This is a genomic window from Paenibacillus sp. FSL H8-0283 (assembly GCF_045040675.1).
Classification (GTDB): domain Bacteria; phylum Bacillota; class Bacilli; order Paenibacillales; family Paenibacillaceae; genus Paenibacillus; species Paenibacillus amylolyticus.
This window is the reverse complement of record NZ_CP150295.1, coordinates 3456898-3514568: the sequence shown is the minus strand read 5'-3', so window position 1 is coordinate 3514568 and position 57671 is coordinate 3456898. Positions and strand designations below refer to the sequence as shown.

Below are 57671 nucleotides of genomic sequence, written 5' to 3'. Positions count from 1 at the left end.
TCATATCTTGATGAGTCACTTCCCCGTCCAAAGCAGATGCAAGAAATCTAATGGGTACATAAAGGTGACTAATATACGACACAGGTTCTGTGCCCATATCTACTTTTTGACCATCTACCTCGGCAATGCTGCTTCCCAAGTGCACAACAATATGCTTCTGACTGCTCTTCAGTACGGCCGTATTATCATCTTCCATCCCCCACACTAGGCCTGCCTTAATACCGAGTGAGAAAAAACTTCCGTAAGTGACTCCATCCTTGATTAACGTCTGAACATGGTTAATACGACCGTCTGCCCACTGAATTTCCAAATCAACATATTTGGATGCTGCTTCAGATTTTTGCGCCCCCAATGGTAATAACACCGACATCACTAATGCAACGACAACTACTTTTTTCAAATGCTTCATTCTCACAGCGATTCACCCACTTCATGTAATTTTTAATCTTACAATAGTAACGTTATGTTCCAATAAAAGTTTGATCAGCTTTAGACAGGAATTCGGTCCCTGATAAACAAAAAAAGCCGCTAAAATAGCGACTTTTAATGGTACTATGTTTTTGTCCTTGGCTTCATTACAACTCGAGATCATCAGCGAGTCCTTCAACACCTGTGAAGATGGAATCCCCGTAACCCCAGAAGTTGTTGAAATCGATAATGTAGATTTTTTTGTTTTTAACTGCGTTAATGTTTTGCACCTGCTTGTTGGCAAGCAGCTTTTTAATCGTTTCTTCTGGATCAATACCACCTGCATACCTCGAAATAATCATTGCATCTGGATTAATCTCGATTAACTTCTCCAGACTGAGTGTGCCAGTTTCATTAATCAGCATATTATGCATATTGATTAATGACATTGCACTTTCAATAAACGTATCACCATTTCCGTTGTAAATTCCAATGGTTCCATCACCATTATCCGAAAATGATGCATAGTTGATCGTTTCAGAGCTAGCTCGGGCCGACAAGGCATTCTCGCGTGCTTTAAGCGTCTCAATATATGCCGCTGCATTGGCTTGTACGTTGAATATCTCACCTAATTCAGTAATATCCTGATACAGACTATCTAACGATGCATCAGGAACACTGGTGCTTTGTACGTACGTTTTAATCCCCATATCATTCAAGCTGCTTACTGTACCAACACCCCAGTCCGCATCCTCAAACAATCCACCACGCCCTACAACCAGGTCAGGCGTAGCCCCTATCGTCACTTCCTTACCTACATAGCCTTCAGCAAGCACAGGAATTTGTTTAAACTCGTCAGCAATATCTTCAGGTACACTACCAAACAACGCAGCTACACCTACAAGTTTGTCTGTCAAACCAAGGCGAATCATCAGCTCGGCTGCACCTTGGGTATTGGCAACTACTCGTTCAGGTGCCTTGTCAAACGTTTGATCCTTCTTCACCCATGTGCCGTTCTCTGTTGTATAATTTGAAACGGTTACCGGGTAAGTTGTTTCAGCAGGTGCTGAAGTCTCTGCATCCGATGTCTTCTCATCTGTTGCAACATTTTTCGCTGCTTGTTGCGAGTTATTGTTTGCCTGATCGCTACCATCACTATTATTGGAGCAGGCTGCAAGTACAACAACAAGTGCAGCAATAAAACAAAATAACATTCCTTTTTTAAAGTGTGTAGACATTTAATTCTCTCCCTTTTGAATCCTTAATTTTCTATTTATGCATTATGTAAAATAGTTATTGTCAGTATACAGCAAATGTCGAATCTCGTAAATGATAATTATAATCATTCTCAATTGATGAAAATAGGACATTCTCCTCTCCGTTTTTTTCTATTGCTTTCGTCAACAATAACAAAAAAGCCGATCCAATTTATGATCGGCTTTGCTTGACACTATTCATACTCCAGTTGCTCTATCTGCTCTTACCAACCGCGGTTGGACATGCGATCTTCTGGAGCCAATTTAGAAATTTCGATCCCTTTCATCGGGGCGCCCAAGTTTTTGGATACTTCAGCAATCAGTTTGTAATCGGTGTAATGTGTTGTAGCTTCAACGATTGCACGAGCGAATTTCTCAGGGCTATCAGATTTGAAAATACCTGATCCTACAAACACACCGTCTGCTCCCAGGTGCATCATTAATGCTGCGTCCGCCGGAGTAGCTACACCGCCTGCTGCAAAGTTAACGACAGGAAGTTTTCCATTTTCATGAACTTCGCGCAGCAACTCATAAGCTACACCCAGATTTTTGGCTTCAGCGTACAGCTCGTCTTTGGACATATTTTGCACTTTGCGGAGCTGGCTGTTAATTAGACGCATATGACGAACTGCCTCAACAATGTTGCCCGTTCCAGGCTCACCTTTTGTACGAATCATCGATGCACCCTCACCAATACGGCGAAGAGCTTCTCCCAAATCTTTGGCTCCACATACAAATGGTACAGTAAACTCATGTTTATCGATATGGAACACTTCGTCTGCAGGCGTAAGAACTTCACTTTCATCGAGATAGTCCACACCTAGGGATTCAAGCACTTTGGCTTCTATGTAATGACCGATACGTGCTTTGGCCATAACTGGGATAGATACAACCTTCATAACCTCTTCAACGATGGTTGGATCTGCCATACGAGCTACACCGCCAGCAGCGCGAATATCGGAAGGTACCCGTTCAAGAGCCATAACAGCTGTTGCCCCTGCCGCCTCAGCAATTTTAGCTTGCTCTGCATTCATAACGTCCATGATGACGCCACCTTTTTGCATCTCAGCCATTCCTCTTTTTACACGATCTGTACCTGTTTGCATGATTGTAATCCTCCTAAGTAACTTTTGGGTGGTTTTCAATAAAGGCATCGCTCTAATCTATGATTTAGTATAGAATGAGAATGGTCATATAAAAAGATCCAATATTTTTGGTTTTTATTGTACCACTTCAATGATAACTCTGGAGGTCCTATGCAATTTCATGTAGCTTACAGTTCATATTTGAACCGAAAATATACCAAGATGAAGGCCCTCTATCATGCCATTCGTGATGCAATTCATGAAGGTAATCTTATACATGGCGAGAAGTTACCCTCTACTCGAGAGTTAGCCGCGACGTATCACATTTCCAGAGGAACCGTGAATCAGGTCTATGATACGTTGACTGCTCAAGGTTACATTCATTCAGAGCATGGAAGAGGAACCTTTGTTGCTTATCAGTTGGACTTAAGCAATGATGCATCCACCGAGAAAGCTTGTACGCATCACTTATCCGCCTGGGGAAATCGTATTCAGCAGTTTGAACAGCAGTCGATTCAAACAAATACACCGTCCAATGCTCATACACTTGATTCCAGAATGAATAGCGACGAAGTGATCGACTTTAGCAAATATCAACCTGATTTCTCCAAGTTTCCTTACGATGAATGGAATAATCGATTGTATGCAGAGATAAGGCAGCGTGAGCATCACCTGAAAACAACCTCTGCCATGGTTAGTTCAACCGGGGATCCGAAATTGAGAGAAGCCATTGCTGCCTATCTTCGGAGGATGCGGGGCATTCAAGTTGATCCGGATCATATTGCAGTAACTGCAGGCTCCATGCAAGCTATAGCTCTACTCACTCAATTACTTGCAGATCCTGGGGATTATGTAGTGACAGAGAGTCCTTGTTATGTCGGGATTTCTAAAGCCATATTGGCTGCGGGTGCAAAGTTGATTGAAGCTAATCTCGATGGTCAGGGCGTTGTGCCCCAGGACTGGGAAGCACGTATGATGTTTGTCACGCCGTCACGACAATTTCCTACTGGTGAAATGCTCAGTCTGGAACGCAGACAAACCTTGCTGGACTGGGCACAGCGAAATGATGCCATGATTGTTGAGGATGATTATGATAGTGAATTCCGATATCGCGGAATGCATGTTGAACCACTGAAAACACTCGATAAAGCAGGACGTGTAATCTACCTGGGTAGCTTTACCAAAACCTTGCCTTTAGAAGTACGACTTGGTTATGTGGTTCTTCCCCCTACCTTAGCAGATACCTTTAGAAAGGCACAGGCATTATACGAGCCAAGACCCGTCAACCTGATCGAACAACGGGCATTAGCTGCATTCATGACAAGTGGTCAATATGAACGTCATCTGCGCAGAATGAATCGATTATACAGTCGGAAATTCCATCTGTTACTCAAACTTTTGAACAAGCAGCTCTCTACATGGTTTGATTGGGTGGAGAATGAAGCGGGTCTCCACGTGTTTGGCTGGTGGCGAGGTAATGTGACCACTTATGAGGCCTTTCGGGAATCAGCTCGGTCACAAGGTGTGGTATACTCAGAAGTCAGCAGTTCAACGTCTGTTGGTACGAAGTATGGTATCTATTTGTCTTTTGCACATTTGTCAGATGAACAATTACAGGAAGGCGTATCCAGATTAAAAAATGCCGTTACAACTGCATTGTGAGGTAAATCGTCTCCAAAATGTAGTACAAGAAGATCATCATTCGGAAGAGGGGCGATCGTTATGAATTGGTTAAATGAACTTTATAAAATAAATAAGCAGGAACCGGACAAGGAAATCGAACGTTCTTTGGTTAACGCCATCTTCCGAATATATGACCGGTTCCCCCGAATTGGCCTTAGAGAGCGGATCGGACAGCAAGAAATGTCTCTCGATATCGCCGATGCTTATATCCATGGGCATAATGCCATGATTGAAGCTGGTGTCGGAATCGGTAAGTCTTTTGCGTACCTGATCCCAAGTCTGCTCACGAATCAAATGTCTCAGAAACCAGTCATTATAGCGACATCCTCCATTCAGCTCTCGGAACAGATACATAAAGATTTAAGGATTATTGGTAGTCGATTGGGATTCTCAACGGTTCGCTCCGTCGTGGGAAAAGGCATGGGTCAGTATGCCTGCCGAAGTAGAGCAGCGGAATGGATCAATCTTGATGATGCAAACTCCTCCGTGTCTACCCTTGCGCAGCGCATATTAGATTATGAAATTGATGAAAGAGCCGATATTAAAGCTGGGGTTAGTGATGCCGAATGGTCCCACGTTTCCGTGAATGATTGCAAATTTGAACGTTGTCATCATAAAACTGCATGTTTGTTTTACGATATGAGAGCGAAATTAAATGCAAAAGCTCACGAGATTGATTTTATTATCGTGAACCAGGACTTGCTCATACGAGATTTGATGAAGAAAAAAGAAGGAACCAAGAGCATCATCTCAGAACAGCCTGCTCTGATCGTCATTGATGAAGCGCATAATCTGGAAGCAAAAGTTCGGGATGCCAGAACACTCGAGTTCACTTATCGGGGAATCTGCCGCATTCTGGATAACACGGTGCAGCTTCTAACGAAGCAGTCCGGGGATAAAAGTCTCTTCTCACAATCCAAGTTCATCAAAAACTGCGCTGAGCGCATCTTCAAACAGGTAAACGCGGATCTGCTCCACCATGCCAAGCAGGATAACGACCGAATCAAAGTGTCGGAAATCAAAGGAATACCGTTAAACCAAGTCTTAAACGATTTAAAAGATCTCAGTCTGCGACTTTCCATTTTGACCTCACGCCACGAGCGGGAGATCGATGACGCTTTTGAAGCCATCAACGGGCTTATTACCCTCATTCGTGTCTTATCTGAAATTGAGGACAACTATCTTTTATGGGCAAGCAGCCCCCTTAGAGTAACCACAATCAGCATCTGTCCCAAAGATATAAGCCAATTTCTGAAATACGCTTTATTTAATGGTAAGGTACCTGTAATCCTAACATCAGCAACGCTGTGCCAAGGCGGGGATACGCTGGAGGAACAATATTCTTATATGACGCACTCCCTTGGTTATAAGGGAGATTTCTTAGAGCGCCAACCCTCCCCTTTTGACTACACCAACCATGCCACGATGTACATTTCGAACAAAATTCCATATTACCAACATGACCAGCGCGAAATCTATCTTGAAGCAGCTTATAAGGAATTGGTTCAACTCTGTAATCTAACTCAAGGAAGAACAATCGTCCTTTTTTCAGCAAAAGAGGACATGAAATACATTCACAAAAAGTTGATCTCAAGGGCTAATGAATATACGTGGGCACTCCATGTTCAAAAAGAGGGATCATCACAGGACAGTGTCATCGCCGATTTCAGGAAAAGCAAAGGTGTCCTCCTGGGTACTGGTGTATTCTGGGAAGGCGTGAATATCGAGGGGTCTGACCTGTCGCAGGTCATTATTTTCCGTCTGCCCTTCCCTGTTCCATCGGATCCTGTATATGAATATAAGGCATCTGTAACGGAGAATTCGTTCATGGAGGTATTTGTACCGGACATGCTTCTTCGGTTACGGCAAGGAACGGGTCGTTTGATTCGAAGTGAAACGGACCTCGGCATACTCAGCATACTTGACTCTCGTCTCAGCGCAGCGGCCAAAAAGAGTTATCGGGAACAGGTGCTGGACACGTTACCGTTCAAAAAACTGACAGAGGATTTTGCGGTTTTGGAGAAGTTTGTCCAAAATAAAGGAATACGACGTACGGATTAGAAGTGGAATAACACGTAACCTTGAAAAACTGCCTAAATTACATGAAGCAGCCCTTCCACCTATCAAGCGGAAGGGCCAATTTAAATGCTGGAAGTAAGATTTATGCTACAATATATTCCAGATCTACGAATCCCAAAGGAGGCATTACTATGGTTGAAAGACCAACTACAGAGGAATATGCAGCTTATTATAAAGGGTACATCCAGCTTGTTCCTGAAGGGAACATCATCGAACGCTTAGAGCTGCAAGCCAATATCATACCAACTTTGCTCTCTTCATTGACAGAGGAGCAAGCAAATTATCGGTACGCCGAAGGCAAATGGAGCGTGAAAGAGGTCATCGGTCACCTTTTGGATAACGAACGCATCATGAGCAGCCGATTGCTTCGCATCGCCAGAGGTGAGCAAGCGAATCATCCCGGCTACGACCAGGACGTGCTTATGCAGACCCACCCTTTCAATGCGTATACCCTGGCCGATTTGAGCGAAGAATATGCCGTCACACGCCGCTCAACCATTCTTATGCTTCGTCGCCTCACCCCGGAAGCATGGCTCTGTAGAGGGATCGTCAGTGATAACACTGCTTCAGCTCGATCGATTGCATTTGTTATGGCTGGACATGAGCTCCACCATTGTTCAGTACTTCGCGATCGCTATTCGTTGGATTTGAAATTATAAAATTCATCCAAAAAGACTTTGAACCTGCATTCGCTGTAGGATCAAAGTCTTTTCTCATCAGTCGTTTTATCGTTCAAATTATCGTTCAAAATGAATCCGATGTGCGTCCTCTCGCAAAGATAATGTGGAATAATCATTTAGAATCGGAATGTCCCCATTGAATTCAATGGGCAGTACCACATAGCTGGACTGAAAATAATCCGATCCGTTCCAGCGATCTGCAAAATACAGATACTCCTCCGCTGATCGTTTCAGCACAAACGCTGGTTGCGTTTGGTACGTCGTTTCATCGCCAAAATCGCTGAGCATCCCCCATGGACCATCCATCGTATTAGCCATCGCGTATTTCCCTTGATTGGGAGCCCAACCCGTGCAAAATGAGGTCACCATATAATACTTCCCTTTCCGTTTGAAGACGGCTGGCGCCTCCCGATACTCCCCCTGCCACACCTTTCCGATAAGACTTTCGACATTAAGGTAATCTTCCTGCAGACGATAGATGTGCAGGTCTGCATTGTCTCTGGCAGCTGAAATAAAATACGTTGCCCCGTCTTCGTCCTGAAAGAGCGTGCAGTCACGCGACATATACCCGTACGGATTAAAGCTGCCATGATACACGAAATGACTATCCGGAGAATCCGATGTGGCAATGGCGCATGCGGCATCGTTGTAATTGTTACCATTCTCATAGTGAGCCCAGAGTACAAACTTTTTGGTCACCGCGTTGAAAAGCACTTTAGGCCGTTCGAGATTTACTTTTCCACCTTTATCGTTCACTAATGCCAGATTCGTCCGAACTCGAATGGGTGCAGCTGGTGTAGAGGTGGTCAAGATATGGTTTCGAAACTCCCAGTTGAATAGATCTTTGGAACGGTAACAACTCACATATATATCGTCTCTCCGATCTTCGCCATACCAGTAATAATAGTCATCATGGAATAACATATGTCCACCATGAGCATGGATTGGATTACCGCTTGAATCATTCCAGATGCCACCATTGGTTAATTGATTATTCACACCGTTACCTCTCTTCTTTTAAGAACATCGTTAATTGGTGTCCGATCCAAATACCTTCACTTCCCATAGTCTTGGCGTGTACCAATTGTTGGGGTTGTTATGAAGTGCCGCATTTTGCATATTAATTCGTACATACCTGGCAGCAGTGCTCGATAGCGTATCTGATGTGAAACCGTAAGATGTATTATTAGTTCGATCCAATGCCACGGTCCAGTTTATATTATCCGTACTGGTCTCGATTTTGTATTTGTAATAACCTTCGGAGCCTTTTTGCATCCACCAGGAGATTTGCACATTATTCAACTGTTGAACAGAGCCGAGATCGACCTTCCACCAATGTGGCCAGGAACTGCCTGTGCCTACCCATTCGGTTTGATAGTTGCCATCATTAGCATAACTTGCCGGATTTGTTCCAGTAACCGTTTGGGCTGTTGCCGGTTTACCTTGTGACAGCAGTTTTCCATTCTGAACGGGAACGACAACATCATCGCTTGTGTTGTACAGGACTTGATCAAAATAATCATAAAATGCGTAACCATCAGAGAACCAAACGGGAAGCAGTCGTTCCTCTGTTGTTCCATTTTGCGTACCTGCCCAGCCGAACATCCAGCGATACGCAACCATAACCACGTTGTTGCCCGTATTTGGCTTCACCCGCATGACGGAACCCGACTGCGCCGAGAAGGTTGACGTGTTGCCAATCGTCCGCAATTCAGACCAATCTCCGTCTATGCTTGTTGCTGATGAATACAAGGGTATACTCGGATACCAACCTGCCGCTTGGGAAGAGAACAAATAATAAATGCCATCTTTTTTGATCATCTTGGGCAGTTCCCTGTGTTGATTTTGATAAATAACAGAAACTTGATGATCCACATCCAACCAATCGGAGGTTAACTTATATAAGATGGTGTCCGAATTATTATTGGCCGTAGAGATCAGATACGCCGAATCATCATCATCTTTGAAAATGGAGATATCCCGGGATTGGTTCCCTTCCGGTCGAAAGCTTTTGTGAAATGTAAAGTCTTCTCCAGGCGTGGCCGAAGCCACCGATACTCTGGCAAGTGTGTAGTCTGTACTGTTCTCATAGTGAGCCCAAAAAACAAATTTGTTCGTGGGCGCGTGATATAGGATATTGATCCCTTCAAATTTAGAGTTGGCCAGATCGGGATGATCCGTGTAGGACAGGACCACTTTGTCGTTACCGTAGGTGATGTCATCCGTTGACGTCTGTTGAATCATTTCGCCAAAACCGCCTGATGACTTTTGCACGAAATTGAATCTGTAGTAGGTGTCTCCCACTTTAAGTTCATTCGGGAGCATAAGCGTTGATTGCGTTGTGTTATCAAAAGTTGTGAGGTTTTCTGGAAGGCTGTAAGGGGTATATTCTGGCGAGACAGCGGAGGTTAACAAGGAAGTTCCGCCATATGCCTTCACTTGGTATTTGTACGTACTACCTATGTTGAGGTCATAATCATCCGTCGTTGTACCGGTTAGGGTCTGTAATAAATCATAGGGCTCATTGTTCTCGGATCTATATAACTCGTATGCAGTAGTTCCCTGGACAGGTGCCCAATGGATTTTGGCATTGGATACTTCGGATTCATTCTTTAGCACAAACAATGTTGCAGCAACATGGGTCTCTTCACCAGCAGCGTGAACGGTTTGAGCTGAGGACGTTAAATGAACTGTTAACAACATCAATGCAATGACGATAGCCATCCACGATTTACCTTTGATCATGTCTCATCATCTCCTTTTTTTAGAAGACCAACCTTCCTGTTGCCGGAAGGCTGGTTCAGGTGAAACTAGATTTTATTTCAAATTCATCAGTGTCATTACATCCGTCTCGCTGGCTTGGTTGTACCATTCATTAACTTCTTCGATCACGGTGTCTCCGCCTTTTTCATGCCACTGTTTCACAAAGGTATCAAATACTTCAAGCGGCTCATTGCCATATATGATTTTGGTGAACGTCTCTTGTTCCATGGTGGTCAACTGTTCCCACACATTTTGCATCGTTGGCGTTGGTGGACCGTTAAACTCATTTGGCAGTAAAACATCTCTGTTTTCATACGAAATCCGGTATCCGTCCTGCGTCGTTTGATCCTTCGAGGCGCTCTGAATGAGGACACCCGTGTCGGCTTTAACCCCATTCGCCAGATCGTAGTAGGATTGGCCGGGGCCATCAACACTCGGTGTATTTTTGGTAAATGCCATTTTCCCAACACCCTGCACAGCCTCTAATGGCGTATTGAATTTCGTTGGATCAAAAGTGACTTCATCGTTAACGATATCGTAATCGTATCCTTGAGCGTAGCCGTATTTGAACTCTCCCGTGCTGAACGCTGCGTCGTACATTTTATCGTAGTACAGGAAGAAGGCTTCCATGTTCTGAAAATCCTTGTTAAACATGAACACACCATCGTTCAACTGGGCGGATTGGTAGGTCTTATCACCGTTCACACCTTGAATGGTCGGATAAGCGCTGATTTTTGCACCCTCCACATTTTTCTCTACGTCCTTCACACTGTCGTACAGCCAAGGACGACCAATGATGATACCAGCTTTCCCCTCCGTAAAATCAGACAGTGCATCCCAGGCACCTTGGGTGGCCAATTCTTTGTTCAAGTACCCTTGTGCATACCAATCGCGTAACTTGGCAAGTGCCTCTTTGTTGCCAGGAGCCACAGATCCATAGGTGAGTTTGCCATTGTCGTTATGCCATTGCCTTGGAAGATGTTTGCCCGTGTATGCGCTGAATATCATGACTGGATCGCTGACCCAGCCCGTGTTGTAGGAATCTTTACCTGAAAAAGTAAAGCCGTATGTGTCTTTCTTGCCGTTCCCATCTGGGTCCTCATTAGTGAACGCCGCGATGACTTGTTCAAACTCATCAATCGTTGTTGGCGCTTTCAAATTCAATCTGTCCAACCAGTCCTGGCGGATCAACATGACTTCGCCTTCCGTCAAATTCGGCGCGATCGCCATTCCGTAGACCTTACCCTCCCTAACCACTGGATTGAAGGTGGTTGGGTATTGTTTGTATATTTCTTTTATCCGGTCAGGCATGTAGGTTGAGATGTCTTCTGTAATCTCCTTGACCTGCCCCGACTCGATCAGATCATTGACCAGCATGGTATCATAGACAGGCAGAACGTCTGGTAGTTTCTCGGAACCCGTCAGTGCCAGCCGCAGCTTGGTATTATATTGTGAAGCATCACCTCCCAGCAGGGTGGTTTGGATTTTGATACCCAGGTTTTGTTCGCCCCAACGGGTCAATACATTGTCATTCAACGTCTCACCGTTGATGTACTTTCCAGCATTTTCATCCTGTTGTTTGGCGATGGTAATTGTAAACGGTGGGTCATATTTTCCGTCCTTAAGCACCGATGCCGGTGCGGTCTCGGAAGCACTCTCCCCTTTGCTACAGCCAGCCATAAGAACAGCCGACAGCATAACCATACTTACCATTTTCCATAAATCAGTTCTTTTCTTCATGGAAACATGCCCCCTTCACTCATACTCAATTTGTTTGTCGTCATCCTAATTATTCTTTGACGGCTCCTAGTACAATTCCCTTCACGAAATATCGTTGTAAAAAAGGATAGACCAAAATGATCGGTAGCGTGCTTACAAAAATTTGCGCTGCTTTGATGCTTTGCTCCGACATGGCTGCAACTTCAGATTGGCTCATCGCCATATTTTGCATATTGCTCTGCACGACAACAGTCTGTAAGAACGAAGCCAGCGGATACTTACTTGCATCCGACATGTACAAAATCCCGTCAAACCAGGAGTTCCAGTGCCCCACCATAATGAACAAGGATACGGTCGCTATGCCAGGCAGAGATAATGGTAAATATATTTTGCTGAGAATTACGAAAAAGGAAGCTCCGTCAATGAAAGCTGCTTCTTCCAGGGCTTTTGGAATCGTTTTGAAAAAATTGACGAGAAGAATCAAATTATAAGCACCGAAAGCGCCCGGTAACACAAGAGCCCATATGGTATCCTTTAATCCAAGGGCTGTGATCAATATGTAAGAAGGTATCAATCCCCCCGAGAAGAGCATGGTAAAGATAAAAAACCACATGAGCACATTGCGTCCCCGGAATTCCTTGGACAAGGCATATCCTGCACAGGTAAGGATAAACATGCTGATGGTTGTACCCAATACGGTTCGAGTGATGGATGTCAGCATGGCACCGTTGAAATTAGAATTGTTGAACGTTTTTACATAGGCATCCACGTTGAACCCCACCGGCCAAAATGAAACCATATTACCGCTAATGGCCGCTTTACTGCTTAGAGATTGCGCCAACAGATGAAGCAGTGGAAGAAAACACGCCAGACCCGCCAGTATCATGAACGCGTAATTAAAATAGGAGAATACTCTATAACCTGTCGTTTTATGGTACATGATCCCTCTCCCTCCTTGTTAGAATATTTTGTAATTGGCATACTTATAGGCCAGCCTGTAAGAGACAACGATCAAGATCAAGCTAATTCCCGATTTGAACAGTCCTACAGCGGTCCCGAAGCCGTATTGCCCGTTTAACAAGGATGAACGGTAGACATAGGTGTCAATGATATCTCCCGTACTGTAGACAAGCGGATTGTACAGATTGAAAACCTGATCAAAGCCCGCGTCCAGAATATTGCCCAGACTCAGCGTAGAAATGACGATAATCATGGGCAACATGCTAGGCAAAGTTACGTATCGAATTTGCTGCCGGCGTGTGGCACCATCGATCTCGGCCGCTTCGTAATAAGATGGATTAATTCCCGCAATGGTCGCCAGATAAACAATCATGCCAAAGCCAAAGCTCTTCCACACATCGCTGATCACAACCGTAAATCGAAACAGATCAGGATCACCCAAGAAGTAAATGGGATCGTTCCCGAAAATACGTGTCAAGATGTGATTGATTCCTCCGTCTAATCCCAGAATGTCGATCATCAACCCCGCGACCGTTACCCAGGACAAGAAATGCGGCAGATACACCAGTGTCTGAACACTTTTCTTAATGCCCATATTTCGAATCTCGCTCAGCAGGATAGCCATGACGATTGGAACGATAATACCAACGATAATTTTAGAAACGGCGATAATTAACGTATTAACAATCGCTTGTGTGGCTTCTTTATACTGGAAAATTCGTTCGAAATTATCTAACCCGATCCACCGTGAACCTGTGATGCCCAGCCATGGTTTGTAGTCCTGAAATGCCATGAGCAAACCTACCATCGGGCCATAAGAAAAGATGCAGACAAACACAAATGCGGGAATACACAGTACGTACAAAGGCCAGCTTTTCTTGATTTCCTTTTTGAATGAAGTCCGCTGGGATAGCTTTGTTTTTGTTTTTTTCGCGGATCTGGCGGGTACAATCTCGTTAATGTTGCATACCTCCTCTATGATGGTTCTTCGAAAGCGATCCTTGAAGATAAGCTTAACAAAAGCGCTTTCACTCCAAAATGCCAAAATCTCAAGATCATCACCCCACCCTGAAGCACTTTAAAACCGCTTTCATTTATCGTCGTTGCTACCCTTCCGCTTTTTGAAGGTTTGGCTTATATTAAAGTTAATTCGATATGGATTTTAAACTTCTGCGTTTGGCGATATGAAAGGAAACATATATGATCAGAAAAATGTATATGAAGCGATTCATCTATTTCTTTGTTTTTTTTCTGCTGCTGACGTTAAGTTTGTTTTTCGTGATGAACCGATTAAGCTCCAAGACACTTGAAGAAAATCTGATTAGTGCTTCCAAAAACCAGCTTGATTATGTGAAAGGCATTCTTGACGGGATTATATACGAGGCTAATATGTACGGGGTTCAGTATGCGGCAGACAGTGATGTCCGGTTTTATCAGAGGCATGTTATCGAGCTGAGCAATTACGATTCCCAAATGAAGAAAAACGATATCGTTGATCGCTTGCGGCAAACGCTACTATCCAGTCGATCGATTGAATCGATCGGCATTTACTGGAAGTCTGAAGAAACATTTCTGTCCACCAACAGTACGCCGGAGGCGAGACTTCCGTTCAAGGATGTTCATCAACGGGGATGGCAAATCGTCGGCAATCGCTTGTATTACTTTGCCCTCTACCCTTACATCCAAAAATCCGGACAAAATGAACCGACTCAGTACGTCGTTGGTGTAAAGCTGAATACCGATTATTTGAAAAATCTGCTGAAAAAGGCTGTGAACAACGACAGCTCAAACGCTTTTTTTTGGTTTAATTCCCATCAGTTATGGAGTGAGAAAGAAGTCGACAACGATCTATTGAAAGCGGTTACCGATATGCTTTCTCCACAGCCGGAGATCACGTTGAAATATGATTATCACACCAAGTCGGACGATTACTATGTTCTTTCCCGATATATTGAATCAATCGACGCCTACCTGATTACATATACACAGACGAATGATTTTCTGCAACCGATTGACCGCAACCGCAAAGTTTTTTTTGCCAGCATTTTAGCCGTTTTCACGCTTGGTCTGTTTGTGATCTTTACGTTTTACCGGAACTATTACCGTAATATTCGTTTGTTGGAGCGGAAGTTTTCACAGGTTGAACAAGGCAATCATAATACTCGTATTACCGAAAATACGGATAGAGAGTTTTACAGCCTGTTCAGAAGTTTTAATCATATGGTTACCGAGATCCAGGATCTGTTCGTATCCTTGAAGACTGAAACGGAACTAAGACGAAGTGCGGAACTTCAACAACTCCAGGCTCAGATCAATCCCCATTTTTTGTACAACAGTTTGTTTTTCATCATGTCGGTGGCTCAATTCTCACCTGATTCTGTCATGCGCATGAGCAAACATCTAGCTGAATATTATCGTTATTTAACCAAGTTGGACCGGCATGAAGTCACGCTGGAAAGCGAGCTTCAGTTTGCGGAACATTTCTTGATCATTATGGCTCTTAGCAAAAAAATGGAGTACAGTATTGATCTGCCGCCAGAACTGTCCTCCCTTCACCTCATGCCGCTGATAATCCAGCCAGTGGTTGAAAATGCGATTCAACATGGCATTGAAGGACAACAAGGTGCCCATCGGGTGACGATTGAAGTAAAACAGACGGAGACTGCGATAACGATCAAGGTCTCCGATGACGGTAAAGGTCTTTCACTGGATGCTATCCGCAGTCTGGAGGCTCGGCTTGAGAGTGATACCCCGCCTGAAGGAATTAAAGGCGTAGGGCTCTGGAATGTAAATCAACGTCTGAAAAATACGTACGGCGAACGTAGCGGGTTACATTTTACTACTAATGATTGGGGCGGCTTGTCCGTGCTGCTGCTCATCAGCATTCCCGTGGTGAAAGGAGATAACTAATGCGATTATTAATTGTGGATGACGGACATTATGTCGTTGAGTATATGAAGCACTTGCTCGATTGGAACACCTTTGGCATTGATCAGATCGAGACGATGACCAATTCGATTGAAGCCCGAGAGATGTTGACTCAAAACCACATCGATATTCTGATCACTGACATACGAATGCCTGAGGTTTCCGGTATTGATCTGCTTCAACATATCCACCAACATAACTTGCCAACCAAAGTGATCATCCTTTCTGGCTACTCCGAGTTCGAATATGCGCAACAAGGAATCCGTTTAGGTGCGCTGGACTACTTGCTCAAACCTGTCGACAAAGATGATGTGGAGAAAGCCATGTCCAAAGCCATCAACAATATTACAAAGACTAAGCCCGCTCAATCTGTTGCATGGGAGAACTTCGATGGATTGGAGTATCTGCTTTCCTTGCTTGTTCACAATGAGACATTAAGGAAGCAATATGATGCGTATACTGAATTTTTAGGTCATCGTCGTATGTGCTGCTTCAAGCTGGAGGGTTTCACACAGGAACATGAGGATGCTATAAAACATGCTGTCGGAGACAAATTGGATCGTCTCGTGTGGGCTGCGGGAACGGGACTGTTCGGTCTTGTTCCGGAAGAAGCTGCTGCAGAACTGACCATCAAACTGGAGCAATCGGTCGCGTCTCCTCCATTTTTGTTGACTGATCGAAATTTGACCCGACAGATGTTCTACAGGTTCTTTCTTAATGAGGACGTATACTCAGACGACTTCAATGGCATATTCAACCATTCTCCGTCATGCGGTGATTGGGAGTCCGCGGGAAATATCATTAAAAAATATGATCACTTCCATCTCCATAAACAAAAAATAATCTTTCTCATGGAGACCATTCTATATGTATATCTAACGGATAAGGATCGCGATCCCTCTGAAACCGTGGAGTGGATATTCAACCAGTTACGGTATCCTGATGAACTATCCTCAACTCTCATGGATCGGGTCAGTCGAATCAGAAACAACAAACAGATGTCCATTCAAACTATCGTTGACAAAGTACAAACGTATATCGAAGACCATCTGTCACATGGCCTTAGCCTGGATGAACTGGGGAAAGTTGCACATCTCCATCCTGTTTATTTTTCCAAACTATTCAAACAAGAAACGGGCGAAAATGTGTCAAACTACATTTCCAGGAAAAGGTTGGAGAAGGCTTCTCAATTGCTTCAAGATTCGGAACTCCGTGTAGCCGATATAGCGCAGATGGTTGGTTACCGAAAAAATCAATATTTTATCCAGTTGTTCAAAGTCGAATATGGAGTTACGCCCTACCAGTACCGCAGAAATATGATCCATCAATGAGAACGAATAAATAATTTCATCAAATTGATATAAATCGGGTTGACCATGTAGCCATTTGGACTTACGGAATATCTTTTACCCGTGTCCAACCGTCGTATTTGTTCCATTTCCTTCTCATTCAACTCAAAGTCGAATGTTTCTTTGTTCTCTTTTATCCGTTGAGGATTCGATGATTTGGGGATGACAATAATTCCGCGTTGCAGATGCCAGCGCAAAATGACTTGCGCAACCGATTTCTGATGGCAAAGGGCAATTGCCACCAGCTCCGGATGCTCCAGCAGCGCTTTGCTTCCCTGCCCCAACGGTCCCCAAGCCTCATGCAGAATCCGATGCCGAACCATATAATCATGCAATTCGTGTTGCGGAAATTCCGGATGGGTCTCGATCTGATTTACCAACGGCGAAATCCGGGAATGTTTCTTCAGATGCTCCAGATGCCGGATCTCGAAATTGGCTACACCTATAACTTTGATTTTACCTGCGTCGTATAACTCTTCCATCGCCTTCCAGGCGTTCACGTATTGAGGACCGGCAAAATGAATCAAATACATATCGAGATATGTTACGTTCAGCTTCTGGCAAGTCTGCTCGAACGCCTTTTTCGTCGCACGGTACCCCAGGTCTGTCGTCCATACCTTGGAGGTAATGAAGAACTCCTCCCTGGGAATGCCGCTGTTTTGGATGACCCGACCTAGCGCCGCTTCATTACCGTAAATTTTGGCCGTATCGAAATGGCGATAACCCATTCGAATAGCCTCCTCGACAGTCCTTTCGAAGGTCCCCCCGTCTTTGATCTTATATAGGCCGAACCCGAGTTGAGGAATGTCCACTCCGTTTGCCGCTGCGACTGTCTGATTCATTCGCAACTCCCCCTCCCCGTTTTTTCTAATTGTTGTTCCGATGCTTGTTCTTCACATTGCGTTAGCAACTTTTCTATCTCGTTCACCAGGTTTTTCAACAATTTCAACTTGCTACCGGAGTCAAGGCTGTAATAGTTGAGAGTTCCTTCTTTACGAACACTTATTATCTGTGATTCTTTCAATATTTTCAGATGATGTGATACGGTCGGTCGGGAAAGATGAGTTTTCATCCTGATCTCTCCTACGCGCATGCCGGGTTTTTGCGGCCCTTGAATCAAGGCTATGAGGATGGCTTGCCGGGTTTCGTCACCGATCGCATTCAACACCTTCTGATTGTTCTTAAATTCGATAGCAATCGTGGTCGCAAGTTCCTGATCCAGGTAAATCATCCCCTTCCATTTAGAATGTGTAATACTTTTGTAGATACAGCCTATCACAATCTCGGATTCGGCTGTACATCGGGAAAGAAATTCAAGAACCTATTTTTTCCACGTCTTAAGAATACATTAGCAAAAGAAGAAGCCACCCCTGACGAATGGAGTGTCTTCTATTAATGGTTGTTATTTTTTTAAAAAGGCGTGAAAATTCCAATCAGTTGTTGAAGTAATGAGACTGTTTAAGGTCGGGAATCAGTGCAGGTTGCACTGGCCGCCATCCCATAAGTTCCTGAGTTGCAATGCTTGATCTCGGGATATCGAGCGATGCGAGTGTGCTGAGAAAGCCAAAATGGGCATCTGCCTCTTCGCGTGAAATGCTGACTACAGGTACGTTCAGCTGCTCACCAATAGCACTCGCGATGTCGCAAAATGGTACTCCTTCATCTGCGACCCCATCTAGTCGTGAACCAGCGGGTGCCTTTTCTAACGCCAGACAATATAGATGCGCGGCATCAAGGCGATGCACAGCCGGCCAGCGGTTGTTCCCCTCTCCCACATAGGCTGAGAAGCCCTTAATCTTGGCAATATTGATCAGGCTCGGCACAAATCCTGTGTCACCCTCACCGTGTACCGATGGACAAAGCTCTACAATCGATGTACGCACTCCACGCCCTGCCAGCGCTAACACCATGTTCTCCGTTGCCACTCCATTCACATGTGTGGTGATTACGAACGGCTTGCCAGATCCTTCAAGTGCCGCCCCCATCGCTTCTACGGCATGCAGATCTGTTGTGAGTGCTCCAGCGAAGTTCGAGAAGTCGTGATGGAATGCCAGATGAATGACGCCATCCGCAGCAGCTGCACCACTACGGAGGCTGTCAAGATCGTTGATGTCACCGCGGTGTACTTCGGCCCCGGACTCTTTTAGTTTCGCTGCACTACTGTCTGAACGCACGAGACCGATGACCTGATGCCCCCTTTCAATAAGTTCGCTGGTGACAGCGGAACCGATGTAGCCTGTTGCTCCTGTTACGAAAACGCGCATCATGAAATCCTCCTTAAGTTACTCACCCTCATTGTATAACTATGATCACCAAGCAATGGGTCCATCCTCATCTGAGAATGTTCCTGTTGGGCCATCCGCTCCAATCATCGCCAGCCGGACCGCTTCACTAGCCCCTTGTTCAACACTACGAGTACCAGCAAAATTATTAAGCGCAGTGGATGTGAAGCCTGGACATGCCGCATTGACCTTGATGTTTGTTGATTCAAGCGCAAATGCAAAGGCAAGTGTCACCGCATGAACAGCTGATTTTGATGCCGAATAGGCACCAAACATCGCACGATGCGAGTTTTCGGGAATAGAGTTCCAGCTAAGGGAGCCGCCGGTACTGCCTATGTTGACGATACGTGCTGCCGGGGCCTCCCGCAAAAGTGGCAACATCGCCTGCGTAACAGCAATAACTCCAAAAACATTAGTCTCATAAACTGTACGAATATCTTCAAGCGAAGCAACGGTCAAAAGACCACTCGTTGCACCACCATTTGGAAATGGTTCACCCGATCTGCCTGCGTGCGAGATCCCCGCATTGTTCACGAGTACATCGAGACGACCAAATTCGTTCCGAATACGTTCTGCAGCAGCAGCGATGGAGTTTTCATCTGTAACGTCGAGCTGGAGAGCGTGTGAATCTGAACCGATGCTTTTTGAGGCAGTTTCTCCATTCTCGAGGCTGCGAGATCCAACGAGCACGGTGAATCCTTGTTTCGTGAGATCCTTCGCAATTTGAAGGCCGATACCTTTATTAGCCCCGGTGACCAGAGCGACAGGTTTATCTTGCATAGTTATAATCTCCTTTTTTTGTGATTGGTGGGTCCATATGAACTAAGTTGACACGTCAACCTTGGATCAAATTTAGCACATTGAAGTTGACGCGTCAACCATGTTATTATGCTCCTATGGATAAAAATGAACTTAACGAAGAAGAAATGCGAATATGGCATATGTGGAAAGGTTCCTTTCAGACCATCTTCGGTCGTATCGTCAAAGATATGGCCGATCACTCAGGATTGTCAGAGGGTGATTTTGGAGTATTGGACCGATTAGTCCTTTTTGGGGATGGTAGCCTTCGCCAACAGGAATTAGCCGACTCTATGGACTGGGATAAAAGTCGATTATCTCATCATCTGAAGCGTATGGAAAAACGTGGACTCGTGATGAAGAAACCATTAGACAACGATCGTGGAGTACAAGTCAGTATCACTTCTTCTGGAAAATCAATGTTAGATGATGCCCGTCCCTACCTCTCCAAGGCAATACGCAAACATTTTTTTGAACAATTAACCGAACAAGATATCGAGTTGATTACTAAACTGGCGGAAAGGACAAACTCAAGCTCTTAGCGTCTTATCTAGCTGCCCTCTCGACCACGTTTGTTAAAGGTGAGCTTCTAACAAACGTGGTTTTGGTTTGTCAACCAACGTAGAAGGTATATGAAAAATACGTGTCACTTTGTGAGGATTTAAGTTTTTGTTTTCAACATCTAACATGCCATTATCTGGTCACAAATCGAGATGATGGCCTCTACCTTGTAAACAATTAAAATCGTGCTATCCTTAATGATGAGGTGGATCAGATGGCAAATATTCAAGAGATTGCACGTCTTGCAGGCGTTTCTACAGCAACCGTTTCAAGGGTAATTAATCGACATCCTTATGTAAGCGATTTAACAAGAGAAAAAGTCTTGAACATCATTGAGCAATTGGATTATGTCCCTAATTCGAATGCAAAGTCCTTAAAAAATGGAGCGACAAAAGTCATCGGTGTTATGGGTGTTACTTACAATCCCCTTTTGATGTCACTTGTCCGTTCATTCCACATGATATCCCAAAAATACGGATTCAACATTATGCTTTTTATGACAGACGGAGATCGTGATAAGGAGCTTGTAGCGCTTGAAATGTTACGCAGTAAACAGGTGGACGCCCTTCTTTGTCTGGTACGGACGATTGAGTGGGATATCATCGAATCCTATACGAAATATGGGCCAATTGTAACATGGCAGCGTCTTACCAGCGACACCATACCGTCCGTATTTATGGACCAATATCAAGGTTATACGCTGGGTCTCGAATATCTGTATGCCAGAGGTTATCGTAAAATTTTGAACGTGTATTCGTCCAAAGGACAGAATACCTTGGAGCGAATAAGAGCTTATGAGGATTTTGTACAGAAGCATGGGTTGAAGAACACTGGCTTTCCGCAATTTCATAATAAAGTCACCATTCATGATGGTGAGGAAATAGCGCGATGGTGGATAGAACAAACGGACAAGCCGGATGCCATTTCCTGTTCGACTGATGAGGTAGCAGCAGGTATTTTAACGGAGATTCAACGCTCGGGGTTTTCGGTTCCGGATGATGTGGGAATCATGGGATTTGATAATACAGACAGCGCTCACCTGCTGGATCTGACAACGATCCATTACCCCGTGGATAAACAAGCAGAGAATGCCTTTAATATTATTATGAGTATGCTGGAAAATTCGGCATCCAATCTTCATCCTCTTCAGTTTAGACTGATTGAACGAAAATCTACATAAAACAACATCCATCCTTTTAAAAGAAGAAAAGAGCCCATTTGAGATCATGAGTTCTTTTCTCTTCCATCCCGTTAAACTTCATGAACGAACAACATTCAGGCCTGTCCCTATATGAGGGACAGGCCTGAATGACTTCAATCTCTAAATAAATTATTTGTGAAATTGCGGAAGATGTTCTTTATGCGCTTCCAACATTTCATCTAAAACTACCTTAGCAATGTCACCGCTGGTAACGAGCGGATTAAGTGTGAATGCTTGTAGAGCGGTTGCATAATCTCCTGTGACCGCTGCTTCGATCGTCAGTTCCTCCATTGCCTTCATCACCTGCAATAGCCCTTTTTGTGCGGACGGGAATGCGCCAAAGTGAACAGGCTCTGCACCATGGGCTGTAATGATACTTGTAACTTCGATGGCACTGTTATATGGTAGATCGCTAATTGCTCCGCGGTTCTGTGTGTTGACTACCATATGCGTTCCCTTGTTGTTATATACGGAATTAATAACTTCACAAGCTGCGTCGCTGTAATAAGCACCTCCGCGTTTTTCCAATTCCTTAGGCTTGTAATTCAGGTTAGGATCTTTATAAAGTTCAAACAAACTTTCCTCCAGGCGTTTCACAACCTGCCCGCGAGTTCCTTCGCCATTGACCGCTTCTACTTCCTCTTCAAGCATGCTGTCGGTCATGTAATAGTACCGGTGATAAGGACAAGGCAGCATACCCAGTTGGAGAATTTGCTCATACAAGAAACGCATACTTTTTATATTTTCGACCATTTTTTCTGGCTCGGCATCAGGACCGTAGAGCTTTTCGATGGCCTGTTTAGTTAGCTCTTTACCATCTCGGTCATAAATTTTGTGCCAGTGAAGGTGATTAATACCGGCAAATTTGAAGAACAGTTCCTCTTCATTTTTTTCCAGAACAGCAGCTTCATTCTTGGAGGAAATAATCGGAACATTGCACAAACCAATGACCTTCTCCCATTTACCATATTGGAGCACAGCTTCCGTTACCATTCCCGCAGGGTTCGTGAAATTGATTAACCAAGCATCTGGGCAAAGTTCCTTCATGTCCTCAACAATTCCAAGAACGACCGGAATGGTACGGAATGCTTTGAACATCCCACCTGCTCCGTTGGTTTCCTGACCAATCATCCCATGGCTAATCGGAATCGTTTCGTCCTTAATACGAGCTTCCAAAAGGCCGACCCGGAATTGGGTGGTGACAAAATCGGCATCGGCCAACGCTTCTCTTCGATTAAGCGTCAAGTGAATATCACAGTCGATTCCCGCCGCTTTTACCATCCGTTTAGCCATGGCTCCTACAATTTCAAGTTTCTCTCTTCCTGCTTCAATATCTACAAGCCACAATTCACGTATTGGAAGTTCATGATGCCGTTTGATAAAACCTTCGATCAATTCTGGGGTGTAACTCGATCCGCCGCCAATCGTCACAATTTTTAATCCCTTTTTCATTTTGAAGTCCTCCTTGTTCTATTGTGTTCTCAATTTGGACTCTATCTTGTGTAATGCATTACATGTCAAGAACTTTTTTAGTGGAATTAAATGGGATTAATTTGTAACTTGAAACCGCTTTATCACTTGTGCTATAGTTACCTCAAATAAGGATTGTGACCGTTGATTCGGGCAATACCTAAGAAAGTTTGAATGCCGTTAACCAATTGGCGGCGTTTGAACTATCTTAGGTTTTTTTTATGCATATTGCAGAAAACAAGGAGCCGATGCACATGATTATTGAAAAAGTATTAAACAATAACCTTCTGCTGACCCGCAATACAAAGGGGAAGGAAGTCATCGTTATGGGTAAAGGCATCTCCTTCCAAAAAAGTGCAGGTGATGTGGTCGATGAACACAAGATCGATAAAATCTTCCATTTAGCCGAGCATGCATTTGCTGTAAAAATGGCTGAACTGATACATGAATTACCCGCCGTTCATTTCGAAGTTGTGAACGAGATCGTAAAACACGCCAACCATGTACTTGGTACTGAACTCAGCGACAATATTTATCTGTCGTTAACCGACCATATTAGTTTTGCCATCCAACGTAAGAACAAAGGTATGGAGATTAAAAATGCCATGCTGTTCGAAATTAAACGTTTCTATAAAACGGAATTCAGTATCGGATTGGATGCTCTGCAGTTAATCAGCGACATGATTGGGGTTTCGCTCGGGGAAGATGAGGCTGGTTTTATCGCCTTACATGTCGTCAATGCCCGACTTGACGGCACTGAAATGAAATTGACGATAAAGATGACTGAAATTGTCAACGAGATTTTGAAAATCGTCACGTACCATTACGGCACTGTTCTTGATGAATCGAGCTTAAATTATTCACGTTTTTTAACACACCTTCAATGTTTCGCCATGCGCTTATTGCGCCACGAGATTCATGAAAGCGGCGAAGATTTTTTATATCAGCAGGTGAAAAAGACTTATGTCAGAGCCTTTTCTTGCACTTGCAAGATCAACGAGTACTTAGAAAAAACGTATGTACAGTCCTTAAACAAAGATGAATTCGTTTACTTAACCATTCATATCCAGCGGCTTACTGAACGAAGCACTTTATAGCCCTATTTCTTTCAAGCTAAAACTTCATATACAACACATTAGGATAAAGGATTGTGACTGGTAAAGCAGGCAAAACCTGGACTGATGGCAAAATGATTTTTCTTTTTATTTTGCCACGAGTTCAGGTTTTGCTGCTTTTGGAAGTGAAACGATAGAAGCCGGCACATCAGGAACGAACAGCTCACAACCTGAGATCAATTACCCATCATGAAGGAGGCAATATGCTATGAGTAATAAAGACAAAGAACTGTCCATACGTGTTATTGAACTTGTTGGCGGTGAATCTAATGTGAATGATGTATATCACTGTGCAACCAGGCTTAGATTCACCCTGAAAGATCATACAAAAGCGAATGAACAGGCGTTGAAAAATACAGCCGGAGTCATCACCGTTGTGAAAAGCGGCGGTCAATTTCAAGTCGTCATCGGCAATAACGTGTCCAAAGTTTATGAAGGAATCATGGAGCACACCAACCTTCAAGATGGCGGCAGCAAAACGGATACTAAAGAGAATGCAGAAAAAACAGGAATATTCGGAAAAACCGTAGATCTTATTTCCAGTGTTTTTTCCCCGTTGCTCAGTGCGCTAGCTGGAGCTGGATTGCTCAAAGGTCTGGTTGTTTTGTCTGTGGCGCTCGGCTGGCTAGATGACACCTCAGGAACTTATCTAATTTTAAACGCGGCATCAAGCAGTGTATTCACCTTTTTGCCCATATTTTTGGCAGTTACTGCCGCAAGGAAATTCAAAGCTAATATGAACGTATCCTTGGCTATTGCAGGAGCCCTGGTCTTTCCGACCATTTCCGCTGCGTTTAATAGCGGTCAAACTTATGATTTCTTAGGCATCCCCATTGTGCTTGTCATGTACACTTCCACCGTGTTTCCAATCCTTCTGGCGGTGTGGGTTCAATCTCATATAGAAAAATGGTTCAACTCGATTATTCACCAGTCTATCCGCAATATTCTTGTGCCGATGCTATCGCTTCTAATTGTCGTCCCGCTTACCATTCTTGCTTTTGGACCGATCGGCAACAGTGTTAGTCAGGGGTTAGCTAGCGGTTTTACCTCACTCATGCAATTCAGCCCAATGTTGGCAGGAGCAGTCACTGGTGGTTTCTGGCAGGTCATTGTTATCTTTGGACTTCACTGGGCTTTTCTTCCAATTACACTTAATAATCTGGCGACAATAGGCTATGACTTAATGCGGCCGATGTTGACCGCAGCCGTGCTGGCTCAAGCCGGTGCTTTGCTCGCCGTTATGCTGAAAACCCGCAATTCACAGCTTAAAACCCTTTCCGGATCTGCTACGATTACTGCAATTTTCGGAATTACGGAACCAGGCATTTACGGGGTTACTTTACGATTGAAAAAACCGTTCATTTACGCATGTATTTCCGCAGCGATCGGGGGCGCAATTATCGGAGTCGGGGGTGGTCGGGCAGTCGCTTACTCACTTCCCAGCCTGCTCGCTTTTCCTACTTACGTAACAACGGGGTTCGCCTCGGTTGTGATCGGTGTTTCCGTATCTTTTGTCCTGGCTTTTCTACTCACGTTGCTGCTTGGATTCAAAGATCTTGAGGCTACTGTTGAGGAGCCGCAGACTGAAACTTCTGGACAGGAAAAACAAGCGATTGAACAAAACGAATCGCGGTTGAACAAGGAAATCATTGTGAGTCCGCTGAAAGGCAGTGTTCAGCTACTTGAAGATTTGCCTGATCCCGCCTTCTCTTCAGGTGCCATGGGACAAGGGCTTGTCATTGAACCCACTGATGGAATTTTGGTATCGCCAATCAATGGTGTCGTAACCACCGTATTCCCTACCAGTCATGCGCTCGGTCTGACCACGGACAGTGGCATGGAGCTTCTGATCCATATTGGAGTGAATACGGTAAAGCTAAAAGGACAATTTTTTGAGAAAAAAGTTAAAGAGGGCGATCGGGTTTCTTGCGGGCAACTGCTTGTAGAGTTTGACGCGGAGCAAATCCGGACAGCGGGTTACATCACTGCCACCTCAGTCATCGTTACCAACTCTGCCAACTACTTGGACGTGTTAAAAACTACCGAGCAGGAAGTGAAGCAAGGCGATTATCTAATGTCGGCGGTAGTCTAACGATTGGAGATGGATTACCTGTTGGTAATCGAACTATTTTCGGGTTATATAACTGTCTACTAATTCACTTATTCCGTATGATCCAAAGAAGCCACTCCGGCAAAGGAGTGGTTTTTCTCTGGATAGCACTTTCCGTTTATTTATCAGCTACAATTGTAAATTCCCATGGAAGTTTTCGGTTTGCCAATCACGATGTCGGATGAAACTCTTGGACCAGTAGGCATCTCTGACTCCACGCTTAACTAGATAATACCAAACGCCTTGTTTCATGAAGACGAAGCAGTTTTGTTGTGATTTTTACATTTCTAATCTATATGAGCGATTAGCTAAAATTACTCAAGTATATATAATCATCAGTACATCTACCAATTTTCAAAAACTCTCTTTTAGTTTTTGAAAATTGGCATATCCTTAAGTAAATTTTTTAAGTTTATAGCATCCCATGGAAGATGTTCTGTGATACCTAGTCCAACAACCGTAGTTAACAAGCTAACTTCTTGTATTAAAGGTATCAGCTCTGTAAGTTGCATCGTACCCATACGAGTATGAATTTTGTCAGACAGCGGCTTAGCAAATGACAATGACCTGAAAATCTTCGGATCAAGTACATCCAAATCCAAATGAATTACTACGTATTTGATTTGATTTTCTGAAATCCAGTCCAATATTGGTTTATTATTATCCTTTAATTCGGCGCTAGTTGCTGAACTAATAGATAACCTAGAAATAAGTTCCGATTCATGTTCAGTTGTTTGAACAAGTCCCGCTAACATAACGTTCTTCGGTAAGAAAGGCTTTTTAACCTTTTGAGAAAATTCTGGCGCTCCCTCACCTAACAGATTTCCTAATATATGAGCATGCCCGTTGGGCGTCACCTCTGGGGTTGCCACGTCAGGATGTGCATCGATCCATAATAGTCCAACTTCACTATTATAACGCTCATTTAAATAGGCGAATGGCGCTTGTTCAACCAAACAATCCCCGCCAAACATAACAATTCGATCGGGTTTATAAGCTTCAATTAAATGAGTTGCTGCATCCAGTTGATTCAACAATTGGTTCTTACCTACGATTCCTCCTAAAATACCTTCCTCTGTGTGGAGAGTCATATCTTCACTATAGGATACAGGTACTTTAACTGTCGTATGATTATTGTTTTCTGGAGCTAACCATGCTAGGAGCTCAGCTCCAAGAATATAACTTGGTTTGTTTCCTCCCTGCCACTGGGGCATTAGCATGCGTAACGTTTTAACAGTTTTATTATCAGTCACTTGTTTGTTCTCCTATCTAATACAGATGTAGTTCTTATGAATGCTACTAAGGAGACTAACTATATGAAGAAAGTGCTTCTGTTCCTTAATATCGATGGTCCCTTTCATTAAGCGCATACTTTTGAAGCATTAGTATCTTAATCGTTAAGGATAGGCATTTTCTGAAGTAGTTGTTTTAAGTTTATTGCATCCCATGGAAGATGTTCGGTTATCCCGAGACCAACTACATCAGTGACATCACTAACTTCATTGATCAATTTTGCTACCTCAAAAAGTTGCATTTTGCCCATAGGAAAATCAATCTCTAAGTCTGATAACGGATTTGCAAAGAGCAATGATCTGAAAATTTTCGGGTCAAGAACGTCCAGATCCAAATGAATCACCAAATATTTAATCCTATTCGTTTCGATCCAATCCAGCACAGTTTTGCTACTTTCTTTTAATTGAGAACTGGACGCTGATTTAATTGATAATCTTGAAATTAGTTCCGATTCTTGGCCAGTCGGTTGATCTATTCCCGCGATCATTACGTTCTCTGGACGAAAAGGCTTATCTACTTTAGCAGCGAATTCAGGAGCTCCCTCACCTAATAGATTACCCAATACATAAGTATGACCATTGTAGTATTCTTTTGGTGTTGTTATATCAGGATGCGCATCAATCCAAAGTAATCCCAACTCACCACTGTAACGTTCGTTTAAATAAGCGAATGGGGCTTGCTCCACTAAACAGTCTCCTCCAAACATGACAATTCGGTCTGGTTGATATGCTTTGATTAAATGATTTGCCGCATCAAGTTGATTTAATAATTGCTCTTTTCCCACAATATCACCTATAATACCTTCCTCTTTTTCCAAGGGGGTATCATCGCTCATTGAAACAGGTACTTTAACGGTTATATGCTTGTTATTCTCTGGAGCTAGCCATTCAAGAAGCTCAGCTCCAAAGGAGTAATTAGGATTATCTCCCCCTTGCCATTGAGGCATTAACATACGCAACGTTGTCGAATTTTCTTTGCTTTTCATGATCTTTTCTCCTTTACATCGAGGTACAATTTAGTATACATGAGTCACATATTATGAATAGTACGCACTTTTATGATAGGTACTTTCCAAAAAGATAGTGTGTAACTTATAGATGAATTCCACAGGCGGTATCAAAGGTTCAGGCATCTTTCGTTGTTATCTGAATAAGAACGTTAAAATCACTTTGAAATGGATATTTCCCAATATTAATTAGTATATAATTGCAACCCACTAATTGAATGTCTGTTTTCTACCTTAATTGCCACAGGTCATCCGTTTAAAACGACCTATGGCAATACTATTATTGCTCAATAAGTTCTGAAAGCCATTTATTTGGTGTCGAGAATGCATACCACTGATTGAGAGCTCTACACAGATAGTATGACATCCTCAGTTTGAAATAATTGAGTAAAATACTTTTGTCTGTTCCCATTAAAGGATTTCAAAATTCTTGATCGTTGCATCTGGTCGCAGTATCTTATCCTCTCTCATCTCAGCTAGTAGCTTACCTTCTTTAACTTTAGTAACCCAATCGTGGTTAGCTAGAGCCCCCTTTCCTAGTGTCACGAGATCAGCCTTATCATCAGTGATGATTTCAGATGCTTTTAATGGATCTTCAAGTTGGCCGTTGGCAATGACAATTTTACCTGAAAATCTTTTAGCTAGTTGTACCAATGAAGGCCCATTCTCTTCGAAAGCAGGCTTCCATGCCTTATATTCAGTCACATGAATGTAATCAAGCCCGGTTTGCCCTAATCCACCGAAAATGACTTTAGCATCTGCTTCACCTCCACCCCATTTATGGATATAGTCATTGACTTTGGCTTGAGAAATTCGAATACCTACTGTAAAATTCGGTCCAACGGCTTTACGGACTGCAGATGAAACTTCAATTAAAAGCCGTACCCGATTTTCGGTCGAACCGCCATACTCATCTGATCGTTCATTAGTGTAGTCGGTCAAGAATTGATCAAGCAAGTAACCATTGGCTCCATGAATTTCAACACCATCAAACCCTACTGCTTTTGCCCGGATTGCTGATTCCACAAATCCCTGAATCACTTGTTCGATATCTTGCTTTGTTGCAGCTATCGGAGTAGGAAATTTATCAACTCCACCATAGAACGCCAAAGGATCTCCTTTAGGTTGCACTTTTGAAGGAGCTAGGTTATGGGAACTGAAGCGATTTCCTTGAGAAAGTGCTCCTGCATGCTCAAGCTGAACTATAATTGCAGCATCCGCTTCATGTACAGTATCCACGACTTTTTTCCAAGCAATAGCTTGTTCTTCATTTATCAAGCCAGGTTGGTTAAAGTAACATTGACTGTATAATTGATCTGTGTATGTTCCTTCTGTAATGACAAATCCAAAACCTCCACGAGCAAAAGACGCATAATATTCAGCCATCTGCTCCGTGGCAAGACCTTCCGGAGTAGCACTCGTACGAGTCATTGGAGCTACTCCTACACGATTTTTTAGAAAGTTATAACCAACGTTGACAGGTTCAAACAATTTATTTTTTTGTACCAATTTAACCATCCACCTTTAACAATTATGTTTATATATCTTTCAGAATATGAACATTATAAAATGAATGAAATGAACAGTAAAATTGATGTTATTGAATCTTTAGTTCATTAAAAATGAACTCACTTTAGGAGGGTATCTATGGAACTCCGCCATTTGATTACATTAAAAACTATTGTTGAAAAAGGAGGATTTAAGAAAGCAGCTGAACATCTCGGTTATGCTCAATCTTCTGTCACAACACATATTAAAGAATTGGAGGAAGAGTTCGGTAAGCCTATTTTTGATCGCTTAGGTAAACAAGTTGTGCTCACACAATACGGACATCAATTTCTGCCGTATGCTCATAAAATTATTGAGTTGTATACACAAGCACTTACTTCAAATGATGAGCCCTCGGGAAATTTGACACTAGGTATTTCGGAATCCTTAATGATCTGTCGCATCCCTTCTTTATTGGTTGAGTATGGTGAGAAATATCCGCAAGTTAACCTTTCGCTCAAATCACTTGACTACCAAGATGTCTCTCAAGCTGTTCAAAATGGTGAGATTGACCTTCTTGTTGCCTTAGAAAAAGAGGGATGGGGGGCTCCCGAACTACACTGCGAACGTTTGGTGAGAGAAAAAATGGTCCTTATTAGTCCCCCTCATGAGAAAAACCATGCAAAAGGAACTGTGTTATATACGGAACGTAGCTGCAGTTACAAATCTGTATTCAAGGATTACATCAATTATAAAAAAGTCGATGTTATGAACAGTATAGAGTTCCAAAGTATCGAAGCGATTAAGCAATGTGTGAAAAACGGACTAGGCATTTCGATGGTTCCTTACTTTTCTGTCAAAGAAGAATTAAAATCCAAAAAATTTCAAGGCGAAGAAGTTGGGTCTGACCGCCCTACAATATCCACATATTTGGCATATCACAAAGATAAGTGGATTTCACCTGCAATGAAACAGATGATTAATCTAATTCAAAAACACGCAGCTAATTGGGAATAGCTCACTTTTGAATAAAAAGAAAGTCAGCTATTAAATATAATAGCTGGCTTATTATTATGTGCATAATAGAAACTCCTTACTCAAAAAATCTTGGGATATCTACTAAAAATAAGTGTTTCATCTTTCACATTTTTGTTAAATATCAACGACGATAGAACATTTATTAGCGCTGGGGCTCAAATCCTCAGGTAAATGTATCAACTTATCTAATAGGAACAAATATACGAATCATAAAATCATCCAAGGCATATTCAAGAAAGTGGTCAACAACGCTTCAATCTAATCCGAAATGACACAATGTTCTTGTCCCTCGACATCAACTCATAGTATATGGTATCGACCGAACCATTAAAGGTTACGATGACATCAGGTCTCGCATCCATAATCTTTTCCAGATTCGCTTAGTCACTACCCAAGTCAATAATCTGGGCAGGACAGGCGTAAGGCTGTAATGTAGCAAACTCCTTCAAAGCAAAAATTATCTAATCGATCATTGAAATAAGTTCTTTCCCCTCAATCTTTTAGATAGGCAATTACATGAATAAACAAAAAAAGCCGCTGCTTTAGCGACTTTGAATGATATTATAAAACCAACGATTTAAACTCTTGAATACCTAATCTCCAGCAGAGTATCCTATGAAAAATATTTCCCTGAGTGCAGATCTTCTATTTCTTGAGAAAGTCTTTTAGTATGCGGTTTCATATAACATTGAGCTTTTTTCAAAATATCGGTATGCCCACCTAGATCATACAAAATTGTAATAGATAACACTTGTACAATATAAAGGCTCGTTTGAGTCGCCATCCATTCAAAAAAATTGAAAAACTTCTCAATTTGTTCTGTATCATCATTTTCACGAAGCAATCCTTCAACATAAGTAGCCACTTCATCACCAAAAAACACATGTCCTAGAAACTCTTGATATAAATCCAAATGTTCTATATAACAATCGTGGAATTCAGGAAAAAGTTCTAAGAATTGATTGATTAAAATACCTTTGTCCATTCTCCAAGCTCCCTACTTCCTACCTACATATACTCACTGTTCTTTTCGTTTAAAAAACATCTTGCCTACCATAAGTCCCATAGCCGATGAACAGATCAGATATCCAAAGAACAAGAAAAGTAAATAAACACCATGAAGATCTGCAGGAATCTGTTTCAAACCTTCAAACCAAGCAAAACGAAAAGGATAAAAGATGACTACCCAAATGATCAGCAAGAAAAGAAGAAAATTAATTATTTTTAGCACAATAATGATCCTTTCAAGCTTGAGTGGAAACAGTTGAATGTATATGCTTCATCTTTCATTTCGCATTACCTTACCACTGCCCGCACTATATTAGTTAGCTTATGTATTAGGGTTGATATGTTGAATCTATAAATAATTACTAATTATAACAGGAAACATTAGGAAGATGATCGTTACGGCAAAAAGAAGCCCTTTCTTTTGGTGGAACGAGCTTCTTTTTGCGTTTCACGATAACACTTTATGCTTACTGGACACCAGGCGCGTTTTCATTCGTAGTTAAATTTGATCTTTTCTTCTTTCTTGGCTGCCCTTTCCAGGACAGATATGTCCAAATCCGTAGCAAGTACTCGACAGGACCATTGCTAAATTTCTTAAGATATAGCGGACTGAGCCACAATTGAATAACGTAGACAGCAAGCGCAATAATTGCTCCGATAAACACGCCAGCACTTCCAAACAGTCCCAGGCCATATCCATAGAAAATTGTTGTACAGATTACGCTCTGCATCAGATAATTCGTCAACGAGAGACGGCCGACCGCCTCGAACCTGCCCATCAGGCTGAAACGGCGGTTTCCAGCATACAACAGCGCGAATGCGTATATGTATCCGACTGCAAGCATCGCTCCTCCAAGCGTCCCCCCGATTCCGATTCCGAGCCAACCTTCCGCACCCAATTGTGGTGCCAATACACCGTATGCTTTGAGTATCAAACCTACCGGAATCAATAATGATGCCCGGCGAAGATACATAGCTCGCATCGTTTGGGGATCGCTAAACGTGCCTATTCTGGCAGCGTGCATGCCGAGCAGGAACATCGGCACCGTCATGAGTGGTGCTAACATCAGGGCTATCAGGGCAAATGACAGCTCCAAATCCCCGCCGAATGGATCGCCGTTATTACTGAAATTCCTGATTTCCGCGTATGTGCCGTTGCCGTATACATCCTGACTTTGAATGATGTAGTTCTCCATATGAATGGACTCAATCGCCAGCGGGTTCATCGGATTAGATGCCGGGAGACCAAGTATGCCCGCTCCCACGAGTAGCAGTACCGCCCATATGAGCAGCGTTCTGGGTTTCCGATTAAGGAACATGAGCAAGAAGAAACCGAGTATACCATAAAATGTAAGGATATCCCCTTCCCACAGATAGATGATGTGCAGTAATCCGATTCCAAACAGTAGTAGAAAACGGCGTGCCAGATGACACTTTGGTCGTAAATCTCGTGATTTTAGGCTTTCCGAGAGCTTAACCATTCCAAAGCCAAACATAAATGCAAAAATCGGCATAAAACTTCCCACCACAGTGATCAGCAGGAATGAGAGGAAAGCCTGATCTGCCCCGCCAATCCCGAACAGTTGGGGTTTGCTCTGGCCATACATTCCATATTGGAAAGCCAGCATATTCGCCAGCACAATGCCGACCAAACTGAATCCACGCAGTCCATCAATGACTTGAACGCGCTTTTTTGATGTGCTCAATCAATCACCTCTGTCTATAACATAAAGATCAGATCTAAATATACGTTAAATCCTTCCATAATTTCAACATAAATTAATAAGCGAACGTTTATATTTTGATTTACTTTGACGTACCAATAAAACAAAAACAAAAAAAGTCGCTAAATTTAGCGACTTTCAGTTTGAACACCTTAAAGAGTGACAATAATCGGACCATTTTTAGTAAGAATAATGGTATGTTCTATTTGAGCTACATAGCTGTTTTTAGTAACAAAGGTCCAGCCATCTCCAGTTTGGACTACTTCTTCTTCTGAAGTTGAAATAAATGGCTCGAATGCGATAACCATACCTTCTTTTAACAATTCATCATCCGATGGATCATTATAATTATAGATGTGGTCAGGTGCTTCGTGTATTCCACGTCCAACACCATGTCCTGTAAGGTTTTTGATAACCGTTAATTCATGCTGTCTAGCAGTTTGGAATACGGCTTTCCCGATTCCGCTTTTTTTGGAGCCTGGTTTTGCCTTTTTAAGACCTGCTTCAAATGCCAGTTTAACAACGTCGCATATTTTCGTTAACACTTCTTCACCTTCGCCTACGACAAACGAGAGTCCCGTATCTGCAAAATAACTGTTCTTGGAGCCCGACACATCAATATTGACGAGGTCCCCTTCTTGAATAACCCGATCTCCCGGAATACCATGTGCCACTTCTTCATTAACACTAATACAAGTAAATCCCGGGAAATTATATTCACTTTTTGGAGCAGAAACTGCGCCAGCTTTCTCAAAAAGCTCTCCTGCCAAATCATCAAGTTCTTTAGTCGTTATGCCTGGGATGGTTCTTTGAACCAATTCATCTCGAATAGAAGCTACAATTTTGCCAATTTCCTTCAAGCCATTAAAATCTTCTTCTGTTCTTGCGATCATTTTTTTCTTACCTCACTATCTTTTATCATTAATTGATTACATAAGTGTTATCTTTGATTGCACATTAGATAATCATATCCAAAGCAGCAAAGCTTCGCAACTTTTTTATCAACATTATGAGTGTGGTTATTCTCTTGTACCTTCGTATTATTGAAGTTCAATTCTCCATCCCTTCATATATTCTGCGCCATAAGTGAGCGTATAGTTTTGAAGTAGTCCTTGTATGGTGGTTATCTGTTCTAGAATAGCGTTACTACTAGTCCTGACGATAAATACAGGCAAGATATCGTTTTCCCTGAATTGGTTGAGCAGCCATGTCAAAACTTGAAAATCGTCACGGTTTGCATTATCCAACGTTTCTTCAAATCGAAAAATGTTGTTGGGGCTTACGTTATTTTCCTGAAGGATCTTCTTAAGATACGCATGTGAATCACCTTTTACTAATTCAGATAGCTTGATCAAATATGGAGAAGTTGAATTTTGTTCATCATGTCCAAATATATCGATGTGAATCCATTTATTTAGTTCGCTGTTTACCGTCTCAGGAATTTCAAATAATCTACGATGTCTTGCAAAAACTAATGCTGGATCGATGATTTCCCTACAGTGATCTTTCATCTCCTGTTTCTTTTTATGTTGTTCACGAAATGCTTTCGGTCCTTCCGGGAAAATCTTATTAAATCGTTGATAAAAATATCTAGGTGAAGAAAAACCACTCTCAATTGATATTTCTACCAGACTTCGATCTGTCGTCAATAATTGTTTGATTGCGTGCTCAATGCGCAAGTAATGAAGCAAGTTTTGCAGCGTATCTCCTATTAATAACTTGAATTGTGATGATAAATAATCCAAATTCAAATATTCCTCTGTGTGCTTGGCGATATCATTCAAAGATGCCTTGTTAATAAAACCCCTATTATTGAATAAGTAATCATATATTCTTCCTATTCGTTGTAGCTTGGTTGGGTTCCCTTCGAACATTCTTTTCGCATCAAAATTCATAATAAGCAGGTCCAATAACTGTTCGACTGTATTCTTTAACGTTAAAAATGGCATCTCACTCTTAGTTCCAATTGGAGTTATTAACATGCATATGGCCTCAATGATTCCTTCTGCTCGTTCTAAACCTAGATATGCTCCAGGGCTAAATTCATGCGTAAACCAGACATAGGATAAATCAGGGTAATATTCCTTTGCAAATGCAGCATCGATATTTATTTGGAGGACGACATTGTTTTCATCGGTCTGCCATAGACGGTGAACTTGATTGATAATGAAGGATTGGGGCGATATGAATGAACCAAATTCAAATCACACAACAGCTTAATGCACAACAACAAGAACAAGTTGCTCCTTTATTTTACGAAGCTTTTCCATTGAAAGTAACACATCTTTGGTTTTATGCAAAAACGAAAAAACAAGCAGTAGAACTATTAGCTCAGTCTATTCAATTTGAACAGGGCATTTACGCATTAAGAAATGAAGAAGTAGTTGGATTTCTCGGTTACAATTTAGGAAAAAAAGCGTTCACACCTGCCAATTATGCAGCTTTTCGGAACGTGTACTCCCCAGTGGTAGCGACTTGGCGATTTTTATTTTATGCGTTTTATTTGAAATTTCATTTGTATCACGAACATGTATTGCATATTGACCCTATTGCCGTATCTGAAGAAGCACGTGGTCATGGCATAGGTAAATTGCTATTAATTAAGTTGGAGCAAGTCGCAAGAAATAAGCAAATTACTATAATCAATCTAGAGGTCGTCGATACGAATCCTTCAGCACAAAAATTATATGAGCGGTTCGGTTATATGCTTAAAAAAGAACTGAAATCGGGCCCGTTTACTGCCAAGGCAGGCTTCAAAAAAGTGATATTTATGCAAAAATGCTTATCGAGCACCCATTCATCAATCAAATCAGAATAAAGGAGGCCAAGCGGATCTTGTGTCCACGTTAATAACAGCAACCGTTTCTTTAAACGCTCTGATGACAACATACCGATTTCTTGCTCAACAGGCTTACCATCTTTGAATAAAATGGTTGCAGGAATGCTCATAATCTGAAAACGTGACGGGATTTCCACATTGTCATCCAAGTTAACTTTAACATCTTCCGTGTTTTCCTTAGCTTAAACATGTTCCCTCCTTTCATTAGTGTGATGGAAACATGGGAATGGATTATAAGAAGCTTAATGAGGATACTTCGACCGATACAGACGAATAGGATTACGGACAGTAGAAAACGAGCGCATCCATGTTTAGGATGCGCTCCGAACTAGCTGTTCATGGAAAAATCGCTTTTGGCCCACTCAGCGACTCTTCGACTACTTTCTTCTTCCGATAGATCTTCAATCCGAGTCAGAATAGACCACCGTACGCCAAAAGGGTCTAGTATACTTCCGAATCGATCACCAGACGCAAAGTTAATAATTTCTTCTCTTACTTTCGCCCCTCTGGATACGGCGGTTGCAATGGTTTCATCCACATTAATGACATAAATCCCTAAAGAATAACATGCATGATCTTGATCTGGGGGCAAAGCCAATTGATATGCCGAGTTTGCAGCCCCCAGCTGTAAAAAACCATTTCCAAAATCTAATTCGGCATGAACAATAATCTTATTACGATTTCCATCTGGATGCTCAGTGATATCTTTCACCCTTGCATTGAAAACAACTTTGTAGAACTCTATTGCTTCAGAAGGGTCTTTCACTGTTATAAATGGGGTAATCGATGTAACGCCGTTAGGTGTACCCTTCTTTGTATATTTTCCTGAAACTGCCTTGTGTTTTGTCTGTTCACTCATATGTCTACTCCGCCTTCCTTCTCAGTAATCCGAGATTGTCATCATTATAAAACAACTTCACTGACATCTACTGTCAGTGAAGCTGTTAAAGTTGATAGTATTCTATTAACTCGGATACAACAGCAACAAGTCTGTCCTTCACACGCAGTGGTTCGATGACTTGAATGGACTTCCCATAGGATAGGAGAAAATAGGGGACGTATGTATCAATTGATTTTTCATCAAATAAAAAGATGGCTTGATTAGAAGTCCGCTCTTTCAGATAATGTCCCATAAACCAATGCAGCCCCAAGTCATCCAATGCCTCTGATCGGCCTTCGATAACCAAGGAGATTAACCCCTCTTTGCCCCCTACATCAGGTAATAAATTTTGCAGAAAAAATTCACGGGCTGAAAAGGCTTCCGAACGATTAAAGCGGAGCGGAGTATGCTTGATTCGCAGAATACGATCTGCTCGAAAACTGCGGAATTCATTCCTCAAGTGGCAAAACGCAATGGTATACCATTTATTATTCCAGTAAACCATTCCATACGGGTCTATTACTCTATTCTTGGGTTGTTCATCGCGGCTTCTGCGATAATCAATTTCGACAGAGCAATCATTAGCCACGGCTTGCTCCAATTCCGCCAAGATCGGCTGAACGGATGGATCTCCCATGCGATTGATAACGTTAAACCCGGCTAAATGACGGCGAAGTGTGTTTTCCTGATCCTGATTTGTATACATTTTCAATTTGGATGTTGCATTGTCCAATGCCTCACTCAAAGGATATCCAGCTTCTTTTGCAAACACAGCAGCTTGGAGAAGTGCCTTTTTTTCATCGATATCAAATAACAGAGGTGCTTTGATATGCTGATTCAGCAAGCTATACCCGCCGTTGTGACCTGTATCGGAAATGATCGGTACTCCACTGGCACATAATGCATCAATATATCGATATACGGTTCTTATATTGATTTCTAACTTTTCGGACATCTGTTTTGCAGTTACTTTGGTGCCTGAATTCAGCATCCATAGAATGGCTAACATATTATCGTTCTTTGGCATAACCTGCATCCTCATCTTCAGTTCATTATTGGATATCTCTACATTATATCAGTACAACTTATTTTACATAAAACAACTGCGTTGGGCGATACTACCTAGAAATATATTCTCCGGTTTGGAGCGAAGGCCAAATGAAGCAATCCACATCTAATATTAATACCTCCGAGGTCATTATTGTAGTTATCAATTCAATACTCGGAGCTGGAATTCTAACACTCCCTCGCACAATTAGTAAAGCAGTAGGGACACCAGATGTTTGGATTTCTGTCATTTTATCAGGATTAATTGTAACCACAATCAGCATCCTCCTTGTAACGTTGTGTCGTAGATTCCCCGGTAAAACGGTATTCGAATTTATACCCGAAATCACAGGTCAGTGGATTGCTTATCTATTGGGACTTTTAATTATCGTGTATTTTGTTGTTCTTTGTTCATTCGAAGTTAGAGTCATGGCCGAAATTACAAGTATGTACATCCTTGAGCGCACGCCTACTTGGGTCACCATTATGGTCAGTTTGTGGATTGGTATTTATATGTTAACGGGTGGTCTTAAGGTCATCATCCGGGTCTTTTCAATCGTGTTGCCCGTTACGCTTGTGTTGTTAGCCCTGGTTTTCCTTTTAAGCAGCAAGATGTTTGAAATTAATAACCTCAGACCACTCCTGGGCGATGGATTCATGCCTGTGTTGAAAGGGCTTAAACCTTCGTGTCTCTCCTATTCTGGATATGAAGTTTTACTCATCATCACAGCTTACATGGTAGACGTGAAAGCAAGCTATAAAGCTGCTATATACAGCATACTTAGTTGTACGATCATATATTTGGTCACGATTGTTACCGTTGTAGGAAACTTATCTTTGCCAGGAATTCAAACACGAATGTGGCCAACGTTCGACATGGTTCGAAGTTTTGAAATTGAGGGGTTTCTTTTTGAGCGATATGAATCGCTTTTCATTGTGTTTTGGCTGATGCAGATCTTTGCAACCTATGCTTTTAAACACTATTTTGCGGCAATCGGGATCCGAGATTTGTTTCGTCTCAAAAATATTACGAGCATACAATTCGCGATGTTGCCAGTCTTATATGTAATTGCTTACTTGCCCAAAAACCTGGAGGAAACATTAGCTTTGGGTGATTTTCTTGGCAATATGTCCATTTTTTTGTTTGGCTTGTTACCCCTGCTACTGCTGATCATTAGTTTTGTTCGTAAAAAAGGCGGGAAGCAGGCTTCTAGTGAAGCACTTAAGGCAAGCTGAATGTTTGGTTCTTATTGTATGTAGACAGTAAAAAAGAAAAAAAGCCGCTAAAATAGCGACTTTAATGGGAGTATATTTTCTTCATTATTTATTAAAAGTAACCTTTTCTGTACCGCCTTCAAAAATGATGGACGTGTCCCGCGGCTTCGATTCCGCAATTTTACGGCCGCCTCTGTAGGAATAAAGTACGCCGGCTTGTTTGCGAACAGCCTCATATTCGTTCTCTGCTTCAAGTACGATGAAGTTAGCAGGTTTACCTTCTTCAATACCGTATACATCCTCAATGTGTAACGTTCTTGCGCTGTTTTTCGTAATGAGGTCGATCGAATTCACGATCTGGTCGTAACCAAGCAACTGTGAAGCATGAATCCCCATGTGCAGTACTTGCAGCATGTTGCCTGTACCGAGCGGATACCAAGGATCGAAGATGTCATCGTGACCAAAGCACACATTCAGACCTGCTTCCTGCAACTCTTTGACACGCGTCAGCCCTCTTCTTTTTGGATACGTGTCGAAGCGTCCTTGCAGGTGAATATTAACCAACGGATTGGAGACAAAGTTCAGATCAGCCATCTTCAGCAAACGGAACAATTTGTACGTATAAGCGTCATTATATGACCCCATCGCTGTTGTGTGGCTTGCCGTTGTTCGTGAACCCAGTCCACGTTCGTAAGCTTCCTTGGCAACGACTTCAACAAAACGGGATTGCTCGTCATCGATTTCATCGCAATGGATATCGATCAGACGGTCGTATTTTTCGGCCAGATCAAACGCAACTTTCATTGAATCAACGCCGTATTCCCGTGTGAATTCGAAGTGTGGAATGCCGCCGACCACGTCAACGCCCATTTTCAGTGACTCTTCCAGCAATTCTGCCCCGTTTGGATAAGAGTGAATGCCTTCCTGTGGGAAAGCAACAAGCTGAATGTCCATATATGGAGCCATTTCTTCTTTTACTTCAAGCATCGCTTTAACAGCAATCAAGCTTGGATCGGTAACGTCCACATGGGTCCGTACATGCTGGATACCTTGTGCCAATTGCCATTTCAGTGCCGTTTTGGAACGTGTTTTGACATCTTCATGTGTCAAGAAAGCCTTGCGCTCTGACCAGCGTTGGATGCCTTCGAACAGCGTTCCGCTTAGATTCCATTCCGGCTCGCCTGCAGTGAGCGTTGTATCGAGATGAATATGCGGCTCAATAAACGGTGGCAGCACAAGCGATCCGTTAACATCCAGGATCTCTTCATTCTCGGTCACTTCCAGCGATTGTGTAATTCGTTCAAACTTTCCGTCTTTCACAACGATATTCCATAGTCCTTCTTTACCCCGCAATTTTGCGTTCTGTATAATCATTTATTTTCCCCATTTCTTTGGTTTCTTTCGCAGGAACAATCAGCATCAAGACGATATAGGCCACTGCTGTACCAAGCAGTGCGTTCAATGGTGTTACGCCAGGAGCCAGTTGAGCGAATGCAACGCCGATGGCCCAAGCCACCATCGCTACCCAGTTTACATTTTTGAATGACATGTCGGCAAATGGCTTATAGTTTCTACGTTTCACAATGAAGTAATCTGCGATAATAATAGCCCCGATCGATGGTACCGCAGCGCCCAGTACGTTTAGGAAGCTGACGAAGTTGTTGTACATCCACATGGCGAATACGGTACCCACGATACCGTTTACGACGACGAAGAATTTCTTTGAGATTTTGGTGATGTTCGCAAAACCAAGACCCGAAGCGTACAGTGCATTATCATTGGTCGTCCAGATATTCAGGCCCAGAACGATAATTGCCGGGATGATCAATCCTTGCAGGAACATGACCTCCGAGATATCAGCCAGGTTATAAGCCATCGCACCAACTGCACCGAACAGAAACATGAGTGAGTTACCCAGGAAGAATGCAATCACTGTTGCGGTAACTGCCTGTTTCGATGTTCGGGAAAACCGGGCAAAATCGGGTGTCAGCGTTCCGCCGCTTATGAATGATCCAATACAGATCGTTAATGCCGCCGCCGCGGTAAGCGACTGTGTTGGCGTGTATTCTAGCAACCCTTGCAGACCTCCCAGCGAACCTGCACCTTCGAACATGGAGTAACCACCGAGAATCGCAATCGCAGGAACCGCGATATATCCGAGAATGACGAGTGACTTCATACCAAAGATAGCTGATGCTGTCATGGCAAGTCCGAACACGATAATCAACAGGTACACGTTCCAGTCCATGGCTTTGGCGACTGGAATCGCGAACATGGCTACGCCTACTCCGAACCATCCGACCTGTGTGAAGCCTAGCAGGAATGAAGGCAGATACGACCCTTTCGCACCGAACGCATATTTAGCGAGCAAATGTGTCGACAGGCCCGTTTTGGCAGCGATATGTGCCAGTGCCCCTGTGTAGATACCGAGCACCAGATTACCCGCAAGCACGATGCCAATGAACTCCATGAACGTCAAGCTTACTCCCAACGTGCCTCCTGCCAGCATGCTTGCTGAGAAAAATGTGAAACCGAGCATGACGGATAACGTCTTCCAAAAGTGGTTTCTTTGCGATTTCGGCACAGCTTGCCATGAAAACTCTTGATCTTGTTTGCTCATCAGAATACCCCCAACGTAAAGTGTATCTGATACCAAAAAAAGCAGAAAAAAGAGGCTACTCGTCAAGTTATACACTGACAAGTAGCCTCTTTTTGCATCATAATCCGCGCGAAGACACAGAGCATCCCATGACGGGATAAGCCCTGATTCTCGCGTGATTATGAAATCCGCTGCCCTTGCCAGCCTCTCTGGACTGAATTAAAGGTACCAGTATTCAATTACATACTATTATTTTGGAAAAACCTGCAGTTGTCAATGTCATTATTATCCATAGGTTATTAATTCCTTATACAGCAAGCTGTTTTTGATCACGCATACTCCGATGACAACACACCTGCGGATTGAAAACAAAGCAACGAACAAATAGATGCACGCATTGACATTTGTACAAATAAATTCACTGCGTTTTTTTCATTGTAAGCCGCTGAAAAGGCACCTATAATTACGTTGTAATTGATAATGGTTATCAATGAGAAAAAGAGAACTCAGGGGGAAACAATGATGAACAGTACAATTAAGAAACACCTATTCATATGGGGAGCATGCTTCCTTCTTCTATCCGTCCTTGCAGCATGCAGCCGTTCGGAAAGCGCCCCTTCACAAGAAGCTGTGAAGATCAACGAACAAACGACAAAAAGCTATACAACCCAAACAGGCGAAGTGATTGAAATACCCACTCAGCCGCAACGGGTGATCTATCTTGGTTCAACACTTGGAGATCTCCTGGCCATGGATATTTCCGTCGTTGGAGCCAATCTGATTCATGCTTCCGAAAGCTATATTGTAGACCGATTAGAAGGTATTGATGATGTCGGAAATCCTGGTGATTTGGAGGCAATAACAGCCTTGCAGCCTGACTTGATTTTGAATGGTTATAACCAAGATGCTGACCGAAACACCGCTTTTTCGAAGATTGCGCCTACCATTCCGTTCAACTCGGCGTTACCATTTACGGAACGCGTACGCGAACTTGGCAACATTTTTGGCAAACAGGATGAGGCAGAGCAATGGATCAGCAGATTTGATACAAAAGCGGAAGCGATGTGGGACAAGCTGAATGTGGCAGAGGGCGAGACAGCGACCATCTTCTTGCAGTTGGGTAAACAGCTCTATGTGATGGGCAATCGTTCATTGGGTGTAGTCTTGTATCAAGAGCACGGATTTGCAATTCCACCAGCAATTCAGCAAAACATTATCGACAAGGAGCTAACATTCGTCGAACTTTCGGAAGAACTAATGCCGGACTATGCAGGAGATCATCTCTTTGTCCTAACGCTGGATAATGACGAAAGTCGAGCTGAATCTGATCGGTTGTTACAGAGCACACTATGGAAAACATTGCCGGCCGTTCAGCAAGGACACGTTTACAAAGCATCAGCCGATTGGAATACCGACAACCTACTGGCACTGGAGCAATTGCTTGATGAACTACCGAAATGGATGAATCAATAATATCGCATAGATAACGTCAAAAATCCTCCAACCTCTTTGGTTATGGAGGATTTTTGGATTCTGTAAACTTCAGCATCGTGTACTAAGGTCTGCAACGAAACATTCTCTAACGTGTAAAATGTGGTAAACTAGTAATTGAGAATTATTATCACTAGATCGGAGTGCTCCAGAATGCAAATGGCTTCCCTATACATCCAACTGCAGCAGCATGATCTGCTTCAGCTCACACCACTGCAGGAAACCAATCATCATAATCCATCAACCAAGAGCAAGGCTGCCAATGAATATACATTGCTTATTGCTCTGGATCATGGAATTCGGCTGTTAACAAACAACATCTCCCAAGATCTGAGCCAAGGCAGTTGTATTCTGCTCCCTACTCAGCAATCCTACATTCTCAAAACGATAAAAGAGCAAGCGCATGTAGCCCGGTTGACCTTTCTTTCTTTTCAAGTGGATCAGTTGACTCTGCTTCCGGCTTGCCCTCCTCTTATTCTGGGATTTCCTTACAGGCTGTCTCTTTCTACTATAAAACTTGCGTTGGCAAGTGAAGACTGGATTTCTCCGCTGCCTTTGCAATCCAACAAGCAAAATCGGTTGCAGGAGAAGAAATTTACGCCTACGCATCATTCAAAATTAGCAGTTACTCAGTCCCGGCTGCAACTGATACTTGGCCTGATGGCTCAGCTAGAAAGCGCTCCTCCGCCAGTGCAAAATGATCAAGCGGTACAGCGTACACTCAGCTATATGGAGCAGCACTACAACGAAGATCTGACCGTAGAGCTTTTGGCGGAAATGGCCGGCATGGTTCGATGGCAATATAGCAAATTGTTTAAAGTGATTACTGGCAAGAAGCCGACGGACTACCTAACAGAGCTTAGGGTCCAACACGCTAAAAGACTACTGTCCAGTTCTACCGAGACCTTACGTGAAATATCCCGACAAGTCGGTTTTAAGGATGAGTATTATTTCAGTCGACGCTTTCATCAGCTCACAGGACACCCTCCCCGGGAATACGCCAATATACTAAGACGTACCAGGCAAAGAACGATCACCGATTCCCTCGGCAGGCAGATTTCCCTCCCTGATGTGGCTATACGAATCGTGGCCACAGGTACCAATACCCTTGGTGAGTTGCTTGCTATCGGTATCCGTCCAGTCGGTGCGGGTATAACTACAATGAAATCACAAGTCATATATCGAAACAAACTGCATCACATCCCCGACATTGGACTGCAAGCCGCACCGGAACAAGTCTCCCTGCTGAAGCCTGATCTTATACTGTTAGGCAACTATAGTGAGCAGCAGTTACCTCGACTGGATGCCATTGCACCTACCATCGTTTATCGCGAATCAACCAGCACTTTTGAGCGTCTTCGTTATATTGCGGATCTTTTCGGTCGAAGCAGAACGGCTGAACAGTGGATCGACCGCTATGAGGAAAGTGTCAGGAGGATACGGCGACAATTGGCGGATGATTATATTGCAGGAGAACGAGCAACTGTCTATCTGGTGCTGGGTAAGAACATATATGTTATGGGACAGACGGGATTTGCCGCTACCGTGTATGAATCACTTGGCTTTCGACCCACTGAATCCGTAAATCAACTGATCATTAATGGCAGACCTTGGATACAAATTGATTACAATAAAATCACACAATACGGTGGAGACCGAAACTTCGTGATGGTACCTCAGGAGGAGATGAATGTAAATATACCTTCTCCGCTACAAAGTTTGGTTGGCATGTTGGCACCCAGTAAAGTACATATAGTAGAAGCTGGCTGGAACTACGATGATCCCCTTACCCGTGAGAGGTTATTGACGATTCTACCCTCTATTTTTGCTAAGGATGGACTCACACCTCCGCTAGTAAATGAAAAAAAATAAACCGTGAAGCACGGTTTATTTTTTCAAAACATTTTCTCCATCTTACGATATGTGTCCAAAAACCTCTGGTAATACTCTTTCGTATTCCTTATATAAAACATAACGATTAACACCTCTGGAAGAGTTAAGTGCTTCATGCGCGTGCTGAATAGCGATATCATGGTTTTCTGCTTTAAATTCAATACCCGCGAGCAATGTTGATCGCATCCACTGTTTTTTAATGGATTGAAGTCTTTCACGCGCATCTTCACTTTTCCCGTCTTCCAAGAGTAGAATGGTTTCGTAATATGTACGGTAGTCCGATAAGCCGATATGAGGTACAGCTTGCCGAATGGCAAACATATCCTTGCGATATAATCCGTAAGCTGCCTTGAACTGTGCTTGTGTTGTTCTTCGCTTATATTTCTGCATAATTTGCTCCATAACTAGTTCTACCTCATCATCAAGTCTGTTTGCAAGAACATAAATAATGTATGTCCCATACAACCAAATAAAACCCGAATTCCCCCCAAGATTTACTCATATGTATCTCCTTCGAATAGAAAAATAACCAGCAAATCTATATTATATCAAATTTAATTCCTCTTTTTGTATAATATTAGGGAACAAAAATCACGAAGAATACTCTATCTGTCGCAAAATCAAGCCTGACTAGATTTACTGATACAACAAAAAAGCCGCTATATTAGCGACTTTCAGTTGAAATAATTGAATTTATTATTGTGCACGTAATAGTTCTTCAAAAACTTTTATGTTCGTGTCAAAATCAGGAACGGTAAGAGTTTCTTCAGCAGATTTGACCAGTTTTACAACTAAATCATTATAAGGTGTCGCAATTCCGGTACCTTCTGCCCTGATTGAAACAACCCCGTTAATATAATCAATCTCCGTTTTGCGGTTTTTCTCTAGATCTTGAAGCATGCTTGCTTTGAGCAGTCTGGAGGGCTCCATCACGTAACGTAATGTTTTCACCCGTTCAGGGATATCTTCTTCGCTGTTCAGTTCGAGTGAAGCGATGTCGAATCCATTCATTTTAACCAAGGTAACCCCATTGGCGCGAGCAACTTTAATCGTCTCGTCCGCAATATGAGCTGCACTCACAATGCCGGCTTCATGATCGATAATGTCTCCGTATTCCCCATTCAATGCAGCCGATAAACCACTAAATGCATTGTTGATCAGCAATTTGGACCATTTGGTTCCAACCAGGTTATCGGAAATATGAGTTCCACCCACAAGGTCCAACACCGATTTTACGCGTTGAATTCGTTCGGTAATTTCACCATTTAATTCGCCAATCTGAAAAGCATACTGCTTAAATTGAGTGTACTCGGTAGTCAGACTTGATACACCTGGTTCAATGAACGTAGCGCCGAATTCAACGGAGCCAGCAATGACACGTTTTTCACCCACAATGGACGCCACTTTTTCTTCCGGAATCCCGTTCTGCAACGAACACACCATACTTTCTTCTTTCAAGAATGGAAGTAATTCCTGAAGAATGGAATCGTTGTAGAGTTGTTTGGTTAAAAGTAAAACAAGGTCATACTGTCCTGATTTCTGATCAGGAGTAATTGCTTTTACTTTGGCCTGAAACTCTGTGGTACCCGTCACTTTAGCACCCGTCTGATTTAAAGCATCTACATGTTCTTGATATGCATCAATTAACTCAACGTCAAGTCCACCATCCGCAAGGTATGCACCCACGATGGTTCCCAAAGATCCTGCTCCTACAATTGCAATTCTCATTTTATTTTTCCTCCTTATTTCTCTTCCAGGTAGTTATATACAGGTTGTGCTGCGTTTAAGGTTAGGTTGGTAAGGATATGAGAAGCGGACAACACTTCCAGCACAGGCAGATCTGCAAGAGGTGCCAACGCATGTTCGAACAGTTGAAGCCGGGCAGGTCCTGTCCAGGCCTCCTTCACTTCGATGTCCGTAATTTGAGTACGGATCAGATCACATATTCTTAAATTCCCGGTATAGTCGGTAGCAATCTTAATCATAAAATTAGGTCGGCATATTTCACGTTTCGCGAACTCTTTATCCAACTCCACATGTTTATAGCCCATCGTTGCCGTGGCTACACGCAGCGTTCCATAATCAAGTGTGCCAACAAGTGTATCCGAATCGGTATACAACTTGGGTGCGCCCAGCTTTTTCGGATAGGCCGTGAGCTCTCGACCACTCGCAATCGCGGGGAAATTGTCTACGTACATCGAATGCACATAATCGCCTTCCTCCCCATTGAATTGCACAGGAATGACTTGTCCAGCTTCTGTATATGCACCCAGTCCAGAAACATCTGGCATCCACATCACTTCGAATTTAACCAAAGGTTCCGTAATTGCCAGAGGCTCTGGTACGGCTGCCCGCAACGCTTTTTCATCGGTCCGGTAAATAATATTCAAATATTCACGATTCACGAATTTGTACGGTGGCATTGGATATGCCGGAGCTGTTAGGGGTGTATTCAGATTTTTAGCTATGTTATTCACATCGATTTTCATCAAAGACACCTACCTTATGTTTTGGTTCTATATAAGTTGAATTAAAGATTATTTACACTGACACTACGATGACAGAACAACCTTCCAATCGCTGTTATCCCCAGATTTTTCGATTCCCTTTTCTAAAGGTGAAAATCCGTTGATAGCTTATGCTTCCGATGCAGCTTTCTTTCAGAAAGCTTTTAGGAGAACGCTTCGCTTTTTCAGGTTTTTTCTGTCCTCTCCGTTATTGTGTAAATGATTAGTTCAACTTATATAGTCAGGTTTTTGTTATTTAAAATTTGATCTGTATCTCATAAAAAAATTCTACATCAATATTTAAATTTAATATAATACATAATAAGTACTATATATATTTATCAGAATAAATAAGGAGTGCAGATAAATGGAATTGCTTCAGCTCAAATACTTTCAGACCGTTGCCTATACTGAACATATCTCCAAGGCAGCTGCCCAATTGAATATTGCTCAACCTTCCCTAAGCTTAACGATTAAAAGACTTGAGGATGAACTGGGTACCCCCTTATTCCACAGGAGAGGACGAAACATTCAATTGAATTCCTCAGGTGAAATTTTATTGAAACATGTGAACAGGATTTTTATTGAAATTGAAAATGCAGAAATGGAGATTAAAGCGGAGGAACAGCAAATTTCCAATACAATCAGGATCTCGATTACGAATACTCGGTTCCTCACAGGTCTCATTAGTGACTATATCAACGGTTCCCCTGAAACCAAGCTTCATCAGGGTATTGGGACCCGCAGTGAAATTATTACAGGTTTGAAGAAAGGTGACATGCATCTGGGCATTACGGGGCATCCGATTCAGGATGAGGAGATTGAGAGTGTTGTTCTTGTTGAGGAAGACATTGTTCTTGTTGTGCCCACGGATCATGCATACGGCGGAGAAACAAGCATTTCATTAAGTGTTGTTGCAAATGAGCCCTTTATTTCCCTTGCCGATAATAAGGAGTACAGCCGCTTTACAACTATGCTCTGTGAAAAAGCAGGTTTCCTTCCCAATCATGCATTTGAGGTCGATTCTCATACCCTGCTTGAAATTATCAGCCTTAATCAAGGTGTTGCATTAATTCCGATCTCCGTATGTAGAGCACTGGGGTTACGTTATGTAAAAATTGCTGATGATTCAGCCATATATCCCATTAGCCTATCCTGGGTCAAACAAAAATGGTTATCTCCTGCTGTTGGAGAATTTCGTGATTTTATTACTTCGTACTATGAAGACCATGCTGGATTGTTTAAAGTGGAGTAGGATTTCTTGATACATGACAAACGATAAAAACAAAGACCACGTTAGTCCCTTTGAAGGAACCGATGTGGTCCTTGATCGTTATCGTTCTTAGCTATACTGCAGTCTATCCTTGTACCAAACGTCCGGAATCATCTTACGCTCCAGTTCCAACAATTCATGGATGATCTTGTCTGCGTCACTGATGGAATTCACGAGCGGGTCAGTGAGCATCGCCCTTCTCAGCTTCTCGTAGCTCTGTTCCAGCACAGCTTCAACTGTAAGCTCATGCGTATCCAGTACAAGTTCTTGCATACCTCTAATTCCGCGTGGCATCTCGCCTACATGGAGTGGCTTCGCTCCATCCATATCTACATCGCACAGGAGTTCCAGAAACGAATCGTTATTCATATTGGTTACGGAGCCTTGATTGAGCGTATTGATGAAGAACTTTTTGCCCAAGTTACCGACCATATTCTCGATGATGTCAGTCGCATGATCTGGTCCGAAGGTGCTCATATAATCGGCAATCGGGATGTTCCCTGCAAGAAAGTCATCCACCTGACGCCACATTTCATCATGACGCTCATATCTGTCCTCTGTCTCCCAGATCGATAATGGCGGGATGGTGTCCGCAGTTTTGCCAAGACCCTGCCAATACCGAACGTATTCTTTTGTATGCGCTGTACAAGTGGGAATGATTCCGAAAATATCATATAGTTCATAGGTAATTGTATCGTTATACAGAGCCTTTGCGCCGCGATCACCTCCGTTATTTTCATCACCTGCCATCTTGCGCATGGCTTCTGCGATTGTGGGCATCACATTGTTTCCTTCATACTCGGCTTTGAGCAGCCAAGTGAAATGATTAACACCCGCGATACGAAAATCGAATTTCTGGTCTATTCCTGCGGTAAACTGGCTTGTATTTTCGATGATTCCGGCTCGTACGGCATAATAGGCTTTCTTATGCGGCATATGATGACTATCGCACAGCGCAAACGATTTAAGCTTCGGAGCATATAGATGTAATGCGATGCCATGAACGGTAGACGGGTTAATATAATTGATCACCCACGCATCTGGACACAGCTCCTCTATGTCTTTGGCGCATTCCATAATAACCGGCAGTTCCCGCATCGCGCGAAAGATCCCGCCCGGGCCAATCGTATCACCGGAACACATGCGAATCCCATACTTTAGAGAAACCTGGCAGTCGATGCCCCGATATTTCACCGATTCTTCCGCAAAGCTGAGTACAACGAAATCGGCTCCAGGAAGCACCTGTCTTCGGTCCACCGAGCCCTCAATCTTTAGGGATACGTTGTTCTCCTTGGCGACCATTTCCGCTAGTTTTACCATTTTTGAGAGCCGTTCCTCGTTCGTATCCACCAAAGCCAGCGTTCCCTGATTCAAATATGGGGAGTGTACCATCTGCCAGATGGACTGACGACCAAAAAACAGGCTACCCGCCCCAATAACAACTACCTTTGGATGTTGTGTACTTGTAGCATTCATCAATAACCCCTCCTCTTAACGATATAAGTTCATTATAGGTGAGTGAGCTGGAATCGGAATGTGTGATAGTTTTCAAAACATGTCATATCGTACGATAGTTAACAAGAGATAAATCCTTTGTTATGATAGTAAAATATAAAGGATGTCATAAAGTCGAGAGGATTAGGTTGGATTAGATGCACACAGGAACTGTAAATATGAGTATAATCGACGAACTTTCGGAGTATATCACACTTCGCATGAGCTCTTATTTGGAACAAACGCACGACAGTAATTGGACGGAGCACAAGGCTCATTCCGATTATGATCTGTGGTTCATTACAGCAGGCTCCGTCCAGATTACCATCGATGGAATCGAGCATATCGCAGGCCCGGGTGACGTGGTGTTTTTTTATCCGGATATGCCCTATATTGCTTCCACGACCGGAGAGATGTGCCGATTCGTATACATGCACTTTGATTTCAGCATCGCTGAGCAAAAGCGAATTCTCGGCGAGTTTCAGCTCCCGGGCATCGTACCTGGCAATCTGATTCAAGAGGAATCAACGCTATTCACCTCGTCCTATCGAAGATTCAAGCAGAGTGGCGGCGCTTCCGCCAGTCCACTTTATTTGAAAGCCTCTCTACTTCTCGTCATCGCCAAAATTTTAGAATTACACGGGCAAGGCCTGTATCACGGTGAGTTTCTGAAAGACCGAAAACCGAAGAAGATCGAAGGAAGTCTGGAAGTTCTGCAAAATGTCTTCCCATACGTGGATGCGAATCTGCATCGTGCCATCCGAGTTAACGAACTTGCAGACATTGCTGGCGTCTCTGAGAAATATTTTATTTCTTTGTTCAAAAAAATTCTCGGTATTACACCGGGGCAGTATATCAATCAGATCAAAATGAACCGGGCCAGAGACTATCTGTACGAGAAAAAATATACGATCCAGCAAATTGCCGGATTTCTGGGTTATCCCGATCCCTTTACGTTCTCCAAAGCATTCAAAAAATTCTACAACGTGCCCCCTTCCAAATTTGAATAACATACCGCAGACAAACAAAGAGGCAACCGGTCGATCCGGCTGCCTCCGCACTTGATGAATCCTTGGTTATTCAGGGTTTAGTTTACGTACAGGTCCCTTCAGCGTCCCTCGTACTCAAAAGGAGCTTCAGTGGAATACATCTCATGGAAAAATCCTTTATACGGTATATCCTCTTCCAGACATTTAATGAGATACAACAGTTCTTCGTTAGCTTCCGGTTCTTCGCCAGCACGCTGCATTTCCTCAAATTGACCTAGAATATTCTCCAAGAGAGTGACTTGAATAAATAAAGGCAGCTTCTCCAGCATCGAATCTTCGATCTTGGTTTCGGAAGTATATCCAGCGAGGGCGGTTTGGAAATAGTCATCCATGAACTGTTTGCGTTTATCCGCATCCGGCTCAAATTGTATCCAGCCCATACCATGTGACCATAGATCAGCCAAATCATACATATACCAACCGAAGCATGAATTATCAAAATCATACACGGTGATCTCACCGGTATCAAAATCGATCGAGTAATTTCCATCGTTATAATCAAAATGGATCATGCCGAATGTCTCTTGGTTTGTATCCAAACCTTGTAAGGTATTCAGGAGCTCAACCATCTTCTCCTTAAGCAGAGGGAATGATTCAGGTACCAGGTTATCAATATATTCACCGCTGTAATTGTCAATCAAATGATGCCGGCGATGGACGGGAGTGTACCCTTTCGATAGTTGATGCATCCTGCCCAGAACTTTTCCGCTATTATAATAGTATTCGCTAAGTGGGACCCCTTCACGGTACTGATAATGGTTTTCTACCAGCAACTTCCCCTTGGCTTTTACAAACATACAGATAAAGAACGTATGCTCATTATAAGTGATCTCTTCTAACAGATGACCCTTTTTCGAGCTAACTACATTCGAGACACTTGCACCGTGCTCAAACAGATACCGGACATACTCCAGTTCGGCAATGTAATCTTCCCGCTTTCTGTCAGGCAAAAAAGACACCCGTAGAATTAGCGATTCACGCCCCTCTTGCTCGCAAGTGTAAACGACATTACGTCCACCCTCATGAGGCGGAATAAGCTGAATATTGTAACCCTCCAGATGAAACAACTCGGGTACCAGCGTCAGTACATGTGTATTGCTGATGTTAACAGCTTCGTTAAAATTAATAATAATCTCCTCCAGTAAACATTGTTTGGACGGTTTCCCGCAGTGCAATGTCCACAAAAGGAATCTCTGTAATGCAAATATCCTTCTGTGAACCTAAAGCAAAATCACCTTGTTAGACATTTAAAAACGCTCCTTTTTGTTCAGATGGTTACATCTTATCCTAATATTCCACATTTTACTAGCCAAATTTATAACTCAGCAGCCTCGTAATAGTACCGTATCAAAATGTCCTGATCGTAGTTGCCAAACCCTTTCCCGAACAACGTAAGTCCGCCTCGACCGGGCACCCCTTCTTCCGGTCTTAATCCAAACGTCCAGTAAGTGGATGAATCCAGCTCCAGATCATGGATACGCACATCTGAGATGCGCTGGCTATCCATAAACGTCCCTTCTCCGTTAATACGCAGCACCTTCAGTACACCATACTGGTTGACGTCCAATTTCCACCATAACGGTGTATGTTTGCCCTTCCGATCTCCAAAATCCCCTGGGCTTGTCCAGGTTCCGAGGTGATGACCATTAAGGGAAAAACGGATGTCAGAAGGCCAGTTTTCATTAACTTGGGGTGCTTCCGAACTGAGTTCGAGTGAAATTTCAATTTCCTGGAGATGCTGTTCTGTATTCAGATAATTGGGGATCTTATATTCCAGAAAACCTTGTGCAAACCAAAGAATACCTGCATTGACCCGATCCGGGTCCATAAAGCAGGCAGGCGTGTCGTACTGTCCAATCATCTGCGTAGTTGTCGCAATCCCGCAGGTCGGCCATGCTTCATAATCTGTATATTGACCTACCGGAATAGAGACTTCATGATAAGGAGCATCAACTGGTTCAGGGGAGAGATTGATAGTCATAAATTCTTGCAGAATAAAGCAGTATTTATACGTTCCACCGTTCTCACGCTTCATGCGGCTGCCTACGATGCCCGCTTTCTGCAATTTGCTCACATGTGTACTAACGATGGCTTTGCTCAGATACAGCTCTTTGGCAAGCGCATTGATATGCATTTCCCTGTTTTGCAATAATAAGCGAACGATATTTAAACGGGCCTCGCTGGCGAGCGCCTCATATATGATCAAGGATGTGGCATCCGTGCCAAGCATCATGAACTTCACTTCCCTATCTCTATAGAATCCATATATTATTGATTTAGAATTCGTTATTTAGCGAACCCTGCGAAATAAACTTGCTCAACATAATAGCATTATGATACACATTAGATAACAAATCAATCTGTTGATTTTGCTTTTATGCGAACTCATCTTGAAATAAAGTTTATTACACACCTAAAATTAATTCTATGGAGGTTTTCCCATTGCTTACATCCAAAATGCTTATCGATAAAGATTTTCAGATTGCTGAAGTAGATCCGCGTGTCTATGGTTCATTTATAGAACATCTGGGACGGGCCGTATACGGCGGAATTTATGATCCAGGTCATCCCACGGCAGATGCTCAAGGTTTCCGTCAGGATGCCATTGAAGCGATTAAAGCTTTGAATGTGCCAATTGTTCGTTATCCGGGCGGCAATTTCGTATCCGGTTACAATTGGGAGGACGGCGTTGGTCCGGTAGCGGAGCGTAAACGCAGACTTGAACTCGCTTGGTGGACGATTGAAACAAATGCGGTAGGAACAAACGAATTTGCAGATTGGGCCAAACTGGTTGGAACCGAAGTCATGATGGCTGTAAACCTGGGTACTCGCGGCATTGATGCGGCCAGAAACCTGATCGAATACTGCAACCACCCATCTGGCACATACTGGAGTGATCTGCGTATCTCTCACGGTTACAAGGACCCGCATAAATTCAAAACCTGGTGTCTAGGCAACGAAATGGACGGCCCTTGGCAGATTGGTGCAATGACTGCATATGAATATGGCCGTATTGCCAATGAGACCGCTAAAGCGATGAAATGGGTAGACCCGGAAATTGAGCTTGTGGCTTGCGGAAGTTCCAGCCGTGACATGAGTACATTTGCAGATTGGGAAGCAACCGTGCTGGATCTCACCTATGAAAATGTGGACTACTTGTCCCTGCATCAGTACTACAACAATAATAAAGACAACACGTATGACTTCCTGGCGACATCGCTGGATCTGGATCAATTTATTGATAGTGTGGCTTCGATCTGTGATTTTGTACAAGCCAAGAAACGCAGCAAAAAGAAATTAATGCTGTCTCTGGATGAATGGAATGTCTGGAAATCCATCGGCACAAGCCGTATGGAGGAACGGTGGCAGATTGCACCTCCAGAGTTTGAAGATGTGTATACACATGAAGATGCTCTAGCTGTGGGCTGTTACCTGATTACCATACTCAAGCATGCCGACCGTGTAAAAATGGCTTGTCTTGCTCAGTTGATTAACACCATTGCACCAATCATGACGGAAAATAACGGAGCAATCTGGTTCCAGACGACGTATTTCCCATTCATGCATGCATCCAACTTCGGTCGTGGTACGGTGTTGCGATCCATCACAACTTCACCTAAATATGATTCCAAAGACTTTACAGATGTGCCTTATCTCGAAGCGATCAGTGTGCATGATGAAGAGAACGGCACGATCACAATCTTTGCGGTGAACAGACATCTGGATGAGAAGTTGGAACTGAATGTGGATCTGCGCTCCTTCGGAGAAACGACATTTGTGGAGCATATTGTATTGGAGAACAACGACTTGAAAGCCACCAATACTAAAGAAAACCCACGTAACGTTGTTCCTCACAACGGCGGATATACAACGGTTGACGAGGGTAAAGTGCAAGCAGTCTTGAACAAAGCATCATGGAACGTGATTCGCCTCAAAACCAAACAGGCTTAATAAGAGCGGGATAGAGTTTTCTCCTACTCTGCAACATCAGCATTGTTTTTCGCACCGCGTGTAGCTCCCTGCGCGCGGTGCTTTTTGCTGTATGATGGCAAACGGCCCAACTACATAGTTCCAAAGTTAGAAGTGTGGCGCGTATTTGAAACCTCATTTTTTATTCCTCGCAACGAACGAATTTAACGAACACAGGGAGTCTTATTTAACCCGTTTCGGGCGAATTTTAATTCTAACGAACACAGGAGAAGCTATGCTGCAGAATCAGCCCCTTTTCCACACTATATCTTACACTTTGCAGCAAATAGAGTTTGTCATGTTCGTTAGAATTTTAATGGCTTGATATTGACCGGAATACGGTTTCTGAGGTTCGTAAGCGCTGAGCAAGCATGCGAAATCGAGCTGGTTCAAACCTCATATACAGCACAAGCAAATAAGCCACCCTCCGTTTGGCGTACGGAGAGCAGCTTGCAGTGAAGCATCTAGCGAAGAAGCTGAAACAGAACAGAGAAGAAGATAAGGAACAGAACAGATCAGAAAGAGATCAAATCACCCAACATACTAGCAATGCTTCCTTCCCAAATGCAACGAAGGTTGTGTTCTATTTCACGATTTTCATTTCAAGTATTATCCTTGTTGTGCTTCCTCTTCAACTTCGGTTTCAGCCTGAGCTGCTTGGCTTGCTGGAGTCATCAGCCCTTGAACTGCCCCCATAAATGGCTGAATCTGCTTAATCATGCCATACCCCATTTTAACCACAGGTGTAAACCGCTGGATCATGCCAAACAACCGCATACCCCCGCCTAACATACCTCCAATCGAGCCTGCACCGCCAAAGCCACCTAACAATGAGCCTAGCATAGGCATGAAAGAGGATACCTGGGCTTGCCTAGACGTTGAACGAGACATCGACCGGGATCGTACCTGCGACTTACGTGTGCTGTTCACCCGTTGACGGTTTCGGGAGGATGCTGTTTTTCTCGTAGCCCCTGCTTTAGGTTTGGTTTTGCGAGCACTGCCTTCAGATGAGGGTGCTGTGATTGCGGTCTGTGTAAGCTTTCCGCCCCCGGTAAGCACTACGCCTTCGCTGTTAACACCAGAGATGTACCCGACGTACGTCTCGCCATTATGAAGAGTCACGCAGACTGGGCGATCCTTGAGCCGTTTCACCCGGACGTGTATTTCATTGGTTTTAGCCATGGAATTCACCTCACTTGACTTGATCTACTTCAGTCTACGCAATGGGTGGACGACTTGCCTGTGCGAATAACACATCCGTGTGCCGAAAGCAGGAGGATTCTTACATGGCTCCTGTCTCAGATATGTTCAATATACATCTCATTCAAAATAAGACCCATACGATATGTGTGCTCTGCTAATTCAGATTTCACATATGATTCAATATCACTCTTTTCGATATTGTACAAGA

Annotated in this window: 50 protein-coding genes (2 of these 50 only partly in view); 17 read left to right on the top strand and 33 right to left on the bottom strand. The window is 43.1% G+C overall.

What is annotated here, in order from left to right; genetic code table 11:
* The 3 genes from MHI52_RS15775 to pdxS all read right to left on the bottom strand — a co-directional run.
* Positions 1-409, bottom strand: partial view of a copper amine oxidase N-terminal domain-containing protein gene (locus MHI52_RS15775; RefSeq protein ID WP_101313825.1) — the 5' end (the start) only. It extends 440 nt beyond the left edge of the window; only the first 409 of its 849 coding nucleotides appear in the window; the start codon lies at positions 407-409; its stop codon lies beyond the left edge, outside the window.
* A gap of 166 nt (positions 410-575) precedes the next feature.
* Complete coding sequence (locus MHI52_RS15770; RefSeq protein WP_036615655.1) at positions 576-1646, bottom strand: ABC transporter substrate-binding protein; 1071 nt, start codon at positions 1644-1646, stop codon at positions 576-578.
* A gap of 242 nt (positions 1647-1888) precedes the next feature.
* Complete coding sequence (gene pdxS / locus MHI52_RS15765) at positions 1889-2773, bottom strand: pyridoxal 5'-phosphate synthase lyase subunit PdxS (protein WP_200868523.1); 885 nt, start codon at positions 2771-2773, stop codon at positions 1889-1891.
* 147 nt (positions 2774-2920) lie between these two features.
* Between pdxS and MHI52_RS15760 the strand changes: the two genes are divergently transcribed.
* The 3 genes from MHI52_RS15760 to MHI52_RS15750 all read left to right on the top strand — a co-directional run bounded on the left by MHI52_RS15760 (position 2921) and on the right by MHI52_RS15750 (position 7170).
* Positions 2921-4411 (top strand): PLP-dependent aminotransferase family protein, encoded by a 1491-nt coding sequence (locus tag MHI52_RS15760; protein WP_076253115.1) that lies wholly within the window; start codon positions 2921-2923, stop codon positions 4409-4411.
* Positions 4412-4471: 60 nt separating this feature from the next.
* Positions 4472-6493, top strand: coding sequence for an ATP-dependent DNA helicase (locus tag MHI52_RS15755; RefSeq protein ID WP_076253114.1), 2022 nt, complete (start codon positions 4472-4474; stop codon positions 6491-6493).
* Between the two features lie 149 nt (positions 6494-6642).
* Positions 6643-7170, top strand: coding sequence for a DinB family protein (locus tag MHI52_RS15750; RefSeq protein WP_036615666.1), 528 nt, complete (start codon positions 6643-6645; stop codon positions 7168-7170).
* A 78-nt stretch (positions 7171-7248) separates the two neighbouring features.
* Here MHI52_RS15750 and MHI52_RS15745 read toward each other — a convergent pair whose 3' ends face one another.
* From MHI52_RS15745 to MHI52_RS15725, 5 genes are all read right to left on the bottom strand, one after another.
* Positions 7249-8190, bottom strand: coding sequence for a family 43 glycosylhydrolase (locus tag MHI52_RS15745; RefSeq protein WP_051447401.1), 942 nt, complete (start codon positions 8188-8190; stop codon positions 7249-7251).
* Positions 8191-8220: 30 nt separating this feature from the next.
* A complete protein-coding gene (locus tag MHI52_RS15740; protein WP_051447402.1) occupies positions 8221-9936 on the bottom strand; it encodes a discoidin domain-containing protein in 1716 nt (571 codons plus the stop codon).
* Between the two features lie 72 nt (positions 9937-10008).
* Complete coding sequence (locus tag MHI52_RS15735) at positions 10009-11694, bottom strand: hypothetical protein (RefSeq protein WP_076253113.1); 1686 nt, start codon at positions 11692-11694, stop codon at positions 10009-10011.
* A gap of 49 nt (positions 11695-11743) precedes the next feature.
* Positions 11744-12613 (bottom strand): carbohydrate ABC transporter permease, encoded by an 870-nt coding sequence (locus MHI52_RS15730; protein ID WP_017688372.1) that lies wholly within the window; start codon positions 12611-12613, stop codon positions 11744-11746.
* 18 nt (positions 12614-12631) lie between these two features.
* Positions 12632-13516: a sugar ABC transporter permease gene (locus MHI52_RS15725; protein ID WP_036616097.1), complete on the bottom strand. Its 885-nt coding sequence runs from the start codon at positions 13514-13516 to the stop codon at positions 12632-12634.
* Between the two features lie 317 nt (positions 13517-13833).
* Here MHI52_RS15725 and MHI52_RS15720 point away from each other — a divergent pair, with 317 nt between their 5' ends.
* Both MHI52_RS15720 and MHI52_RS15715 read left to right on the top strand, forming a co-directional pair.
* Positions 13834-15543, top strand: a complete 1710-nt coding sequence (locus MHI52_RS15720) for a sensor histidine kinase (RefSeq protein ID WP_036615670.1) — start codon at positions 13834-13836, stop codon at positions 15541-15543.
* Positions 15543-16892, top strand: a complete 1350-nt coding sequence (locus MHI52_RS15715) for a response regulator (RefSeq protein WP_076253112.1) — start codon at positions 15543-15545, stop codon at positions 16890-16892. Before MHI52_RS15720 ends, MHI52_RS15715 begins: the two co-directional genes overlap by 1 nt.
* Here the strand turns inward: MHI52_RS15715 and MHI52_RS15710 are convergent.
* From MHI52_RS15710 to MHI52_RS15695, 4 genes are all read right to left on the bottom strand, one after another.
* Complete coding sequence (locus tag MHI52_RS15710; protein ID WP_076253111.1) at positions 16886-17752, bottom strand: aldo/keto reductase; 867 nt, start codon at positions 17750-17752, stop codon at positions 16886-16888. The genes MHI52_RS15715 and MHI52_RS15710 overlap by 7 nt on opposite strands.
* Positions 17749-18141: a helix-turn-helix transcriptional regulator gene (locus MHI52_RS15705; protein WP_047843023.1), complete on the bottom strand. Its 393-nt coding sequence runs from the start codon at positions 18139-18141 to the stop codon at positions 17749-17751. The genes MHI52_RS15710 and MHI52_RS15705 overlap by 4 nt, the downstream gene beginning before the upstream one ends.
* A 202-nt stretch (positions 18142-18343) precedes the next feature.
* Complete coding sequence (locus tag MHI52_RS15700) at positions 18344-19174, bottom strand: SDR family oxidoreductase (protein WP_076253110.1); 831 nt, start codon at positions 19172-19174, stop codon at positions 18344-18346.
* Between the two features lie 45 nt (positions 19175-19219).
* Complete coding sequence (locus tag MHI52_RS15695) at positions 19220-19972, bottom strand: SDR family oxidoreductase (RefSeq protein WP_076253109.1); 753 nt, start codon at positions 19970-19972, stop codon at positions 19220-19222.
* 116 nt (positions 19973-20088) lie between these two features.
* Here MHI52_RS15695 and MHI52_RS15690 point away from each other — a divergent pair, with 116 nt between their 5' ends.
* Positions 20089-20532: a MarR family winged helix-turn-helix transcriptional regulator gene (locus MHI52_RS15690; protein WP_076253214.1), complete on the top strand. Its 444-nt coding sequence runs from the start codon at positions 20089-20091 to the stop codon at positions 20530-20532.
* Between the two features lie 233 nt (positions 20533-20765).
* The gene (locus MHI52_RS15685; RefSeq protein ID WP_076253108.1) at positions 20766-21731 is read left to right on the top strand and encodes a LacI family DNA-binding transcriptional regulator; all 966 of its coding nucleotides are present in this window, start codon (positions 20766-20768) and stop codon (positions 21729-21731) included.
* A 150-nt stretch (positions 21732-21881) separates the two neighbouring features.
* Here MHI52_RS15685 and MHI52_RS15680 read toward each other — a convergent pair whose 3' ends face one another.
* Positions 21882-23204 (bottom strand): 6-phospho-beta-glucosidase, encoded by a 1323-nt coding sequence (locus MHI52_RS15680; protein ID WP_076253107.1) that lies wholly within the window; start codon positions 23202-23204, stop codon positions 21882-21884.
* A gap of 272 nt (positions 23205-23476) precedes the next feature.
* On the opposite strand from MHI52_RS15680, the gene licT reads away from it, so the two are divergent.
* Together licT and MHI52_RS15670 are read left to right on the top strand one after the other, a co-directional pair.
* The gene (gene licT, locus MHI52_RS15675; RefSeq protein WP_076253106.1) at positions 23477-24319 is read left to right on the top strand and encodes a BglG family transcription antiterminator LicT; all 843 of its coding nucleotides are present in this window, start codon (positions 23477-23479) and stop codon (positions 24317-24319) included.
* 226 nt (positions 24320-24545) lie between these two features.
* On the top strand, positions 24546-26429 hold the full coding sequence (locus tag MHI52_RS15670; protein ID WP_076253105.1) for a beta-glucoside-specific PTS transporter subunit IIABC: 1884 nt from the start codon (positions 24546-24548) through the stop codon (positions 26427-26429).
* A 386-nt stretch (positions 26430-26815) separates the two neighbouring features.
* Here MHI52_RS15670 and MHI52_RS15665 read toward each other — a convergent pair whose 3' ends face one another.
* From MHI52_RS15665 to MHI52_RS15655, 3 genes are all read right to left on the bottom strand, one after another.
* The gene (locus tag MHI52_RS15665) at positions 26816-27667 is read right to left on the bottom strand and encodes an arginase family protein (protein ID WP_076253213.1); all 852 of its coding nucleotides are present in this window, start codon (positions 27665-27667) and stop codon (positions 26816-26818) included.
* 170 nt (positions 27668-27837) lie between these two features.
* The gene (locus MHI52_RS15660) at positions 27838-28725 is read right to left on the bottom strand and encodes an arginase family protein (protein ID WP_036671243.1); all 888 of its coding nucleotides are present in this window, start codon (positions 28723-28725) and stop codon (positions 27838-27840) included.
* Positions 28726-29157: 432 nt separating this feature from the next.
* Positions 29158-30255 (bottom strand): NADH:flavin oxidoreductase, encoded by a 1098-nt coding sequence (locus MHI52_RS15655; RefSeq protein ID WP_405159343.1) that lies wholly within the window; start codon positions 30253-30255, stop codon positions 29158-29160.
* 138 nt (positions 30256-30393) lie between these two features.
* On the opposite strand from MHI52_RS15655, the gene MHI52_RS15650 reads away from it, so the two are divergent.
* The gene (locus tag MHI52_RS15650) at positions 30394-31251 is read left to right on the top strand and encodes a LysR family transcriptional regulator (RefSeq protein WP_036615694.1); all 858 of its coding nucleotides are present in this window, start codon (positions 30394-30396) and stop codon (positions 31249-31251) included.
* 634 nt (positions 31252-31885) lie between these two features.
* Here MHI52_RS15650 and MHI52_RS15645 read toward each other — a convergent pair.
* The 4 genes from MHI52_RS15645 to MHI52_RS15630 all read right to left on the bottom strand — a co-directional run bounded on the left by MHI52_RS15645 (position 31886) and on the right by MHI52_RS15630 (position 35986).
* The gene (locus tag MHI52_RS15645) at positions 31886-32257 is read right to left on the bottom strand and encodes a hypothetical protein (protein WP_076253103.1); all 372 of its coding nucleotides are present in this window, start codon (positions 32255-32257) and stop codon (positions 31886-31888) included.
* Between the two features lie 490 nt (positions 32258-32747).
* Positions 32748-33986: a DUF418 domain-containing protein gene (locus MHI52_RS15640; protein ID WP_076253102.1), complete on the bottom strand. Its 1239-nt coding sequence runs from the start codon at positions 33984-33986 to the stop codon at positions 32748-32750.
* A gap of 170 nt (positions 33987-34156) precedes the next feature.
* Positions 34157-34897: a type I methionyl aminopeptidase gene (gene map, locus MHI52_RS15635; protein WP_036671233.1), complete on the bottom strand. Its 741-nt coding sequence runs from the start codon at positions 34895-34897 to the stop codon at positions 34157-34159.
* A 147-nt stretch (positions 34898-35044) separates the two neighbouring features.
* Positions 35045-35986: a helix-turn-helix transcriptional regulator gene (locus MHI52_RS15630; protein ID WP_076253101.1), complete on the bottom strand. Its 942-nt coding sequence runs from the start codon at positions 35984-35986 to the stop codon at positions 35045-35047.
* A gap of 206 nt (positions 35987-36192) precedes the next feature.
* On the opposite strand from MHI52_RS15630, the gene MHI52_RS15625 reads away from it, so the two are divergent.
* On the top strand, positions 36193-36822 hold the full coding sequence (locus MHI52_RS15625; RefSeq protein WP_076253100.1) for a GNAT family N-acetyltransferase: 630 nt from the start codon (positions 36193-36195) through the stop codon (positions 36820-36822).
* Here the strand turns inward: MHI52_RS15625 and MHI52_RS15620 are convergent.
* From MHI52_RS15620 to MHI52_RS15610, 3 genes are all read right to left on the bottom strand, one after another.
* Entirely contained in the window at positions 36705-36992 is a 288-nt protein-coding gene (locus MHI52_RS15620; RefSeq protein WP_143781282.1) for a thioredoxin family protein, read from the bottom strand. The two genes, MHI52_RS15625 and MHI52_RS15620, sit on opposite strands and share 118 nt — an antisense overlap.
* A gap of 179 nt (positions 36993-37171) precedes the next feature.
* Positions 37172-37702 carry a glyoxalase/bleomycin resistance/extradiol dioxygenase family protein gene (locus MHI52_RS15615; protein ID WP_076253099.1) on the bottom strand — a complete coding sequence of 177 codons (531 nt, stop codon included), beginning with the start codon at positions 37700-37702 and terminating at the stop codon, positions 37172-37174.
* 85 nt (positions 37703-37787) lie between these two features.
* Positions 37788-38750: a YafY family protein gene (locus MHI52_RS15610; protein WP_076253098.1), complete on the bottom strand. Its 963-nt coding sequence runs from the start codon at positions 38748-38750 to the stop codon at positions 37788-37790.
* Positions 38751-38881: 131 nt separating this feature from the next.
* Between MHI52_RS15610 and MHI52_RS15605 the strand changes: the two genes are divergently transcribed.
* On the top strand, positions 38882-40006 hold the full coding sequence (locus MHI52_RS15605; RefSeq protein WP_076253097.1) for a GerAB/ArcD/ProY family transporter: 1125 nt from the start codon (positions 38882-38884) through the stop codon (positions 40004-40006).
* 84 nt (positions 40007-40090) lie between these two features.
* Here the strand turns inward: MHI52_RS15605 and MHI52_RS15600 are convergent, their stop codons facing one another.
* Positions 40091-41359 (bottom strand): cytosine deaminase, encoded by a 1269-nt coding sequence (locus tag MHI52_RS15600; RefSeq protein ID WP_076253096.1) that lies wholly within the window; start codon positions 41357-41359, stop codon positions 40091-40093.
* Positions 41328-42605, bottom strand: coding sequence for a cytosine permease (gene codB, locus MHI52_RS15595; protein ID WP_076253095.1), 1278 nt, complete (start codon positions 42603-42605; stop codon positions 41328-41330). The genes MHI52_RS15600 and codB overlap by 32 nt, the downstream gene beginning before the upstream one ends.
* 498 nt (positions 42606-43103) lie before the next feature.
* Here codB and MHI52_RS15590 point away from each other — a divergent pair, with 498 nt between their 5' ends.
* Positions 43104-44057 (top strand): ABC transporter substrate-binding protein, encoded by a 954-nt coding sequence (locus MHI52_RS15590; protein ID WP_340030358.1) that lies wholly within the window; start codon positions 43104-43106, stop codon positions 44055-44057.
* 171 nt (positions 44058-44228) lie between these two features.
* Positions 44229-45947 carry an AraC family transcriptional regulator gene (locus MHI52_RS15585; RefSeq protein WP_076253093.1) on the top strand — a complete coding sequence of 573 codons (1719 nt, stop codon included), beginning with the start codon at positions 44229-44231 and terminating at the stop codon, positions 45945-45947.
* Positions 45948-45989: 42 nt separating this feature from the next.
* Here the strand turns inward: MHI52_RS15585 and MHI52_RS15580 are convergent, their stop codons facing one another.
* The 3 genes from MHI52_RS15580 to MHI52_RS15570 form a co-directional block, all read right to left on the bottom strand.
* On the bottom strand, positions 45990-46370 hold the full coding sequence (locus tag MHI52_RS15580) for a hypothetical protein (protein ID WP_405159342.1): 381 nt from the start codon (positions 46368-46370) through the stop codon (positions 45990-45992).
* A gap of 294 nt (positions 46371-46664) precedes the next feature.
* Positions 46665-47696, bottom strand: a complete 1032-nt coding sequence (locus MHI52_RS15575) for a 2-dehydropantoate 2-reductase (protein WP_340982516.1) — start codon at positions 47694-47696, stop codon at positions 46665-46667.
* A 14-nt stretch (positions 47697-47710) separates the two neighbouring features.
* Complete coding sequence (locus tag MHI52_RS15570; RefSeq protein ID WP_340982517.1) at positions 47711-48457, bottom strand: acetoacetate decarboxylase; 747 nt, start codon at positions 48455-48457, stop codon at positions 47711-47713.
* A gap of 385 nt (positions 48458-48842) precedes the next feature.
* Here MHI52_RS15570 and MHI52_RS15565 point away from each other — a divergent pair, with 385 nt between their 5' ends.
* Entirely contained in the window at positions 48843-49730 is an 888-nt protein-coding gene (locus tag MHI52_RS15565) for a LysR family transcriptional regulator (protein WP_340982518.1), read from the top strand.
* 87 nt (positions 49731-49817) lie between these two features.
* Here the strand turns inward: MHI52_RS15565 and MHI52_RS15560 are convergent, their stop codons facing one another.
* The gene (locus MHI52_RS15560; protein ID WP_340982519.1) at positions 49818-51224 is read right to left on the bottom strand and encodes a glycoside hydrolase family 4; all 1407 of its coding nucleotides are present in this window, start codon (positions 51222-51224) and stop codon (positions 49818-49820) included.
* 176 nt (positions 51225-51400) lie between these two features.
* On the opposite strand from MHI52_RS15560, the gene MHI52_RS15555 reads away from it, so the two are divergent.
* Positions 51401-52252 (top strand): AraC family transcriptional regulator, encoded by an 852-nt coding sequence (locus tag MHI52_RS15555; protein ID WP_127548602.1) that lies wholly within the window; start codon positions 51401-51403, stop codon positions 52250-52252.
* 98 nt (positions 52253-52350) lie between these two features.
* Here the strand turns inward: MHI52_RS15555 and MHI52_RS15550 are convergent, their stop codons facing one another.
* Together MHI52_RS15550 and MHI52_RS15545 are read right to left on the bottom strand one after the other, a co-directional pair.
* Positions 52351-53475, bottom strand: a complete 1125-nt coding sequence (locus MHI52_RS15550) for a phosphotransferase enzyme family protein (protein ID WP_255319837.1) — start codon at positions 53473-53475, stop codon at positions 52351-52353.
* A 131-nt stretch (positions 53476-53606) separates the two neighbouring features.
* Positions 53607-54524 (bottom strand): transcriptional regulator, encoded by a 918-nt coding sequence (locus MHI52_RS15545; RefSeq protein WP_076253086.1) that lies wholly within the window; start codon positions 54522-54524, stop codon positions 53607-53609.
* A 224-nt stretch (positions 54525-54748) separates the two neighbouring features.
* Here MHI52_RS15545 and MHI52_RS15540 point away from each other — a divergent pair, with 224 nt between their 5' ends.
* Entirely contained in the window at positions 54749-56242 is a 1494-nt protein-coding gene (locus MHI52_RS15540) for an alpha-N-arabinofuranosidase (protein ID WP_405144663.1), read from the top strand.
* 627 nt (positions 56243-56869) lie between these two features.
* Here the strand turns inward: MHI52_RS15540 and MHI52_RS15535 are convergent.
* Together MHI52_RS15535 and MHI52_RS15530 are read right to left on the bottom strand one after the other, a co-directional pair.
* Positions 56870-57442, bottom strand: a complete 573-nt coding sequence (locus MHI52_RS15535; RefSeq protein ID WP_076317870.1) for a hypothetical protein — start codon at positions 57440-57442, stop codon at positions 56870-56872.
* Between the two features lie 116 nt (positions 57443-57558).
* A protein-coding gene (locus MHI52_RS15530; RefSeq protein ID WP_405159341.1) for a DsbA family protein crosses the window boundary here: on the bottom strand, positions 57559-57671 show its final stretch. It continues 802 nt past the right edge of the window; the window shows 113 of its 915 coding nt (coding positions 803-915); its start codon lies beyond the right edge, outside the window; its stop codon occupies positions 57559-57561.

What these genes read in the sequence shown, in the direction of transcription:
- MHI52_RS15770 (WP_036615655.1), bottom strand. Translation starts at nt 1,646, where the DNA reads ATGTCTACACACTTTAAAAAAGGAATGTTATTTTGTTTTATTGCTGCA.
- MHI52_RS15760 (WP_076253115.1), top strand. Translation starts at nt 2,921, where the DNA reads ATGCAATTTCATGTAGCTTACAGTTCATATTTGAACCGAAAATATACC.
- MHI52_RS15755 (WP_076253114.1), top strand. Translation starts at nt 4,472, where the DNA reads ATGAATTGGTTAAATGAACTTTATAAAATAAATAAGCAGGAACCGGAC.
- MHI52_RS15750 (WP_036615666.1), top strand. Translation starts at nt 6,643, where the DNA reads ATGGTTGAAAGACCAACTACAGAGGAATATGCAGCTTATTATAAAGGG.
- MHI52_RS15740 (WP_051447402.1), bottom strand. Translation starts at nt 9,936, where the DNA reads ATGATCAAAGGTAAATCGTGGATGGCTATCGTCATTGCATTGATGTTG.
- MHI52_RS15735 (WP_076253113.1), bottom strand. Translation starts at nt 11,694, where the DNA reads ATGAAGAAAAGAACTGATTTATGGAAAATGGTAAGTATGGTTATGCTG.
- MHI52_RS15730 (WP_017688372.1), bottom strand. Translation starts at nt 12,613, where the DNA reads ATGTACCATAAAACGACAGGTTATAGAGTATTCTCCTATTTTAATTAC.
- MHI52_RS15720 (WP_036615670.1), top strand. Translation starts at nt 13,834, where the DNA reads ATGATCAGAAAAATGTATATGAAGCGATTCATCTATTTCTTTGTTTTT.
- MHI52_RS15715 (WP_076253112.1), top strand. Translation starts at nt 15,543, where the DNA reads ATGCGATTATTAATTGTGGATGACGGACATTATGTCGTTGAGTATATG.
- MHI52_RS15710 (WP_076253111.1), bottom strand. Translation starts at nt 17,752, where the DNA reads ATGAATCAGACAGTCGCAGCGGCAAACGGAGTGGACATTCCTCAACTC.
- MHI52_RS15705 (WP_047843023.1), bottom strand. Translation starts at nt 18,141, where the DNA reads ATGATTTACCTGGATCAGGAACTTGCGACCACGATTGCTATCGAATTT.
- MHI52_RS15700 (WP_076253110.1), bottom strand. Translation starts at nt 19,174, where the DNA reads ATGCGCGTTTTCGTAACAGGAGCAACAGGCTACATCGGTTCCGCTGTC.
- MHI52_RS15695 (WP_076253109.1), bottom strand. Translation starts at nt 19,972, where the DNA reads ATGCAAGATAAACCTGTCGCTCTGGTCACCGGGGCTAATAAAGGTATC.
- MHI52_RS15690 (WP_076253214.1), top strand. Translation starts at nt 20,089, where the DNA reads ATGGATAAAAATGAACTTAACGAAGAAGAAATGCGAATATGGCATATG.
- MHI52_RS15685 (WP_076253108.1), top strand. Translation starts at nt 20,766, where the DNA reads ATGGCAAATATTCAAGAGATTGCACGTCTTGCAGGCGTTTCTACAGCA.
- MHI52_RS15680 (WP_076253107.1), bottom strand. Translation starts at nt 23,204, where the DNA reads ATGAAAAAGGGATTAAAAATTGTGACGATTGGCGGCGGATCGAGTTAC.
- licT (WP_076253106.1), top strand. Translation starts at nt 23,477, where the DNA reads ATGATTATTGAAAAAGTATTAAACAATAACCTTCTGCTGACCCGCAAT.
- MHI52_RS15670 (WP_076253105.1), top strand. Translation starts at nt 24,546, where the DNA reads ATGAGTAATAAAGACAAAGAACTGTCCATACGTGTTATTGAACTTGTT.
- MHI52_RS15665 (WP_076253213.1), bottom strand. Translation starts at nt 27,667, where the DNA reads ATGCTAATGCCCCAGTGGCAGGGAGGAAACAAACCAAGTTATATTCTT.
- MHI52_RS15660 (WP_036671243.1), bottom strand. Translation starts at nt 28,725, where the DNA reads ATGAAAAGCAAAGAAAATTCGACAACGTTGCGTATGTTAATGCCTCAA.
- MHI52_RS15650 (WP_036615694.1), top strand. Translation starts at nt 30,394, where the DNA reads ATGGAACTCCGCCATTTGATTACATTAAAAACTATTGTTGAAAAAGGA.
- MHI52_RS15645 (WP_076253103.1), bottom strand. Translation starts at nt 32,257, where the DNA reads ATGGACAAAGGTATTTTAATCAATCAATTCTTAGAACTTTTTCCTGAA.
- map (WP_036671233.1), bottom strand. Translation starts at nt 34,897, where the DNA reads ATGATCGCAAGAACAGAAGAAGATTTTAATGGCTTGAAGGAAATTGGC.
- MHI52_RS15630 (WP_076253101.1), bottom strand. Translation starts at nt 35,986, where the DNA reads ATGTTAATAACTCCAATTGGAACTAAGAGTGAGATGCCATTTTTAACG.
- MHI52_RS15625 (WP_076253100.1), top strand. Translation starts at nt 36,193, where the DNA reads ATGAACCAAATTCAAATCACACAACAGCTTAATGCACAACAACAAGAA.
- MHI52_RS15615 (WP_076253099.1), bottom strand. Translation starts at nt 37,702, where the DNA reads ATGAGTGAACAGACAAAACACAAGGCAGTTTCAGGAAAATATACAAAG.
- MHI52_RS15610 (WP_076253098.1), bottom strand. Translation starts at nt 38,750, where the DNA reads ATGCCAAAGAACGATAATATGTTAGCCATTCTATGGATGCTGAATTCA.
- MHI52_RS15605 (WP_076253097.1), top strand. Translation starts at nt 38,882, where the DNA reads ATGAAGCAATCCACATCTAATATTAATACCTCCGAGGTCATTATTGTA.
- MHI52_RS15600 (WP_076253096.1), bottom strand. Translation starts at nt 41,359, where the DNA reads ATGATTATACAGAACGCAAAATTGCGGGGTAAAGAAGGACTATGGAAT.
- codB (WP_076253095.1), bottom strand. Translation starts at nt 42,605, where the DNA reads ATGAGCAAACAAGATCAAGAGTTTTCATGGCAAGCTGTGCCGAAATCG.
- MHI52_RS15590 (WP_340030358.1), top strand. Translation starts at nt 43,104, where the DNA reads ATGATGAACAGTACAATTAAGAAACACCTATTCATATGGGGAGCATGC.
- MHI52_RS15585 (WP_076253093.1), top strand. Translation starts at nt 44,229, where the DNA reads ATGCAAATGGCTTCCCTATACATCCAACTGCAGCAGCATGATCTGCTT.
- MHI52_RS15580 (WP_405159342.1), bottom strand. Translation starts at nt 46,370, where the DNA reads ATGGAGCAAATTATGCAGAAATATAAGCGAAGAACAACACAAGCACAG.
- MHI52_RS15575 (WP_340982516.1), bottom strand. Translation starts at nt 47,696, where the DNA reads ATGAGAATTGCAATTGTAGGAGCAGGATCTTTGGGAACCATCGTGGGT.
- MHI52_RS15570 (WP_340982517.1), bottom strand. Translation starts at nt 48,457, where the DNA reads ATGAAAATCGATGTGAATAACATAGCTAAAAATCTGAATACACCCCTA.
- MHI52_RS15565 (WP_340982518.1), top strand. Translation starts at nt 48,843, where the DNA reads ATGGAATTGCTTCAGCTCAAATACTTTCAGACCGTTGCCTATACTGAA.
- MHI52_RS15560 (WP_340982519.1), bottom strand. Translation starts at nt 51,224, where the DNA reads ATGAATGCTACAAGTACACAACATCCAAAGGTAGTTGTTATTGGGGCG.
- MHI52_RS15555 (WP_127548602.1), top strand. Translation starts at nt 51,401, where the DNA reads ATGCACACAGGAACTGTAAATATGAGTATAATCGACGAACTTTCGGAG.
- MHI52_RS15545 (WP_076253086.1), bottom strand. Translation starts at nt 54,524, where the DNA reads ATGATGCTTGGCACGGATGCCACATCCTTGATCATATATGAGGCGCTC.
- MHI52_RS15540 (WP_405144663.1), top strand. Translation starts at nt 54,749, where the DNA reads ATGCTTATCGATAAAGATTTTCAGATTGCTGAAGTAGATCCGCGTGTC.
- MHI52_RS15535 (WP_076317870.1), bottom strand. Translation starts at nt 57,442, where the DNA reads ATGGCTAAAACCAATGAAATACACGTCCGGGTGAAACGGCTCAAGGAT.